General features: G+C 69.3%; 53 protein-coding genes, 1 tRNA gene and 1 pseudogene (1 of these 55 running past the window's edge). 28 read left to right on the top strand and 27 right to left on the bottom strand.

Translation table 11 applies throughout. The annotated features are described in order from the left end of the window. From IE173_RS00275 to IE173_RS00220, 12 genes and pseudogenes are all read left to right on the top strand, one after another. Positions 1-347, top strand: partial view of a carbohydrate ABC transporter permease gene (locus IE173_RS00275; RefSeq protein ID WP_191281398.1) — the final stretch only. 541 nt of this gene lie to the left of the window's left edge; 347 of the gene's 888 nt are visible here — the last part of the coding sequence; its start codon lies beyond the left edge, outside the window; it ends in the stop codon at positions 345-347. Continuing rightward, positions 344-1,183 (top strand): carbohydrate ABC transporter permease, encoded by an 840-nt coding sequence (locus IE173_RS00270; RefSeq protein WP_191281397.1) that lies wholly within the window; start codon positions 344-346, stop codon positions 1,181-1,183. The genes IE173_RS00275 and IE173_RS00270 overlap by 4 nt, the downstream gene beginning before the upstream one ends. Positions 1,184-1,194: 11 nt before the next feature. Next, entirely contained in the window at positions 1,195-2,247 is a 1,053-nt protein-coding gene (locus IE173_RS00265; protein ID WP_191281396.1) for a LacI family DNA-binding transcriptional regulator, read from the top strand. After that, positions 2,244-3,512, top strand: a complete 1,269-nt coding sequence (locus tag IE173_RS00260) for a glycoside hydrolase family 32 protein (RefSeq protein ID WP_191281395.1) — start codon at positions 2,244-2,246, stop codon at positions 3,510-3,512. Before IE173_RS00265 ends, IE173_RS00260 begins: the two co-directional genes overlap by 4 nt. Before the next feature lie 73 nt (positions 3,513-3,585). Then, positions 3,586-6,099 (top strand): glycoside hydrolase family 32 protein, encoded by a 2,514-nt coding sequence (locus IE173_RS00255; RefSeq protein WP_191281394.1) that lies wholly within the window; start codon positions 3,586-3,588, stop codon positions 6,097-6,099. An 86-nt stretch (positions 6,100-6,185) separates the two neighbouring features. After that, positions 6,186-6,267, top strand: a tRNA-Leu gene (locus tag IE173_RS00250). A gap of 119 nt (positions 6,268-6,386) precedes the next feature. Beyond that, complete coding sequence (locus IE173_RS00245) at positions 6,387-6,677, top strand: YHS domain-containing protein (protein ID WP_191281393.1); 291 nt, start codon at positions 6,387-6,389, stop codon at positions 6,675-6,677. Between the two features lie 169 nt (positions 6,678-6,846). Beyond that, positions 6,847-8,893 (top strand): annotated as a pseudogene (locus IE173_RS00240) (heavy metal translocating P-type ATPase). Further along, positions 8,883-9,197 carry a metal-sensitive transcriptional regulator gene (locus IE173_RS00235; RefSeq protein WP_191281392.1) on the top strand — a complete coding sequence of 105 codons (315 nt, stop codon included), beginning with the start codon at positions 8,883-8,885 and terminating at the stop codon, positions 9,195-9,197. Before IE173_RS00240 ends, IE173_RS00235 begins: the two are co-directional and overlap by 11 nt. Next, on the top strand, positions 9,194-9,787 hold the full coding sequence (locus IE173_RS00230) for a DUF305 domain-containing protein (protein WP_191281391.1): 594 nt from the start codon (positions 9,194-9,196) through the stop codon (positions 9,785-9,787). Before IE173_RS00235 ends, IE173_RS00230 begins: the two co-directional genes overlap by 4 nt. Positions 9,788-9,807: 20 nt before the next feature. Next, entirely contained in the window at positions 9,808-10,449 is a 642-nt protein-coding gene (locus IE173_RS00225; RefSeq protein WP_191281390.1) for a class I SAM-dependent methyltransferase, read from the top strand. Positions 10,450-10,500: 51 nt separating this feature from the next. Then, positions 10,501-11,274: a DedA family protein gene (locus IE173_RS00220; RefSeq protein ID WP_191281389.1), complete on the top strand. Its 774-nt coding sequence runs from the start codon at positions 10,501-10,503 to the stop codon at positions 11,272-11,274. Here the strand turns inward: IE173_RS00220 and IE173_RS00215 are convergent. Genes IE173_RS00215 through murI form a run of 8 tightly spaced genes read right to left on the bottom strand, consistent with a single transcriptional unit; the run spans position 11,261 to position 17,544 of the window. Beyond that, positions 11,261-12,124: a metal ABC transporter permease gene (locus IE173_RS00215; protein WP_191281388.1), complete on the bottom strand. Its 864-nt coding sequence runs from the start codon at positions 12,122-12,124 to the stop codon at positions 11,261-11,263. The genes IE173_RS00220 and IE173_RS00215 overlap by 14 nt on opposite strands. After that, entirely contained in the window at positions 12,121-12,852 is a 732-nt protein-coding gene (locus IE173_RS00210) for a metal ABC transporter ATP-binding protein (protein ID WP_191281387.1), read from the bottom strand. The genes IE173_RS00215 and IE173_RS00210 overlap by 4 nt, the downstream gene beginning before the upstream one ends. After that, positions 12,849-13,763, bottom strand: coding sequence for a metal ABC transporter substrate-binding protein (locus IE173_RS00205; RefSeq protein WP_191281386.1), 915 nt, complete (start codon positions 13,761-13,763; stop codon positions 12,849-12,851). Before IE173_RS00205 ends, IE173_RS00210 begins: the two co-directional genes overlap by 4 nt. 43 nt (positions 13,764-13,806) lie before the next feature. Then, positions 13,807-14,409 (bottom strand): metal-dependent transcriptional regulator, encoded by a 603-nt coding sequence (locus tag IE173_RS00200; protein ID WP_191282399.1) that lies wholly within the window; start codon positions 14,407-14,409, stop codon positions 13,807-13,809. Positions 14,410-14,425: 16 nt separating this feature from the next. Continuing rightward, complete coding sequence (locus tag IE173_RS00195) at positions 14,426-15,343, bottom strand: cation diffusion facilitator family transporter (RefSeq protein ID WP_191281385.1); 918 nt, start codon at positions 15,341-15,343, stop codon at positions 14,426-14,428. 22 nt (positions 15,344-15,365) lie between these two features. Further along, the gene (gene rdgB, locus IE173_RS00190) at positions 15,366-15,944 is read right to left on the bottom strand and encodes an RdgB/HAM1 family non-canonical purine NTP pyrophosphatase (protein ID WP_191281384.1); all 579 of its coding nucleotides are present in this window, start codon (positions 15,942-15,944) and stop codon (positions 15,366-15,368) included. Continuing rightward, on the bottom strand, positions 15,941-16,690 hold the full coding sequence (rph, locus tag IE173_RS00185) for a ribonuclease PH (protein ID WP_191281383.1): 750 nt from the start codon (positions 16,688-16,690) through the stop codon (positions 15,941-15,943). Before rph ends, rdgB begins: the two co-directional genes overlap by 4 nt. Beyond that, positions 16,687-17,544 (bottom strand): glutamate racemase, encoded by an 858-nt coding sequence (gene murI / locus IE173_RS00180; RefSeq protein WP_191281382.1) that lies wholly within the window; start codon positions 17,542-17,544, stop codon positions 16,687-16,689. The genes rph and murI overlap by 4 nt, the downstream gene beginning before the upstream one ends. A gap of 36 nt (positions 17,545-17,580) precedes the next feature. Here murI and IE173_RS00175 point away from each other — a divergent pair, with 36 nt between their 5' ends. Continuing rightward, a complete protein-coding gene (locus tag IE173_RS00175) occupies positions 17,581-18,873 on the top strand; it encodes a nicotinate phosphoribosyltransferase (RefSeq protein WP_191281381.1) in 1,293 nt (430 codons plus the stop codon). Between the two features lie 57 nt (positions 18,874-18,930). On the opposite strand, the gene IE173_RS00170 is transcribed toward IE173_RS00175, so the two are convergent. The 4 genes from IE173_RS00170 to IE173_RS00155 form a co-directional block, all read right to left on the bottom strand. After that, entirely contained in the window at positions 18,931-19,674 is a 744-nt protein-coding gene (locus IE173_RS00170; RefSeq protein ID WP_191281380.1) for a hypothetical protein, read from the bottom strand. A 253-nt stretch (positions 19,675-19,927) separates the two neighbouring features. Next, the gene (locus IE173_RS00165) at positions 19,928-20,200 is read right to left on the bottom strand and encodes a DUF3039 domain-containing protein (RefSeq protein ID WP_191281379.1); all 273 of its coding nucleotides are present in this window, start codon (positions 20,198-20,200) and stop codon (positions 19,928-19,930) included. Positions 20,201-20,239: 39 nt separating this feature from the next. Next, positions 20,240-21,814 carry a hypothetical protein gene (locus tag IE173_RS00160; protein ID WP_191281378.1) on the bottom strand — a complete coding sequence of 525 codons (1,575 nt, stop codon included), beginning with the start codon at positions 21,812-21,814 and terminating at the stop codon, positions 20,240-20,242. 14 nt (positions 21,815-21,828) lie between these two features. Then, positions 21,829-22,842 (bottom strand): ABC transporter ATP-binding protein, encoded by a 1,014-nt coding sequence (locus IE173_RS00155; RefSeq protein WP_229841769.1) that lies wholly within the window; start codon positions 22,840-22,842, stop codon positions 21,829-21,831. 235 nt (positions 22,843-23,077) lie between these two features. Between IE173_RS00155 and IE173_RS00150 the strand changes: the two genes are divergently transcribed. Genes IE173_RS00150 through IE173_RS00135 form a run of 4 tightly spaced genes read left to right on the top strand, consistent with a single transcriptional unit; the run spans position 23,078 to position 26,226 of the window. Further along, on the top strand, positions 23,078-23,770 hold the full coding sequence (locus IE173_RS00150; protein ID WP_191281377.1) for a phosphocholine cytidylyltransferase family protein: 693 nt from the start codon (positions 23,078-23,080) through the stop codon (positions 23,768-23,770). A gap of 36 nt (positions 23,771-23,806) precedes the next feature. Next, positions 23,807-24,616, top strand: coding sequence for an ABC transporter permease (locus IE173_RS00145; RefSeq protein ID WP_191281376.1), 810 nt, complete (start codon positions 23,807-23,809; stop codon positions 24,614-24,616). Next, positions 24,616-25,374 (top strand): ABC transporter ATP-binding protein, encoded by a 759-nt coding sequence (locus tag IE173_RS00140; RefSeq protein WP_191281375.1) that lies wholly within the window; start codon positions 24,616-24,618, stop codon positions 25,372-25,374. Before IE173_RS00145 ends, IE173_RS00140 begins: the two co-directional genes overlap by 1 nt. A gap of 15 nt (positions 25,375-25,389) precedes the next feature. Next, positions 25,390-26,226 carry a hypothetical protein gene (locus IE173_RS00135; protein ID WP_229841768.1) on the top strand — a complete coding sequence of 279 codons (837 nt, stop codon included), beginning with the start codon at positions 25,390-25,392 and terminating at the stop codon, positions 26,224-26,226. Positions 26,227-26,373: 147 nt separating this feature from the next. Here the strand turns inward: IE173_RS00135 and IE173_RS00130 are convergent, their stop codons facing one another. Beyond that, positions 26,374-27,669: a CDP-glycerol glycerophosphotransferase family protein gene (locus IE173_RS00130; protein ID WP_191281374.1), complete on the bottom strand. Its 1,296-nt coding sequence runs from the start codon at positions 27,667-27,669 to the stop codon at positions 26,374-26,376. A gap of 109 nt (positions 27,670-27,778) precedes the next feature. Here IE173_RS00130 and IE173_RS00125 point away from each other — a divergent pair, with 109 nt between their 5' ends. Continuing rightward, positions 27,779-30,475, top strand: a complete 2,697-nt coding sequence (locus IE173_RS00125; RefSeq protein WP_191281373.1) for a CDP-glycerol glycerophosphotransferase family protein — start codon at positions 27,779-27,781, stop codon at positions 30,473-30,475. Positions 30,476-30,547: 72 nt separating this feature from the next. On the opposite strand, the gene IE173_RS00120 is transcribed toward IE173_RS00125, so the two are convergent. The 4 genes from IE173_RS00120 to IE173_RS00105 all read right to left on the bottom strand — a co-directional run bounded on the left by IE173_RS00120 (position 30,548) and on the right by IE173_RS00105 (position 34,438). Further along, positions 30,548-31,624 carry a glycosyltransferase family 2 protein gene (locus IE173_RS00120; protein WP_191281372.1) on the bottom strand — a complete coding sequence of 359 codons (1,077 nt, stop codon included), beginning with the start codon at positions 31,622-31,624 and terminating at the stop codon, positions 30,548-30,550. A 59-nt stretch (positions 31,625-31,683) separates the two neighbouring features. Next, on the bottom strand, positions 31,684-33,021 hold the full coding sequence (locus IE173_RS00115) for a S1C family serine protease (RefSeq protein ID WP_191281371.1): 1,338 nt from the start codon (positions 33,019-33,021) through the stop codon (positions 31,684-31,686). A gap of 95 nt (positions 33,022-33,116) precedes the next feature. Further along, complete coding sequence (locus tag IE173_RS00110; RefSeq protein WP_191281370.1) at positions 33,117-33,545, bottom strand: PKD domain-containing protein; 429 nt, start codon at positions 33,543-33,545, stop codon at positions 33,117-33,119. A gap of 350 nt (positions 33,546-33,895) precedes the next feature. Continuing rightward, entirely contained in the window at positions 33,896-34,438 is a 543-nt protein-coding gene (locus IE173_RS00105) for a hypothetical protein (RefSeq protein ID WP_191281369.1), read from the bottom strand. Between the two features lie 147 nt (positions 34,439-34,585). On the opposite strand from IE173_RS00105, the gene IE173_RS00100 reads away from it, so the two are divergent. Then, on the top strand, positions 34,586-35,215 hold the full coding sequence (locus IE173_RS00100) for a TetR/AcrR family transcriptional regulator (protein WP_191281368.1): 630 nt from the start codon (positions 34,586-34,588) through the stop codon (positions 35,213-35,215). On the opposite strand, the gene IE173_RS00095 is transcribed toward IE173_RS00100, so the two are convergent. Then, entirely contained in the window at positions 35,212-36,039 is an 828-nt protein-coding gene (locus tag IE173_RS00095; RefSeq protein WP_191281367.1) for a carbon-nitrogen hydrolase family protein, read from the bottom strand. The two genes, IE173_RS00100 and IE173_RS00095, sit on opposite strands and share 4 nt — an antisense overlap. Positions 36,040-36,122: 83 nt before the next feature. On the opposite strand from IE173_RS00095, the gene IE173_RS00090 reads away from it, so the two are divergent. Next, positions 36,123-36,680, top strand: coding sequence for a hypothetical protein (locus tag IE173_RS00090; protein WP_191281366.1), 558 nt, complete (start codon positions 36,123-36,125; stop codon positions 36,678-36,680). 26 nt (positions 36,681-36,706) lie between these two features. Here the strand turns inward: IE173_RS00090 and IE173_RS00085 are convergent, their stop codons facing one another. The 4 genes from IE173_RS00085 to IE173_RS00070 all read right to left on the bottom strand — a co-directional run bounded on the left by IE173_RS00085 (position 36,707) and on the right by IE173_RS00070 (position 40,404). After that, positions 36,707-36,973, bottom strand: a complete 267-nt coding sequence (locus tag IE173_RS00085; protein WP_191281365.1) for a DUF6458 family protein — start codon at positions 36,971-36,973, stop codon at positions 36,707-36,709. 94 nt (positions 36,974-37,067) lie between these two features. Then, positions 37,068-38,087: an aminotransferase class III-fold pyridoxal phosphate-dependent enzyme gene (locus IE173_RS00080; RefSeq protein ID WP_191281364.1), complete on the bottom strand. Its 1,020-nt coding sequence runs from the start codon at positions 38,085-38,087 to the stop codon at positions 37,068-37,070. 38 nt (positions 38,088-38,125) lie between these two features. Beyond that, a complete protein-coding gene (locus tag IE173_RS00075; protein WP_191281363.1) occupies positions 38,126-38,794 on the bottom strand; it encodes a response regulator in 669 nt (222 codons plus the stop codon). Continuing rightward, complete coding sequence (locus tag IE173_RS00070; protein ID WP_191281362.1) at positions 38,791-40,404, bottom strand: ATP-binding protein; 1,614 nt, start codon at positions 40,402-40,404, stop codon at positions 38,791-38,793. Before IE173_RS00070 ends, IE173_RS00075 begins: the two co-directional genes overlap by 4 nt. 155 nt (positions 40,405-40,559) lie before the next feature. Between IE173_RS00070 and IE173_RS00065 the strand changes: the two genes are divergently transcribed. The 3 genes from IE173_RS00065 to IE173_RS00055 are packed head-to-tail and all read left to right on the top strand — an operon-like array spanning position 40,560 to position 43,679. Continuing rightward, positions 40,560-41,552, top strand: coding sequence for a Bug family tripartite tricarboxylate transporter substrate binding protein (locus tag IE173_RS00065; protein ID WP_191281361.1), 993 nt, complete (start codon positions 40,560-40,562; stop codon positions 41,550-41,552). Then, a complete protein-coding gene (locus IE173_RS00060; protein WP_191281360.1) occupies positions 41,552-42,094 on the top strand; it encodes a tripartite tricarboxylate transporter TctB family protein in 543 nt (180 codons plus the stop codon). The genes IE173_RS00065 and IE173_RS00060 overlap by 1 nt, the downstream gene beginning before the upstream one ends. A 10-nt stretch (positions 42,095-42,104) precedes the next feature. Continuing rightward, positions 42,105-43,679, top strand: a complete 1,575-nt coding sequence (locus tag IE173_RS00055; RefSeq protein WP_191281359.1) for a tripartite tricarboxylate transporter permease — start codon at positions 42,105-42,107, stop codon at positions 43,677-43,679. A 20-nt stretch (positions 43,680-43,699) separates the two neighbouring features. Here the strand turns inward: IE173_RS00055 and IE173_RS00050 are convergent, their stop codons facing one another. Genes IE173_RS00050 through IE173_RS00035 form a run of 4 tightly spaced genes read right to left on the bottom strand, consistent with a single transcriptional unit; the run spans position 43,700 to position 50,529 of the window. Beyond that, positions 43,700-44,473 carry an SDR family NAD(P)-dependent oxidoreductase gene (locus IE173_RS00050; RefSeq protein ID WP_229841767.1) on the bottom strand — a complete coding sequence of 258 codons (774 nt, stop codon included), beginning with the start codon at positions 44,471-44,473 and terminating at the stop codon, positions 43,700-43,702. Between the two features lie 2 nt (positions 44,474-44,475). Beyond that, entirely contained in the window at positions 44,476-47,442 is a 2,967-nt protein-coding gene (locus IE173_RS00045) for an aminotransferase (RefSeq protein ID WP_191281358.1), read from the bottom strand. A 14-nt stretch (positions 47,443-47,456) separates the two neighbouring features. Next, positions 47,457-49,076 carry an amidohydrolase gene (locus IE173_RS00040; RefSeq protein WP_191281357.1) on the bottom strand — a complete coding sequence of 540 codons (1,620 nt, stop codon included), beginning with the start codon at positions 49,074-49,076 and terminating at the stop codon, positions 47,457-47,459. Further along, complete coding sequence (locus IE173_RS00035; protein ID WP_191281356.1) at positions 49,069-50,529, bottom strand: APC family permease; 1,461 nt, start codon at positions 50,527-50,529, stop codon at positions 49,069-49,071. The genes IE173_RS00040 and IE173_RS00035 overlap by 8 nt, the downstream gene beginning before the upstream one ends. Positions 50,530-50,670: 141 nt before the next feature. Here IE173_RS00035 and IE173_RS00030 point away from each other — a divergent pair, with 141 nt between their 5' ends. From IE173_RS00030 to IE173_RS00015, 4 genes are read left to right on the top strand one after another with little or no spacing between them, the layout of a single operon-like run. Beyond that, positions 50,671-51,309, top strand: a complete 639-nt coding sequence (locus IE173_RS00030; protein WP_191281355.1) for a TetR/AcrR family transcriptional regulator — start codon at positions 50,671-50,673, stop codon at positions 51,307-51,309. Then, positions 51,306-52,238: a phosphotransferase gene (locus IE173_RS00025; RefSeq protein ID WP_191281354.1), complete on the top strand. Its 933-nt coding sequence runs from the start codon at positions 51,306-51,308 to the stop codon at positions 52,236-52,238. Before IE173_RS00030 ends, IE173_RS00025 begins: the two co-directional genes overlap by 4 nt. Then, positions 52,238-53,497 carry an aspartate aminotransferase family protein gene (locus IE173_RS00020; protein WP_191281353.1) on the top strand — a complete coding sequence of 420 codons (1,260 nt, stop codon included), beginning with the start codon at positions 52,238-52,240 and terminating at the stop codon, positions 53,495-53,497. Before IE173_RS00025 ends, IE173_RS00020 begins: the two co-directional genes overlap by 1 nt. Positions 53,498-53,517: 20 nt before the next feature. Beyond that, entirely contained in the window at positions 53,518-53,913 is a 396-nt protein-coding gene (locus tag IE173_RS00015) for a nuclear transport factor 2 family protein (protein WP_191281352.1), read from the top strand. Between the two features lie 15 nt (positions 53,914-53,928). Here the strand turns inward: IE173_RS00015 and IE173_RS00010 are convergent, their stop codons facing one another. Continuing rightward, the gene (locus IE173_RS00010) at positions 53,929-55,428 is read right to left on the bottom strand and encodes an aldehyde dehydrogenase family protein (RefSeq protein ID WP_229841766.1); all 1,500 of its coding nucleotides are present in this window, start codon (positions 55,426-55,428) and stop codon (positions 53,929-53,931) included. A gap of 98 nt (positions 55,429-55,526) precedes the next feature. Here IE173_RS00010 and IE173_RS00005 point away from each other — a divergent pair, with 98 nt between their 5' ends. Further along, on the top strand, positions 55,527-56,444 hold the full coding sequence (locus IE173_RS00005; protein WP_191281351.1) for an AraC family transcriptional regulator: 918 nt from the start codon (positions 55,527-55,529) through the stop codon (positions 56,442-56,444). Positions 56,445-56,603 lie beyond the last annotated feature (159 nt).

Genomic DNA, 56,603 nt, shown 5'->3' with positions numbered 1-56,603 from the left:
TCCTCGCCGTTCCCAAGGAGCTCGAGGAAGCGGCACGTCTCGACGGGGCGTCGTCGTGGCGCGTCTTCACGGAGATCCGCTTCCCCTACATCCGCCCTGTTTGGATCACCACGATGATCATGGCCACCACCTATAGCCTTCGCGGCTTCGACATCCCCTACCTGCTCACCAATGGCGGACCCGGGCAGTCGTCGGAACTGCTCACGACCTACATGTTCAAGACGGCGTTCCGCAGCACGGACTTCGGCTACGCGAGCACCATCTCGGTCTTCATCGTGGTCGAGTGCATCGTCGCGGTCGGGCTGATCTTCCTCCTGCTCCGCCGCCGATCGGATGTGACCTCATGAGACCCCGTCGCCTGAGCTTCGCGAAGTCCCTCACCACGGGCCTCGTCGTCGCCATCGTCATCGTTCAGGTCTATCCGCTGGCGTGGCTCTTCGTGACGAGCCTGCGTCCCGCCCAGGACTTCGCCGCGGGCAACCCCTTCGGCATCCCCTCGTCACTGACGCTCGACAACTACGTTCGGGCGTTCGAGATGGCCGACCTGCCGCAGTACATCCTCAACAGCTTCGTCGTCACCGCCGCGTCGAGTGCGCTCATCGTGTTCCTCGGGATGATGGCCGCCTACGCGCTGCAGGTGCTGGGGTTCCGGGGAAGCAAGGTGGTTCTCGGGCTGTTCCTGATCGGGATCATCGTGCCGGTACAGGTGGCCCTGGTCCCCCTGTTCGTCAACTACGCCCGCGTGGGACTGCTCAACACCTACCAGTCGATGATCATCCCGCTCGTGGGGTTCGCTCTGCCGATCTCGATCTACCTGTTCACCTCGTTCTTCCAGTACATCCCGAGGGAGACCTACGAGGCGGCGTCGCTCGACGGCGCGGGGCCCTATCGCATCTTCTTCGGCATCACGATGCCGTTGTCGACCAACACCGTGATCACCGTCGTCTTCGTCAACGGCATCTTCATCTGGAACGACTTCATCTTCGCGAACACGTTCGTGTTCACCGAAGGCCTCAAGACGATCCCGCTGGGCCTGCAGAACTTCATCGGGGCGATGGGGTCCGTCGACTGGACCGCCACATTCGCCGCAGTCTGCGTGACCGTGACGCCGCTGCTTCTGGTCTTCCTCGTGTTGAACAAGGCCATCATCTATGGCCTCGAGAGCGGTTCGACCAAGGGCTAGGTTTGCACACGATGACGCACGAATCGAAAGAGCCGCCGAAGCCGCGCCGGCACGCAGTCACGCTGCATGACATCGCCAAGGCCGCAGGAGTATCGGTGGCGACCGCGTCGTTCGTCGCCAACGGCAAGCGCGACGTGCGCCTCACCGACGAGACGCGCGAACGGGTTCAACGGGTCATCGACGAGCTCGGCTACCGGCCGAACGCGATGGCGAAGAACCTCGTGAGCGGCGGGTCGAAGTTCATCGGCCTCGTCGCCGACGCGATCGCCACGACGCCCTTCGCCGGTCAGATCATCCACGGCGCCCAAGACGAAGCCTGGAAGCACGGCTACGTGCTGCTCGTCGCCAACACGGAAGGCAACGAGCCCGCAGAGCGCGAAGCGATCACGATGATGCTCGAGCATCAGGTCAGGGGGATCCTCTACTCGACGTGGTTCCACCGCGCTGCCGACGTTCCCGAAGCCCTGCGCGAGACCGACTTCGTGATGGTGAACTGCTTCTCACCGAGCCTGGATTCCCGCGCCGTCGTTCCCGACGAGGTGCAGGGAGGGCGAACGGCGACGGACATGCTGCTCGCGGAAGGGCACCGGCGGGTCGCCTTCATCAACACCACCGCGATCGCCCCCGCCCGCGTCGGTCGCCTCGAGGGTTACCAGGCCGCTCTCGCCGCTGCCGGGATCGACTTCGACCCGGCCCTCGTCTTGGACGCACAGCCCGATCAGGAGGGCGGCTTCGACGCGGTCGAATCGATCCTGCGTCTCGGGGTGAACGCGGTCTTCTGCCACAACGATCGTGTCGCGATGGGTCTGTACGACGGCTTGCGGGCGCGCGGACTGGCGATCCCCGACGACATCGCGATCGTCGGATTCGACAACCAGGAGGTGATCTCCGCCCATCTGCGTCCTCCGCTGTCGACGGTGCAACTCCCCCACTACGAGCTCGGGGCAGCGGGAGTGCGGATGCTCCTCGGCATCGACGAGGCGGCACCCGACGAGTTGCGACGCATCGCCTGCCCGCCCGTCGCCCGTCAGTCGACGAGCGCTCCGCGGCCAGTTCAGCCGTGAGGCCACAGTTCCACTTCACAGCGACCACGGGGTGGATCAACGACCCGCACTCGATCGGGTACCGCGACGGGGCTTATGACGCCTTCTACCAGTACGTCCCCGGCGGCACCGAATGGCGGCTCGACTGCCACTGGGGTCATGCCAGGGGTCCCGACCTGCTGTCGCTCACCGAGTTGCCGATCGCACTGGCGCCCGGGGAGGGCGACGACGGCATCTGGACGGGAGCGCTGGTTCGTGACGAGCGAGGCGCGGATCGGATCTTCTACACGGCCGTGAGCGCACCCGGTCTCGGAGCCGGTCGGGTGCGAGTCGCGACCCGAGGTGGTGGGGAGGCCGCGTGGGTCAAGGGCGCGATCGTCGCGACGGCGCCACCCGAGCTCGAGGTGCTCGCCTTCCGTGACCCTTTCGTGCTCGAGGAGCCGGACGGCTCGTGGCGGATGTTCGTCGGCGCGGCGCTCGCAGACGGCTCTGCCGCAGCGCTCAGCTATCGCTCACGTGACCTCGACGAGTGGGTCTACGAGGGGATCGCGCTCCAGCGACCCGGTCACGAGCGAGACCCGGTCTGGACGGGCGATCTCTGGGAGTGCCCCCAGATCGTGGCCGTCGGCGATCGGCACCTGATGATCCTCTCGGTGTGGAGCGCGGACACCCTTCATTACGCGGCATATGCGATCGGACGGTATGCCGATGGCCGATTCGACGCCGACGACTGGGGTCGACTGTCGTTCGGGTCGAGCTACTACGCCCCCTCCGTCTTCATGGACGCCGACGGCCACCCCTGCGTCGTCTTCTGGATGAGAGGGGTACAAGATGAGGCCGACGGGTGGGCCGGCGCTCACAGCGTTCCCTACCGATTGGGCGTCGAGCGCGGTCGACCGCTCCTCTCGCCGCACCCGGATCTGGAGATCTATCGCCGGGATCCCGCAGCGACGGGTCTCATCGATGCACCGGCCGCCGACGCGATCTGGACGCCGGGGCGCTCACTCGTCGTCCAGAGCGGAACGGTCGAGGCCGCCGTCCTGACCGTGGGCGACGCCATCCTGACCCTCCAGGTCGGACCGGAATCGTGGCGGATGCCCTATGTCGGCGGCCCGATCCGACTCGTGGTCGACGGGCCGACGATTGAAGTCGCGAGCCGCTGCGGCCTGATCGGCGGACCGCTCCCGGCCGCGGCAGCGCCGCTCCGGCTCGTCTCAGACTCCCCCGTCACGGTCTGGCCGCTCGTCCGGGAGAACTCCGGTCCTGTGGTCTCCCGGAGACCTTGATTTGGCAAGCCTGGAGCGGCTAACGTTGAAGCGTTACGTCGTTTAAACGTTTAATCAAAGGAGATTGACACACATGACGTCTCGATCACGTAAGGCCCCGCGCGCCGGGCGCATCCTGACCGGAGTTACGGCGCTCTCACTCGCGGTCTCCACCGCGGTGCTTGCTCCCGCAGCCCCGGCGAAGGCGCTCGCGGATCCCGGGGAGTCGCTTCGACCCGTGTACCACATGACCGCTCCCCACGACTGGGCGAGCGACCCGCAACGGCCGATCTGGGTCGACGGCGCCTACCAGTTCTATTACCTCTGGGGCGATCGCGAATCCGACGGCGGCGCGTGGCGTCACGCCTCGACGACCGACAACGTCGTCTTCACCGACGAGGGAATCGCGATCGACAAGGCGTCGGAGAGCTTCTTCCCGGTCTGGACCGGGTCGCTCGTCATCGACGAGGACAACACCGCCGGGTTCGGTGCGGGAACGGTGATCGCTCTCGCCACCCAACCGACCGACGGTGATCGCTACGACCAGGAACAGTACCTCTGGTATTCGACCGACGGTGGCGACACCTTCACCTCGTACGGGGTCGTGATCGACAACCCCGGGAACAACGACTGGTTCCGCGACCCCAAGATCGTTTGGGACGAGGCGAACGACGAGTGGGTGGCGGCGATCTCGATGCTCCAGAAGTCCCAGTTCTGGACGTCGCCCGACCTCAAGAACTGGACGTATCAATCCGAGTTCGCCTACACATCCCCGAACATCGGTGGCATGGAGTGCCCCGACATCTTTCAGATCCAGGCCGACGACGACACCTGGCACTGGGTCTTCGGGGCGAGCATGCAGGGCGACTACAGCGGTGAGCCGAACACCTTCGCATACTGGATCGGCGAATGGGACGGCGAGGAGTTCACGCCCGACCAGGCCGACCCGCAGTGGCTCGACTCCGGTTTCGACTGGTACGCCATGGTGTCCTGGCCCAACCAGGCCAGCCCCGACGACAGCCGCTACGCGACCGCGTGGATGAACAACTGGCGTTACGCGGACGAGGACAAGGCGATCCCCTCGAGTGTCTCCGACGACATCAGCGGGCAGATGTCGATCACCCGCGAGTTGCGCCTCGCCAGCCGGGGCGGCGGCGTCTATACGCTGCTCTCCGAGCCGGTGGCGGAACTTGCGGATCACGTGCGCAACGAATTCCCGATCGCCAGCGAGTCACTGACCGATGAGGTGATCGACCTCGACTACCACGGCGAGGCGTACGAGCTCGAGCTCGACATCTCCTGGACGGACGTTGAGAACGTGGGTGTGCAAGTCGGGGTCTCGGGCGACGGCAGCCGCCACACGGACCTGGGCGTGTACGACAACCAGGTCTTCTACCTCAACCGGCAACCGTCGGAACAGGTCGGCCAGACGCCGGAGATCGGGTTCTACCCGTGGGTGCAGTCAGAGACACCTTTCGACCCGCAGGCAGAGTCGGTGCACCTCCGGGTGTTCGTGGACCGCGGGTCGGTGGAGGTCTTCATCGACGATGGGGAGCACGTGCACTCGAGTCAGGTGTTCTTCAAACCCGGCGACGCGGGCATCCGGCTCTTCGCCGACAACGGAAGCGCCGAGTTCGACAACATCGTCGTGCGGGAGTTCGTCGACATCATGACCGCGTCGGAGATGCCGTCCTCATACGCCGACTTCGAAGGCGCCGACTACGGCAGCTGGTCGACCACGGGCAGCGCCTTCGGCTCGGCACCCGCGGCCGGGACGCTCTCGGGGCAGCAGCCGGTGACGGGCTATCTCGGGTCGAAGCTGGTGAACAGCTTCCTTTCGGGCGACTCCACCACCGGCACCCTGACGTCGCCGAGTTTCACGATCAGCGAGCCGTTCATCAACTTCCTCGTCGGAGGCGGGTGGCACCCGAGGCCGTCGAACGTCTTCGCAACGTTCGAGGGCAGTGGATGGGGCACGGGCTGGACAGCGACGGGCAGCTTCAACGGCCAGGGGCCCACGACGGGCTCGCTGACCGGACAGGTGGGCTCCAAGGCTCTGGACACCTTCGTCAACGGCGGAGATTCCTCGGCCGGCACGATCACGTCGCCGGAGTTCACGATCACGCGTGACCGCATCAACTTCCGCATCGCGGGAGGAGACCATGCGTGGGGCGCAAGCGGAGCCACGGCGGTCAACCTGATCGTCGATGGCGTCGTGTATCGCACGGCGACGGGGGACGACAGCGCGACCCTGCGGGATGTCTCCTGGGATGTTCACCGCCTCGTCGGTCGTACGGCGCAGATCCAGGTCGTCGACGAGGCCACCGGCAGCTGGGGTCACCTCATGGTGGACCAGATCGTCTTCTCCGACGAGGCCGGCACGATCGGCGGTGAGGCCGACACCCAGACGACCATCAACCTGCTCGTCGGCGGCCAGGTCGTGCGAACTGCCACCGGTCGTGACGCAGAGCACCTCCGATGGGAGTCCTGGCTGGTCGACGATCTCGATGGCCAAACGGGGCAGATTCAGATCATCGACAACAACACGGGAGGCTGGGGTCACATCAACGTCGACCAGATCACGTTCGATGACCGTCCGACGGGCTAGCCGCCGCTGAAGAGTTCGGGGTGAGCCGCGATGGTGTGCGCGGCTCACCCCGACGTTCGCGCAGCCCTTCGTAGACTGTGGGAAGCGCGGGAGTGGTGAAACCGGTAGACACGCAGGATTTAGGTTCCTGTGCCGAAAGGCGTGTGGGTTCGAGTCCCACCTTCCGCACCCTGTGACGATCGTGCCTCTGCTGGGGCTACGAGATTCGCCGTGCGCGAACAGCTTGCGCATCCGTACCCCCTAGGGGTATCTTCGCTCATACCCCCGGTGGGTATGGAGGCTGAGAGATGCAACACGAACACGACCACACGTCACCTGCTGCCGCGACCGCAGCCGAGGCTGACCTCGCGGTGTGCCCGGTGATGCCGAGCAACGTCGTCGTCAAGAGCGAAGCAGAGAAGGCCGGCTACTACCGCGACCATGACGGCGAGCGCTACTGGTTCTGCTGCGGCGGCTGCGGGCCGCGCTTCGACGCCGACCCCGAGAGATTCGTGGCGGCCGCGCACCCTCCCCTCGCCGCGCGAGGTGCTCGCCCGACGCGCCACGGCATCCGCTGCGCACGATCACGACGCGCATGATCACGCCGGACACGAACATCACGACCACGCCGCGATGGGCCACGGCGGGATGGACCACGCCGCGATGGACCACAGCGCGATGGGTCACGGCGCCATGAAACATGCCGCGATGGACCACGCCGCCATGGGACACGGTGCGATGGGGCACGGTGCGATGAACCACGCCGCCATGGGACACGGCGGGCACGCCGGCCACGGCGACCATGTCGGGCAGTTCCGTCGCCGGTTCTGGATCATGCTCGCGCTCGCGGTTCCCGTCGTCGCGTTCTCTCCGATGTTCGCGATGCTGCTCGGTTACGAGCTCCCCGATGTCGCCTGGGTCCCCTGGATCTCGCCGGCACTCGGCACGGTCATGTTCTTCTGGGGCGGATGGCCGTTCCTCAGCGGAGCGGTCGCCGAGGTGCGGGCGCTCAAGCCGGGCATGATGCTGCTCATCGGCCTCGCCATCACGGTGGCGTTCATCGCCTCGCTCGGTGCGAGCCTCGGGCTGCTCGACCACCAGCTCGACTTCTGGTGGGAACTCGCGCTGCTCATCGTGATCATGCTGCTCGGGCACTGGATCGAGATGCGCTCCCTCGCGCAGACGACGTCGGCTCTCGACTCCCTGGCGGCCCTGCTGCCCGACGAGGCGGAGCTGGTCGAGGGCGAGACGACCCGCACTGTCGCTCCGGCCGACCTCGCGATCGGCGACATCGTCGTCGTTCGACCCGGCGGTCGCGTTCCCGCCGACGGACGCGTCGTGTCGGGTTCGGCGAGCATGGACGAGTCGATGATCACCGGCGAATCCAAGACCGTGGAACGTACGGTCGGCGCGACCGTCGTGGCGGGCACGATCGCCACCGACTCGGCCATCCGGGTCGAGATCACCGCCGTCGGCGACAACACCACCCTCGCCGGCATCCAGCGATTGGTCGCCGAGGCGCAGAGCTCGTCCTCGCGCGCCCAGCGCATCGCCGACCGCGCTGCGGCCCTGCTGTTCTGGTTCGCGCTCGGCGCGGGCGTCGTCACGATCATCGTGTGGAGCCTCGCCGGGCTGCCTGACGCTCGCCGGGCTGCCTGACGAGGGGATCATCCGCATGATCACCGTGCTCGTCATCGCCTGCCCGCACGCGTTGGGTCTCGCCATTCCGCTCGTCGTCTCGATCGCGACCGAACGCGCAGCCAAGGGCGGCGTGCTGGTCAAGGACCGGCTGGCGTTGGAGAGCATGCGCACCGTCGACACCATCCTGTTCGACAAGACCGGAACGCTCACCAAGGGCGAGCCGACGGTCACGGCCGTCGAGGTCGTCGGGGGGATCGCCGAAGACCGGATGCTCGCCCTCGCCGCCGCCGCGGAAGCCGACTCCGAGCATCCGCTCGCCCACGCGATCGTCACGGCGGCTCGCGAGCGCGGCATCGCGATCCCCACGGCGAGCGACTTCAGCTCGTCACCCGCCGTGGGTGTGACCGCGCTCGTCGACGGCGCCCGGGTGCGCATCGGCGGACCGCACCTGCTCGGCGAGGAAGGCGTCGCCGAGCTGCCGATCGCCGACGCCTGGCGCGCGGAAGGCGCGATCATCCTGCACGTCGTGTCCGACGGCGCGGTGATCGGAGCCTTGCGACTCGAGGACGCCGTCCGTGAGGAGTCGCGCCAAGCGGTCGAGGCGCTCCACGCCCTCGGCCGCCAGGTGGTGATGATCACCGGTGACGCCGAAGCGGTCGCGAAGAAGGTGGCGAACGAACTCGGCATCGACCGGGTGTTCGCCGGCGTCCGGCCCGAAGACAAGTCGGCCAAGGTGCGCGAACTCCAGGCCGAAGGCCGCTTCGTCGCGATGGTCGGTGACGGCGTCAACGACGTCCCCGCCCTCGCGCAGGCGGATGTCGGCATCGCGATCGGCGCCGGAACGGATGTCGCGATTGCGTCGGCCGGCGTCATCCTCGCCAGCTCCGACCCGCGCTCGGTGCTCTCGGTGATCCAGTTGTCGACGGCCTCCTACCGCAAGATGAAGCAGAATCTGTGGTGGGCGGCGGGCTACAACCTGCTGTCGGTGCCGCTCGCGGCCGGGGTGCTCGCACCGCTCGGCTTCGTGCTGCCGATGTCGGTCGGGGCGATCCTGATGTCGCTCTCGACGATCGTCGTCGCCGCCAACGCCCAGCTGCTGCGCCGCCTCGACCTGCGCCCCGAGACCAGCGCGCGGCAGACCCTCGGAGAGAAGGAGCACGCTCATGTCGGCTGACCACACCCACGCGGAGCACAGCCACCACGGCTACATCTCAGACAAGGCCAAGTACCTCGCTCGGCTCAAGCGGATCGAGGGGCAGGCTCGCGGCATCCATCGCATGGTGGACGAGGAGCAGTACTGCATCGACATCCTCACTCAGATCTCGGCACTCACCAGCGCGCTGCAGGGGGTGGCCGTCGGACTCCTCGACGACCACCTCAAGCACTGCGTCACCGATGCCGCACGGTCGGGCGGGGAGGTCGCCGAGGCCAAGCTCGCCGAAGCGACGCAGGCGATCGCACGGCTGGTGCGCTCATGACGAAACAGCGCACCGGGGCTCTCGCCTCGATCGTCGTCGCGGGTGCGCTCGTGCTCGCGGGATGCACCACGACGACCGACATGAACGGCATGGATCACGGCGCATCGCCGGCGACCTCGGACGCATCGTTCAACGCGGCAGACGAGGCGTTCCTGGTGGGCATGATCCCCCACCACGAGCAGGCGCTCGAGATGGCCGAGCTGGTGCTCGCCAAGGACGATGTCGACGAACGCGTCGTCGAGCTCGCCCAGCGCATCCAGGCGGCGCAGCAACCCGAGATCGACCTGATGACCTCGTGGCTCGAGGACTGGGGGCTCGACCCGGATCTGGACGGCATGGGCGGGATGGACCATGGGTCGGACGGCATGATGTCGGATCAGGACATGGCCGCGCTCGAGGCCGCGTCGGGTCCGGACGCCTCGACGCTCTTCCTCAGCCAGATGATCCAGCACCACACCGGCGCGATCGTCATGGCGCAGCAGGAGCTCGACAACGGGCGGGATGCCCAGGTGCTCGACCTCGCGCAGCAGATCATCGACGCCCAGACCGCCGAGATCGCCGAGATGGAGCAGCTCCTGACGCAGTTGTGAGGTGCGCATAGGCTCGAGAGGTGAGCCCTCATGAGTCGCACGAGCCGTCCGTCACACCCGCAGAAGCATGGGAGTTCCGCTACCGGGAGCAGCCGCAACGCTGGTCGGGAAACCCGAACGCCACCCTCGTGGATGTCGTCGGCGACCTGACACCCGGTCGCGCCGTCGACCTCGGCTGCGGCGAGGGAGCGGATGCGATCTGGCTCGCCCGGCAGGGCTGGCGCGTGCTCGGGGTCGACATCTCCCCGACCGCGGTCGCCCGGGCCCACGCAGCTGCCGTCGAGGCCGGCGTCGACGAGCACGCGGTGTTCGAGGCACACGACCTGTCGACCTGGGAGCCGGAGGGCGAGATCGACCTCGTCACGGCATCCTTCTTCCACTCCCGCGAAGAGCTGCCGCGCACCGAGATCCTGCGCCGCGTGGTCGCCCACGTCGCCCCGGGAGGGCACGTCGCGATCGTGTCGCACCTCGCTCCCCCACCGTGGTCCGAGCACGCCCACCACGACGAGGCGCTGCTCGACGCGGAGGGCGAGGTCGCGGCCCTCGCCCTCGGCGACGACTGGGAGATCGTGCTGGCCGAGCACCGGGAGCGCAGCGTCGTCGCGCCGAGCGGCGACCCGGGCACCCTCGTCGACGTCGTCGTGCTGCTGCGCCGAAAGTAGCCGGGGGCTCACCCCCGGGTGGCGTGCAGTGCCGCCCGGTACGCTGAGCGGATGCACAGCCTCCCCGCCGCCGCGAACGGCCTCATTCCGTGGCTCGACCCGGCCGCGATCATCCAGGCCGCAGGGCCGTGGGCACTGCTCGTGGTGTGCCTCATCGTGTTCGCCGAGACGGCGCTGCTGGTGGGCTTCATCCTGCCGGGCGACACTCTGCTGGTGATCACCGGACTGCTGACCTTCACCGGCACCATGACCGTGAGCCAGGCCGGCATCCTCATCCCGATCTGGCTGGTGTGCCTGTGCATCGCGGTCGCGGCGTTCGCCGGCGGTGAGGTGGGGTATCTCATCGGGCACAAGGCGGGCCCGCGCATCTTCGAACGACGCGAGAGCGGCTTCTTCTCGAAAGACAACGTCATCCGCACGAACAAGTTCTTCGACCGCTTCGGCCCGCTCGCCGTGATCATCGCCCGTTTCGTGCCGGTCGTGCGCACCATCACCCCGATCGCCGCGGGCGTCGGGCACATGAACTACCGCAAGTACTCGCTGTACAACGCGATCGGTGCGCTCATCTGGGGTGCGGGCCTCACCTTCGCCGGATTCCTGCTCGGGTTCATCCCGCCCGTCGCCGACTTCGTCACCGAGTACATCGACCTCATCCTGCTGTTCGCCGTCGCCTGCGCGATCGTGCCGACGGCGTACCACTACATCCAGGCGACGTTGAAGGCTCGCAAGGCCCGTCGCCTCGGGCAGGACGAGCCGCTCGACGACTCCGCGGCCATCGCCGACATCTTCGAAGAGGGTCAGACCGGGCGCGTCAAAGAGCAGTAGTCCGGGCCCGCGTCGCCATCAGCCGCGACACCACCCCGTGCCGCGGGGCGAACAGGAACGCGAGCGCGAACAGCACGCCCTGCACGAGCACGATCATGCCGCCCGAGGCGACGTCGAGCCAGTAGCTGAGGTAGATGCCGGTGACGGCGGATGCCGCGGCCGTCACCGGCGCGATCACCAGCATCCGGCCGAACCGTTCGGTGAGCAGGAACGCCGTCGCCCCCGGGATGATGAGCAGCGCCACGACGAGCACGACGCCGACCACCTGCAGCGCGACGACGGCGGTGACGGCGAGCAGCCCGAGCAGCACCGCTCCGAGCAGCCGCGGCGACAGCCCGATCGCATGCGCATGCGTCGGGTCGAAGGCGTACAGCGTGAGGTCGCGGCGCTTGACGAGCAGCACGGCGATCGCGACGACGGCGAGGATCGCCACCTGGATGAGGTCGCCCGTCGAGACGCCGAGCACGTTGCCGAACACGATGTGCGCGAGGTCGGTCTGGCTCGGGGTGACCGAGATCAGCACCAGCCCGAGCGCGAACAGCACCGTGAAGACGATGCCGATCGCGGCATCCTCTTTGATGCGTCCTGGTGAGCGCACCGCGCCGATGAGCACGACGGCGAGGATGCCGAACACGATCGCTCCGAGCGCGAACGGCGCCCCGACGACGTAGGCGAGCACCACCCCGGGAAGCACGGCGTGCGAGACCGCGTCGCCCATGAGCGACCAGCCGATGAGTACCAGCCAGCACGACAGCAGCGCGCACACGACGGCGGCGAGCACGCTCGTGACGAGGGCGCGCACCATGAAGTCGTAGCCGAGCGGCTCGAGCAGGAAGTCGAGGGGGTTCATCGGTCGGCTCCGGTCTCGAGGCCGAACGCGCGGCTCAGGTTCTCGGGGGTGAGCACCTCGGCGGGGGTGCCGTGCACGAGCACCCGTTGCAGCAGCAGCACCGCCTCGTCGGCGAGCGCCGCGACGGAGGCGAGGTCGTGCGTCGTGACGAGCACCGTGCGACCCTCGGCCGCGAGATCACGCAGCAGGCGCACGATCGTGCCTTCAGACGGCTTGTCGACGCCCGCGAACGGTTCGTCGAGCAGCAGGATGCCGGCATCCTGCGCGATCCCACGGGCGACGAACGCGCGCTTGCGCTGCCCGCCCGAAAGCCTGCCGATCTGCCGGTCGGCGAGGTCGGTGAGGTCGACACGGGCGAGCGCCTCGGCGACGGCGGCGCGATCTTCGGCCCGCGGGTGCCGGGTGAAGCCCTGACGCCCGTAGCGGCCCATCATGACGACGTCGCGCACCGACACCGGGAACCGCCAGTCGACGTCTTCGCTTTGCGGCACATAGGCGAGGGTGCCGCGCTGGCGGGCGCGGGCGGGCGACTCGCCGTCGAGAAGCACGGTGCCGTGCGTCGGCCGCACCAGCCCGACGATCGCCTTGAGCAGGGTCGACTTGCCCGAGCCGTTCATGCCGATGAGCGCGCACACCCGCCCCGGTTGCAGGTCGAGGTGCACGTCGTCGAGGGCGACGACCTCCCCGTAGCGCACCGACAGCGCGTCGACCGCGATCGCCGCCGTCATCCGTCGCTCCCGGTGAGCGCGGCGGTGATCGTGCGCGCGTTGTAGCGCAGCAGGTCGAGGTAGGTCGGCACCGGGCCGTCGGCTTCCGACAGCGAGTCGACGTAGAGCACCCCGCCGTACGCGGCTCCGGTCGCCTCGACGACCTGCTGCATCGGTCGGTCGGACACCGTCGACTCGCAGAACACCGCCGGGATGTCGTCGGCCTCCACCGCATCGATGACGCCGGCGATCTGCTGCGGCGTCGCCTGCTGTTCGGCGTTGACCGGCCAGATGTAGATCTCGGTGAGACCGGTGTCGCGGGTGAGATACGAGAAGGCGCCTTCGCAGGTCACGAGCGCGCGGGCGTCGGCGGGCAGCGTGTGGAGGTCGGCGACGAGTTCGTCGTGCACCGTGCGCAGCTCGCCCGCGTACGCCTCTCCGTTCGCGGCGTAGTCGGCGGCGTGCTGCGGATCGAGCTCCGAGAACGCCGCCACGAGGTTGTCGACGTAGATCTCGACGTTGAGCGGTGACATCCAGGCGTGCGGGTTCGGGCGGCCCGCGTAGGCGTCGGCGGCGATGTCGATCGGCTCGACGCCGTCCGACACCGTCACGCGGGGGGCGTCGACATCCTGAAGGAACTGCTCGAACCAGGCTTCGAGCCCGAGCCCGTTGTCGATGATCAGGTCGGCCCCCGCGGCCCGACGCAGGTCGCCGGGGGTCGGCTCGTAGCCGTGGATCTCGGCCCCGACCTTGGTGATCGACTCGACGTCGAGGTGCTCGCCGGCGACGTTGCGGGCGATGTCGGCGATCACGGTGAAGGTGGCGAGCACAAGGGGGCGCTCCTTCTCGGGCGCGGGGGTGCCGCATCCGGCGAGCGCCGCCAGGAGCACGGCGACGAGCGGGACGAGCACTCGACGGCGAGATTTCGGCACACCGAAACTTTACCCGAGATTCTTCGGGCAACCGAAATCGGGATCAGTCGACGGTCACCCAGACCGCCCGGGCCGCCTCGACGGGAAGGCCCTCCGGGTCGAACGTCGTGCCCACCCCGATGCCGCGACCCTCCAGCAGCCGCAACACGTCGGGGTCGCTGTCGCTGATGCGCACCACCCGCACCTCGCCCGTTGCGGCCGCCACCTCGCTCAACCGCACCCCGCGGGCCGGCGGCACCACGCCATCCGCCCCGGGGATCGGGTCACCGTGCGGGTCGGCCGTCGGATGCCCCAGGCGCGCGTCGATCGCGTCGATCATGCGGTCGCTCACGACGTGCTCGAGCACCTCCGCCTCGTCGTGCACCTCGTCCCAGCCGTAGCCGAACTCGCTCACCAGCCAGGTCTCGATGAGCCGGTGACGGCGCACCATCCGCAGCGCCTCCGCCCGTCCGCGCGCGGTGAGCACGATCGTTCCGTAGAGGGCGTGCTCGACGAACCCCTGCACCGTGAGCTTCTTCACCATCTCGGTGACGCTCGACGCGGCGAGCCCGAGCCGCGCCGCGAGCTGCGACGACGTCATCGGATGCGGCTGCCATTCGGTGTGGCCGTAGATGACCTTGAGGTAGTTCTCGGCGACGGTCGACAGCGTGCCGGGCGACGACTCAACGATGGGCGGGCTCCTCGCGCTCGGAGTGCCCGGCGGGCTCCAGCTGGAACGTCGAGTGCTCGACGTCGAAGTGCCCGTGCAGGCACGCGCCGAGGCTCTCGAGCATCTCGCCCGTGCGGCCGCTCGCGAACACCTCCGGGTCGCACTCCACGTGCGCCGTGAACACCGGGGCTCCCGACGTGATCGCCCAGACGTGCACGTCGTGAACCGCGACGACCCCGGGAGTCTCCAGCAGGTGCTCGCGGATCAGGGTCACGTCGGTCTCGCGCGGCGCCGACTCGGTGAGCACCCGCACGACGTCGCGCAGCAGCAGCGCCGCCCGCGGAACGATGAGCGCCGCGATCACGAGCGACGCGATCGCGTCGGCCGCGGCGAACCCGGTGGTGATCAGCACGACGCCGGCGACCACGGCAGCGATCGACCCGAACAGGTCGCCGAGCACCTCGAGCGTCGCGCCGCGCATGTTCATCGACCGCCGGTCGCCGCCACGCAACACCAGGTAGGCGGCGACGTTGGCGAGCAGACCGATGCCGGCGACGATGAGCATCGGGATGCCGAGAGGCTCATGCGGGTCAGCCGCGGTCAGGCGACGGATCGCCTCGATCGCGACCACCACGGCGACGACGGTCAGCAGCACCCCGTTGAACAGCGCCGCGAGAACCTCGACCCGGCGGAAGCCGAACGTGTGCCGGTCGGTCGCCGGCCGGCTCGCCCAGGCACTCGCGATCAGGGCGACGAGCAGACCGATCGCGTCACTGGCCATGTGACCCGCGTCGGCGAGCAGCGCGAGCGACCCCGAGAACACCGCCCCGACGACCTGAACGACCAGCACGACGGCGACGATCGCGAAGGCGATCGCCAGCCGACCCTTGGTCGACGCGCCGTGCCCATGATCGTGGCTCACGGCATCCATTCTCCCCTGCGCCGCGGCCGCCTCAGCCGTAGCGGCGGCGCAGCTCCTCGGTGAGGGCCACGAACGCCCGCGCGCGGTGGCTGTCGGCATCCTTCTCGGCGGGAGTGAGCTCGGCGGCGCTGCGGGACTCGCCGTCGGGTCGGAAGACCGGGTCGTAGCCGAAACCGCCGTGACCCGCGGGGGCGGTCAGCACCGTGCCCGGCCACTCGCCCCGCACCACGTACTCGCCCTCGGCATCGACGAGAGCTGCCGCACAGACGAAATGGGCCGACCGGTCGTTCACGCCCCCGAGTTCGGCGAGAAGGTGCCGCAGGTTGGCGCCGTCGTCGCGCGACCCGGAGTAGTGCGCCGAGTCGATTCCCGGGGCACCGCCGAGCGCCGCGACGGCGATTCCCGAATCGTCGGCGAGAGCCGGCAGCCCGGTGTGGGCGTGCGCGGCGCGGGCCTTGATGAGCGCGTTCGCCTCGAAGGAGTCGCCGTCTTCGATCGGCGCCGGGCCGACGTAGCCGATCAGGTCGTGCGGCCCGAGGCGGTCGCCGAGGATGCGGCGCAGCTCCTGCACCTTGTGGGCGTTGTGGGTGGCGAGAACGAAGGTGGTCACGAGACCAGCGTTGCGGCCTGGATCTCGGTGAGCCGGGCGACACCCGAACCGGCGAGCTCGAGCAGCGCATCCAGCTCGCGCTTGTCGAACGGCGCGCCCTCGGCGGTGCCCTGCACCTCGATGAACAGGCCGCGACCCGTCATCACGACGTTCATGTCGGTCTCGGCCCGCACGTCTTCGACGTAGGCGAGGTCGAGCATCGGAACGCCGTCGATGATGCCGACGCTCACCGCCGCGACCGAATCGAGCAGCGCCTTGGCGTTCTTGCCGATGAAGCCCTTCTCGCGGCCCCACTCGACGGCGTCGACGAGCGCGATGTAGGCGCCGGTGATCGCCGCGGTGCGGGTGCCGCCGTCGGCCTGCAGCACGTCGCAGTCGATCACGATCGTGTTCTCGCCGAGCGCCTTCGTGTCGATGATCGCTCGCAGGCTGCGCCCGATGAGCCGGGAGATCTCGTGCGTCCGGCCGCCGATGCGGCCCTTCACGCTCTCGCGGTCGGAGCGGTCGTTGGTCGCCCGCGGCAGCATCGCGTACTCCGCCGTGACCCAGCCCTTGCCCTTGCCGGTGAGCCAGCGCGGAACGCCGTTCGTGAACGACGCCGTGCAGAGCACCTTGGTGTTGCCGAAGGAGATGAGCGCGCTGCCCTCCGCCTGGGTGCTCCAGCCGCGTTCGATCGTGATCGGGCGGAGCTCGTCGGGGGTGCGGCCGTCTACGCGGCCACCTTGCTCATGCGAGGGGGTGGTCATGGGGCTACTCCTTGGATGGGGATGGTGCCGGTCTCGAAGGTCTCCACATGCGAGACCTCCGGACCGAGAAAGCGATGGGCGAGCCTCAGGAAGGCGGCCTTGTCGTCGCCCGTGCACTCGAACGCGTGCCGCGGGGGTGTCGGGTCGGTGCGCTCGAGGCCTGCCGAGACCAGTCGCCCGTAGACATCCGCCGCCGTCTCCTCCGCGCTCGACACGAGCCGCACGCCGGGGCCCATGACGTACTGGATCGCCGCCGACATGAGCGGGTAGTGCGTGCACCCGAGCACCAGGGTGTCGACATCGGCGGCCTTCAGGGGCGCCAGGTATTCCTCGGCGACCGCGAACAGCTCGGGCCCGCTCGTGATGCCCGCCTCGACGAACTCGACGAATCGCGGGCACGCCTGGCTGAACAGCTCCACGGCCGGGGCCGCGGCGAACGCATCGTCGTACGCCCGGGACTGGATCGTGCCCGCCGTGCCGATCACCCCGACGCGTCCGTTGCGGGTCGCCCGCGCCGCCGCCCGCACGGCCGGCTGGATGACCTCGACGACGGGGATGCCGAACGCCACCTCGTAGCGCTCGCGGGCATCCCGCAGCATCGCCGCACTCGCGGTGTTGCAGGCGATCACCAGCGCCTTGACGCCCTGAGCGACGAGATCGTCGAGCACCTCGAGGGCGTAGGCACGCACCTCGGCGATCGGCTTCGGCCCATACGGCGAGTGCTTCGTGTCGCCGACGTACAGCACGCGCTCGTGGGGCAACTGGTCGAGGATCGCGCGGGCCACGGTGAGTCCGCCGACCCCGCTGTCGAAGACGCCGATGGGCGCGTTCGTTCGGGGGGTCACAGAGGTCAAGGGTAGTCGGGTCGCCTGCGCGGATAGGCTCGACGAATGACGAGCGCCCTGCTCACCGACCGCTACGAGCTCACGATGATCGACGCAGCGTTGCGCGATGGCACCGCGTCGCGGCGTTGCGTGTTCGAGCTGTTCAGCCGGCGGCTTCCCGCGGGGCGACGGTTCGGGGTCGTTGCCGGCACCGGGCGTCTGCTGGAACAGCTCGCCGAGTTCCGGTTCGGGGATGCCGAGATCGCCTGGCTGCGCTCGGCCGGGGTCGTGTCGGAGGCGACGTTGGACTGGCTCGCGTCGTACACCTTCACGGGGTCGATCGCGGGATACCAGGAGGGCGAGGTCTACTTCCCCGGGTCGCCGATCCTCATCGTCGAAGGAACCTTCGCCGAAGCGGTCGTGCTCGAGACGCTGGCGCTCAGCATCCTCAACTACGACTCCGCCGTCGCCTCCGCCGCCGCCCGGATGGTCGCCGCCGCCGACGGCCGGCCCCTCGCCGAGATGGGCTCACGCCGCACCGGGGAGCGCTCCGCGGTCGCCGCCGCCCGCGCCGCCTACATCGCCGGATTCGCGGCGACCTCGAACCTCGAAGCCGGCCGCACCTGGGGCGTTCCGACGATGGGCACCGCCGCGCACTCCTACACCCTGCTGCACGACTCCGAAGAGGAGGCGTTCGCCGCCCAGGTCGAGGCGATGGGCGTCGGCACCACGCTGCTGGTCGACTCCTACGACATCGCCACCGGCATCGAGACGGCGATCCGCGTGGCCGGAACCTCGTTGGGCGCCATCCGCATCGACTCGGGCGACCTCGGCGTCGTCGTCGCCTCCGCGCGGGCCCAACTCGACGCGCTCGGGGCCACCGGCACCCGCATCACCGTCACCAACGACCTCGACGAGAACACGATCGCGGCACTGCGGGCCGCGCCCGTTGACTCCTACGGCGTCGGCACCTCGGTCGTCACCGGATCCGGCGCCCCCGCCTCCGGGATGGTGTACAAACTCGTCGCCCACCAGGACCCGTCGGGTTCATGGTTGCCCGTCGGGAAACGCTCGGACGGCAAGGCCACCGTCGCCGGACGCAAGGTGCCTGTGCGCAGCCTCGACCACGGGGTCGCCGTCGAGGAGACCATCTACGTCGAAGAACCCGAGACGCTGCCCAAACCGGGCCGCGGACTGCTCGTCGACCTCGTGCGCGACGGCGTCGCCGACCCCGCCCACCTGGGCCCCGCCGGTGTGGCCGCCGCCCGCGACCACCACGCCGCCGCGATCGGCGAGCTCCCCCTCGCCGCGTTCCGTCTCTCCCAAGGTGACCCCGTCATCCCCACCGTCTACATCTGACCCGTCGCCGCGCCCTGTCAGCGTGCCGTCGATCTAATCCGTCGCAATTGTGACGGATCAGCGTCTCGGCAGCGCCCACTTTGGCGGATTAGTGCCGCGCGCGCGAAGGCCCCGCGACTCGAGCCGTGACCGGACTCGCTGAACAGTCAGAAGAGGAGCATCGAACAGGTCGTACTTCGTCGCTTCCATCAGCAGCCATTCGACATCGTGGACGCGCTCCTGGCGGCGGATATCGGCGGCATGCTGCTCCACGCCGACGTGGTGGCCACCCTGATACTCGTAGCCGAAGCGAGCATCCTCCCAGGCGAGGTCGAGGTAGACACCCAGTTCGGGGATCGGGAAGTTCAGCTGCGGTTCGGGGATCCCGCTCTCGACGAAGAGGACGCGCGACAGGGTCTCGGGGCGCGATCGGCTTCCGACCCGGACACGTGGCGCAGCGATCCGCAGTCGCGGCGCGCCGATCACCCGACGCCCGGCGATCGACAGGAGCTGCCCCATCTCGACGAGAGGATGCCCGCGACGATCTCCGACCAGGTCATCGCCTGCTGCGATGAGATCAGCGATCCCGATGGCCGTCGCGAGGGAGGCCCACGTTGCGAGTGGGGTCAAGACCCGAAGGCCGCCGAGTGTGACCGCTTCGCTGGCGAACGTGCGCTCAGTCCCGACGACTCCACGGGAACGCGGGCGCGGACGCCCGTGGGGGACCGAGACGTGCAACCTCGAGTGATCGACGTACGCGGGGAGCGGGATGCCCCACAGCGCGGCGGCGGTCACCGAGGTGAAGGCTGCATCGTTCCGCATCCGTAGCGCGTACGCGTGGCAGCGTGCCGTGAGATCGTCAGTTCCGAGCGGCAGCCTGACACCCTGGAACGGCATCGCGTAGTGCTCGGAGTCGACCGAAGCCCGTGATCGACCCGCCCGCACGGCATCGGAAACTCTAAAGGGAACGTCGTCGCGGAAGACCATGACGACGAGCGTCGACTAGTCCGTCAGATCGGGCAGGGCAGCCTCGGTAATCCGTCACAATTGCGACGGATTACCGCCTGGGAAGGGGTCAGCCCTTCAGGCGCTCGTAGATCTTCTTGCAGTCGGGGCAGACGGGGAACTTCTCGGGGTCGCGACCGGGGATCCACTTCTTGCCGCACAGGGCGCGCACCGGCTTGCCGGTGACGGCGGATTCGAGGATCTTCTCCTTCTGCACGTAGTGCGAGAAGCGCTCGTGGTCGCCGTCTTCCAGCTGGGCGTCTTCAAGAAGCTTCTCGAGCTCACGGTCGAGGGTGTCGGTTCCGCCTCCGACGGTGTCGGGTCCGCGATCCAGTTCGGCCATGCCCCCTAGGGTACGGCCGCGGCGGCCCGCCCGCACGGGTCAGTGGCGGGCGGCGAAGTCGAGTAGTTCGGGGGTGCTGCGGTCGTAGGCGGCGGCGCCGACGCGGATGCCGCTTGCGAAGGCCAGCAGTCCGACCCCGACCCCGACGGCGAGGGCGAGCCAGACCCAGGGCCCCGGCACGCCGAGCAGGTGGACGACGGTCGCGGTGATCGCCGGGGCGGCGACGAGCAGGATCAGCACGATCGACCCGAATTGGATGCCGCTGCCGCTCGCTCCGGGAACCTGCGGTTGCTGGAAGGGCGCGTCGCCGGGCCGCGTCGCCGGGTACGGGTGGTTCGCGGAGATGACGCTCGAGACTCCGATGCCGCCGAGCAGGATCGCCGTCGCCACCCCGAACACGGCGGGCGCGATCATCCAGTCGCCGTGCGCCCATGCGGTCAGCACCGTGCCGACCAGCACGACGGGCACCCCCATCGCGAGCACCGGCAGCATCCGGCCGATCCGGTCGTCGACGCCTCGGGTGTGGGCGGCGAGCTGGGTCCACATCGCGGTCGAGTCGTAGGCGACGTCGTTGTGCAGGGTGCCCCAGGCGAGCAGCAGCACGACGAGCGGGAGCGGCACGAGGGTCGCGATCGAGAATGGAATGCCGGCGATCCACATCGCCAGCAGGGTGACGACCGGCACGGCGGGCAGCACGGCGAGCGCGGTGCGGTAGCGCGGGTCGCGGGCCCAGTAGGTGAAGCTGCGGGCGGCGACCGCGCCGACCGGCGTCGAGGGCAGGCGCCGGAACCATCCGGGAACGAGGGCGGCACGTTCGCGCGGGATGCGGCGGGTCGGTCGCAGTTGATAGGCGAGCGACGCGATCCAGATGAGGACGAGCACCGCGATGGTCAGTGCGCCGAGCGCGAAGTCCTGGCTGACGAGGGCGGCGTCTCCGGCGGCTTGGTGCGACGGGGCTCGCCAGAACGCTCCGAGCGGAAGAGCCGTGAGGGTGTCGGCGATCGCGGGATCGCGCAGCGGGGCGAGTGCGACGACGACGACGAGCACGGTCGGCCACCACGCCGCGGGCAGCAGCTCCGCGAGGGTCGGGGCGAGGTGCGCGACGATGATGAGGGCTCCGGCGACGAAGATGAGCACGGCGAGGGCGCGGATGAGGGCGCCGACCCGGGGACGGTGGAGCAGCACGGAACCGATCACGACCCCGATCCGCGCGGCGAAGACGCCTTCGATGACGATGAGCGGCACCGCGAGCGTCGCCGTCGCGACGGCCGGTCCCGTCCACAGCTGCAGCGGGGCGAGGGCCACCGGCACGAGCAGCAGCGCCGGGCCGACGAGTGTCGTCAGCAGAACCGCTCCGGCGATCGACAGCGGCCGGAACCCGAAGAGCCAGAGCGCCCGCGGGTGCAGCAGCTGCGACCGCGCGATGACGAGCGGGATGACGAACGCCCCGAGCGACGCGAGAGCCCCGGCGACGACGACGACCCGGTGACGGGTGACGGCATCCAGCTCGGAGGCGAGCGCGGCGCCGTTCCACAGCAGCACGATGCCGGCACCGGCGAGCACGACGCCGAGTGCCGCCCACTTCGCGGCGCCGGGAACGCGGAACGCGTTCACCAGCAGCCGCGTTTTCAGTCGGAGTAGCTCTGCAACCACTCCATGCCCTCCACCGCGCCCGCGCCGCCGGCGAGTTCCACGAATCGGGTCTCGAGGCTTTCGCCGTCGAGCACGTCGGCGAGCGGACCCGCGGCCAGCATCCTGCCGTTGGCGATGATCGCCACCGCGTCGCACGTGCGCTCGATGAGCCCCATGCTGTGGCTCGACAACAGCACCGTGCCGCCGGCTTCGGCGTACTTCTTGAGGATGGCGATGACGGATGCCGCCGACACCGGGTCGACCGACTCGAACGGCTCGTCGAGCACGAGCAGCCGCGGCGAGTGGATCATCGCCGCCGCGATGGCGATCTTCTTCATCATCCCGGCCGAGTAGTCGGAGATGAATCGGTCGAGCGAGTGGCGCAGGCCGAACCCGGCGGCGAGATCGTCGACGCGATGCGTGATGGTCTCTTTGTCGAGCCGACGCAGGGCTCCCGCGTGGTGGAGGAACTCCGCGCCGGTGAGGCGGTCGAACAGCCGGAGGTTGTCGGGCAGCACGCCCAGCGACCTCTTCGCGACGCCCGGGTTGCGCCAGACATCCGCTCCGTGGATGCGCACGACCCCCGAATCGGGACGCAGCAGCCCGGTGATCATCGCCAGGGTGGTGGTCTTGCCCGCGCCGTTCGGGCCGACGAATCCGTAGAACGTGCCGGCCTGGATCTCGAGGTCGACGGAATCCACCGCCGTGACGTTGCCGAAGCGCTTCGTGAGATTGCGCACCGAGAGCGCAGCTGTGGATGCGATGACGGGTTGGGGGGTCACGCGAGCCGGGCGGCGCACGGCTTTCGGCCGCTTCGGGGCCTTCGCCACCGGCGCTGCCGTCGGAGCGACCGTCGGAGTAGCGGTCGGCTCCGGGGGCGCGACGGCGACCGCCACCTGCTCGGGGGGACGGCTGCTGATCGTTCCGGCACCGCGTGCTGCGCCGGGACGGGCGGCGACCGTTCGTCCACCCGGGCCCTTGCGGGGCGGGGCGTCGCGGTCGGGTTCCACCGGTCCACCGTATCAATGCGGGTTGCGAGAGAGTTTCATCACGATCCGGGAACGGTCGTGTCAACCTCCTGGGGTTTTCCACAACCCCGCCGATAGAATTCGGGGACACAACGGGGTGTCTTGCACAACGGTCGCGCGGTGAACAACGAGTGAAATCACTCCAACGCGTGGCCCTCATTCAGCACCGATCACAGCAGGTCGGTGCAGAGGCGACACACCGAAGGAGAACTGGACCATGACGACTCAGATCGTGATCCTCGCAGCAGGCATGGGCAGCCGTCTCGGCCGCTCGTTGCCGAAGCCCCTCACCGAACTCAGCGACGGCCGCAGCATCATGCAGCAGCAGTTCGACAACATCCACCAGGCCTTCGGTGCCGACGTGAACGTGACGATCGTCGTCGGTTACAAGCTCGAGCACATCGTCGAGGCCTTCCCCGACGCCTCGTACGTGTACAACGAGCGCTACGACCAGACCAACACCAGCAAGTCGCTGCTGCGCGCGCTTCAGGCGTCGAAGGACGGCGGCGTGCTGTGGATGAACGGTGACGTCGTCTTCGACCCCGAGGCGCTGGTGCGTGCCGGCGACCTCGTCGCCGCCGACCGTAGCTTCGTGAGCGTCAACACCGCCAAGGTGTCCGACGAAGAGGTCAAGTACACGACCGACGCGAACGGCCACATCAAGGAACTCTCCAAGACCGTCGTCGGCGGGCTCGGCGAGGCCGTCGGCATCAACTTCGTCGCCCGCGACGACAAGGCGGCGCTCATCCGTCACCTGCAGAAGGTTGCCGACCAGGACTACTTCGAACGCGGCATCGAGCTGGCGATCGAGCAGGATGGCCTGCGCTTCACGCCGGTCGACATCTCCGACCTCTACGCGGTCGAGATCGACTTCGCCGAAGACCTCGAGCGGGCCAACCTCTTCGTGTGACCTGATCGCATCAGGCCGCGCGGCTAATGTTGCTGCGTGACTGTCGACGATCTCGCACGCCCCGAGGTGCGGCGTCGCTGGTCTCCCTTGGAGCGCTACCGGCGATCGCTCTGGCTGCTCACGACCCGTGACCTCAAGGTGCGGTACTCGACGAGCGCGCTCGGCTACCTGTGGTCGATCCTCGACCCGCTCGTCATGGCGGGCATCTACTGGTTCGTCTTCACGCAGGTGTTCGACCGCACGGTCGGGCACGAGCCGTACATCGTGTTCCTGCTCGCCGGCCTGTTGCCGTGGATGTGGTTCACGGGCGCCGTCTCGGACAGCACCCGGGCGTTCACCAAAGAGGCGAAGCTCATCCGGTCGACGACGATCCCACGCACCATCTGGGTCGCCCGCCTCGTGCTCAGCAAGGGCATCGAGTTCGTCGCGAGCATCCCGGTGCTGGCTCTGTTCGTCGTGCTCTTCGGGGCGACCCTGCACATCGACGTCGTCTGGTGGCTGCTCGCGATCGTGCTGCAGGCGACGCTGACCCTCGGCATCGGCTTGCTCGTCGCCCCGCTCGTGGTGTTCTTCCGCGACCTCGAACGCGCCGTGAAGCTCGTGCTGCGGTTCCTGTTCTACGCGTCGCCGATCATCTACGGGCTCGGCGACCTGCCCGCGGAGGTGCGCTTCTGGGGGGCGTTCAACCCGCTCGCCGGCATCTTCTCGCTGTACCGGGCCGCCTTCTTCCCGGAGCAGCTCGACTGGTTCGCGGTCGCGATCAGCGGTGCGATGACGGTGCTCTTCCTCGTCGTCGGCTTCCTCGTCTACCGCGGCAGCATCCGCCGCGTTCTGAAGGAGATCTGATGGATGCCGAGGTGCGCCCCGAGGGGGCGATCAGCGTGCGGGATCTCGGCATCCGCTTCACCCGCAACCGAGCCGCCCGACGCAACTTCAAAGACCTGTTCGGCGGCCGCACCCGCCGGCGACGCCCCGACGAGTTCTGGCCGCTGCGCAACGTGTCGTTCGACGTCGCCCCCGGTGAGGCGATCGGGGTCGTGGGCCGCAACGGGCAGGGCAAATCGACGCTGCTCAAGCTGGTCGCGCAGGTGATGCTGCCCGACGAGGGGGTGGTCAGCGTCCAAGGCGGCGTGGCCCCGCTCATCGAGATCACCGGCGGCTTCGTGAACGACCTGACGGTGCGCGACAACGTCAACCTCACCGCCGGACTCCACGGCATGACCACCCGCGAGATCGCGGAACGCTTCGACGAGATCATCGGCTTCGCCGAGCTCGAGAAGTTCGTCGACACCCCGTACAAGCACCTCTCGAGCGGCATGAAGGTGCGTCTCGCGTTCGCCGTCATCTCGCGCCTCGAAGAGCCGATCATCCTGGTCGACGAGGTGCTCGCCGTCGGAGACGCCCCGTTCAAGGCGAAGTGCTACACCCGCATCGAGGAACTGCTGGCGGGCGGTCGCACCCTGTTCTTCGTCTCGCACAGCGAGAAGGATCTGTTGCGGTTCTGCACGCGCGGCCTGTACCTCGACAAGGGCCGGCTCGTGCTCGATGCGCCGATCCGCGAGGTGGTCGCCCGCTACAACGCCGACTACGGCGTGAAAGGCTGAACCCGAGGTGAGGCGATGACCGGAGAGCTGGAGGTTCTCGGCGACCGGTCGCCCTCGGCGGCCGAGCGGGGCTTCGACGCGCTGCTCTCGGTGCACCGCCCGGTGGTGCTCGCCCACATCCGCAGCATCCGCACCCGTCGCCCCGACGCGAACCCGTCGCAGATCATCGCCATCCTCGAGCGGCGCTATCTGACCGCCGTCACCACCGGGGGCGCCCTCGTCGGCGCGAGCGCCGCCATTCCGGTCGTCGGCATCGGCACGTCGATCGTGCTCTCGGGAGTCGAGACCGCGGGTTTCCTCGAAGCGACAGCGCTGTTCGCGCAGTCGGTGTGCGAGGTGCACGGTATCGCCGTCGACGACCCGGAGCGCGCCCGCACCCTCGTTATGACGATGATGCTCGGCAACGGCGGGCAGGAGCTGATCCGCCAGTTCGCCGGGCAGGCGGCCGGTAGTCAGCAGACCCGCACCGCGTTCTGGGGCGAACTGGTGACCAAGAGCCTCCCCGCGACCGTGTTCGGCCCCATCGCCGACCGCGTGCAGAAGGCGTTCGTGCGCAAGTTCGCCGTGACGCAGGGGTCGTCGGTGATCGGCCGCGCCATCCCGTTCGGCATCGGCGCCGTCATCGGCGGCAGCGGTAACCACCTGCTCGGCCGACGGGTCGTGGCCTCGTCGCGGTCGGCGTTCGGCCCGGCGCCCGCAGTCTTCCCGTCGACCCTGGATGCGGTGGTCAAGCCGCCGAAGCCGCCACGCGCCCCGAAGGCGCCACGCGCACCCAAGGCGGTCACGGCGCGCCGCCCGGCGAAGCTTCCTCGTGGGCGAGCGAACTACCCGATGCTGCCGCCCGCGGAGTAGCCTGCGGCTCCCCGCTGACAGTCCCGCCACTCGACAGCGCCGACGTGGCCGAAGTCAAACCGGCGCTGCCGAGGATGTGGGCAGTGTAACCCCGGATGTCCGGGAGAACACGAGGCGGCGCCGGGAACGACGATCTTCCGGCACCACTCAGTCGCCGCTCGGCGGCAGGCCCTCTTCGTCCTCGTCTTCGTCGAGCGGGTCGCTCTCTGACGACCGCCGGTCGCCGAGATGGATGAGGGCGTGCCGATCCCATTCGGCGATGAGGGTGTCGATCGCGTCGTGGAACCGCTGGGTCGCCACACCGGGGGTCGTGTCGCCGAAGTAGTGGGTCGACCAGGTCGCGAGCTTCTCGCGGGCGGCCGGGTCGAGCAGCGCCCGATCGGCGATCGCCAGGATGTCGCCGGCCTCGTCGGCGGTGAGCCAGTCGACGACGCCGAGGAAGCCGTCGTCGTCGATCTCGGCGTCGGGTGACGACGGGCGGGTCACCAGGATCGGCTTGCCGGTCGCGAGACGGTCGTAGATCATCGCCGAGATGTCGGTGATCGCGACGTCGGCCGCCGCCAGCTGCCAGCCGAGTTCGGGGCCGTCGTCGTAGACGTGGTGGGCGCCGGCATCCGCGCGGTTGGCGTCACCGATGGCCGCGACGATCGCGCGGTGCGCGTCGCGGTACTCGCGGGAGATCACCCCGCTGCGCGGGTGCGGCCGGTACACCAGCCGGTGGCGGGGGGATGCCAGCACGGCTGCGGCGAGCGCCTGACCATGGGTCGCGATCGACCCGTAGGCGGCCGCCGGCCGGTCCCCTTCCCAGGTGGGGGCGTAGAGCACGACGATGCGGTCGTCGTCGGGGTAGCGCAGCTCGCCGCTGAAGTGGTCGGCCTGGGGTCGGCCGATCGGGATGGCGCGGTGTTCGACGTCATACGCCCAGAGTTTGCGTGACAGCCGGTCGAGCGCGGCTTGACCGGCGACCAGGGCGTAGTCGTACGCCTTGAACTGGTTCGTGGTCATGTACATCTTGTCGCTCTCGCCATGGTTGATGAACACATGCCACATGCGCCCATAGCGGAACATCTGGAAGTTCTTCTGGTTCTGGTTGACGTAGAGCACGAGCCGCAGATCCTGCTCGACCACGAACTCTTCGAGGTCGACGACCCGACGCCGGTAGACGACCGGCACCGGTGACTCGTCGAGCAGCGTCAGCGTCGCACCGGGGCTGCGGGTGATGATCGCCACCGGATGCCGCTTCGCCAGTTCGGCCAGCGGGGCGTACCACTGCCGGATCTGGTACAGGTTCACCCGGGTGTCGGCGAAGTAGACGGCGATGTGGATGCTGCCGGGTTCGGGCAGCTCCGGCTGGCGCCCGGCGAGCTCGGTGCGGGTCGCCCGGGAGCGCACCGCGTTGCGGATGACGCGACGCACGGCCTTGAGGTCACTCAGCACCGACACTCGACCATTGAATCAGTCCCGTGCCCTGAGCGATTCGCGCGGGGGCGCCGTGACAGAATCGTGACCGTGCCGCCGATGGCGGCGGTGAGAAAGGCCCCGCACTCCCGCCATGGCGAGATTCACGTTCGGAGCCGGCAACGCCCGCAAGGTGCTGCGGCTGCCGCTGTACGCGCTCGGCGCGCTCGCGAGCCTCGTCGTGCCGCGCACGTCGCGCCTGTGGGTCTTCGGTTCGGGCATCGGCGTCGGCGAGGGCGCGCTGCCGCTCTACCGTGCGGCTCGCGAACGCCTCGGACGCGACACCCGAGTGGTCTGGCTCGCGACGACGGATGCCGAACTCGCCGAGGCCCGCGCGCTCGGCCTCGACGCGGAACGCAAGACCGGATGGCGGGGCTTCCGCCTCACCCTCCGGGCCCAGGTGCTCGTCGTCACCCATGGCTTCGGCGACGTGAACCGCTTCGCGACGCGCGGCGGTTTCGTCGTGCAGCTCTGGCACGGCATCCCGCTCAAGCGCCTGCACCTCGACTCGCCCGCGACGCTGCGGGTGTCGTTCCTCCCCGACCACCGCCTGGTGCGCGCCCTCGTGAGCCGCGCCTACCGATTCGCCGGCCGCGGCATCCGGCTGTTCCCGGTCGCCTCGGAACTGGTCGCCGCCCGCGTCTCGAGCGCCTTCGGGGTGCCCCGGTCGCGCATCGCCGTCACGGGCGACCCGCGCGACGACGCCCTCGCCGAGCCGCGAACCACCTCGGTGCTCGACGCCGGGTCGGCCCGCACGATCCTGTATGCGCCGACCTGGCGCGACGGTGAGGCCGACCCCGTCGTGCCGACGTCCACTCAGTGGGACGCCATCGCCGCCTGGCTCGAGCGGCACGACGCGGTGCTCTACCTGCGCCCGCATCCGCTCGGGGCGGGTGATTACGCGGCGGGCCCGGAGCGCAGCCCGCGGGTGCGGATGCTCGGCGCCGACCGGGTGCGCGACGTCAACACCGTGCTGCCCGAGATCGACGTGCTGCTCACCGACTACTCGTCGATCGCGTTCGACTTCGCGCTGCTCGGTCGCCCGATCGTGTTCTTCGCCGCCGACCTCGAGCAGTACGCGAAACGGCGCGGGCTCTACGACCCGTACCGCGAGTTCAGCGGAGGTCGCTACGCCACCGGATGGGAGGGGGCACTCGACCTGCTCGGCGCGGCCCTCGAGAGCGACCCCGAAGCGGTGCGCCACAGCGGCTGGTTGCGCGACGAGTTCGTCGACGTCACGGGCGAGGCGACCGGCCGGGTGCTCGACGAGATCCTCGAGCGCACCCGCGGAGTCAGCGCGCCGCCGGTCGAGGTGCGGCCGCGCCCGATCGTCGCGGTCGAGTCGGCGGAGGGGTCGCGGCTGCGTCTGACGATCTCGGGCGACGTGACGGCGGCGCGGCTGGAGGGGCGCCGGGCGCGGGTCGACGGCATCCTCTCCCTTGCCGGTGATCTCGTCGTCGCCGAGTTCGAGCTGCTCGGCCCGCGGTGGGGGTCCGACGACCTCGCGCTGCCGAGCGACGCCTACCGGCTGCAACTCGCGACGCCCGCCGGCTGGACCTCGCGCAGCGTCACCACCGCCACGGCGGAACTCGACCACGAGCTGTTCCGGGCGACGGTCGGCGCGCACGCCGGCGGGGTCGTCGTGACGGTCTCGGCGCCGCTCGCCGTCGACGAGCGGGGTGCGGTCGCCCAGCGGCGGCTCGAACACGAGTACCGGGCGTCGCACCCGGAACCCGAGAACGCCGTCTTCTTCGAGAGCTTCTACGGCCAGTCGGCGTCGTGCAATCCGCTCGGCATCGACCGTGCGCTCACCGAACTGCGCCCCGACGTGACCCGCTACTGGAGCGTCGTCGACGGGTCGGTGGCCGTTCCCGCGGGCGGGGTGCGCATCATCGAAGGCAGCCGGGCCTGGTGGCGCGCCCGGGCCGCATCCCGGGCGCTCGTCGTCAACGACTGGCTGCGGAAGCGATACCGCCGCCGGGGCCACCAGAAGGTGCTGCAGACCTGGCACGGCACGATGCTCAAGAAGCTCGCGCTCGACCGTGGCGGGCGGGGGCTGCGCACCCGCATCGCGGTGCTGCGCGAACGCGACCGCTGGGATGCCCTGCTCGCCCAGAACCCGTACTCGGCCGAGATCTTCCGCTCGGCCTACGCGATGCGCCGCCCGATCTGGCAGGAGGGCTACCCGCGCAACGACGTGCTGCACTCCCCCACCCGGGCGGCCGAGGTGCGGAAGCGGATCGGCATCCCGGATGGCGCGCGCGTCGTGCTCTACGCCCCCACCTGGCGCGACGACCGCACCGAGATGGTGGACTTCGTCGACCTCGCCGCCTTCGCCCGCGACCTCGACGCCGGCCACGTGCTGCTCGCCCGCGGTCACTCGCGCACCCTCGCCCACGGGCAGGACCTCGTCGGCGCGGGCCTCATCGACGTCACCAGCTACCCCGACATGGCCGACCTGCTGCTCGTCACCGACGTTCTCGTGACCGACTACTCCTCGGTGATGTTCGACTTCGCCGGCACCGGGCGACCGATCGTGTTCTTCACCCCCGACCTCGCCCACTACAGCGCCGATCTGCGCGGCTTCTACTTCGACCTGCTCGCCGATGCCCCCGGCCCGGTGGTGTCGACCCGCGACGACCTGCGCGACGCGATCCTCGCCGCCGCCGACGGGCAGCCCGAGTACGCCGCGCGGGCGGCAGCCTGGCGGGAACGCTTCAGCCCCCGCGACGACGGTGCCGCCGGTCGCCGTGTCGTCGAGCGCATGCTCGCGGAGGGCTGGCTCGGCTGACGGGGTCGGGTAATCCGTCGCATTTGTGACGGATTACCCCTTGCGTGCTCTCCGAATTGGCGGATTAGTGCCTTAGGACTCCGTGCGGGAGCGGTCGACGACATCCCGGGCACCGCGCACGACGCCGAGGATGAAGCCCGCGCCCCAGCTGAGGTGCATCGTCGCGAGCACGACCATGAGGCGGATGCGGTCGGCGAGCGACCCGGGGGTGGTGACGGCGGCCACCACCAGCAGGCCGAGGTAGGCGATCGGCCCGAGGTAGGTGAGCGCGAGCATCCAGCCGAGCCAGCCGCTCAGCACCCCCGTCAAGTGCAGGGGCAGCAGGATGAGCGACAGCACGAGCGAGATGAGCAGCACCGGGGGCGCGAAGAAGCGCAGCGGGTTGCGGGCGCCGAGGCGGCGCACCAGTTCGCCGCGCCACACCCCGGTCGCGAAGAACTGGCGGTGCAGTTTGAGCAGCGTGCTGCGGGGCCAGTAGCTGACTCGCAGCTGCGGGTCGAGCCAGACGATGTGTCCGGCCTGACGCAGGCGGTAGTTGAGCTCCCAGTCTTCGCCGCGGCGCAGGGTCTCGTCGAATCCGCCGATCTCGCGTAGGGCATCCGCTCGCATCACGCCCATGTAGGCCGACTCGGCGGGACCCTCGGTCGCCTGCTCACCGTGGTACGCGCCGCCGCCCAGCCCGTAGCGACTGTTGTAGGCGCGTGCGACGGCTGCCTGCAGCCCGGGCTTGCCGGTCGCGATCATCACCCCGCCGAGGCTCGCGGCTCCCGTGCGTTCGAGGGTGGCGACGGCGCGGCTCGTGTAGCCGGGCGCCAGCTCGGTGTGCGCGTCGACGCGCACGATGATCGGATGCCGGCTCGCCGCGATCGCGAGGTTGAGACCGATCGGGATGTCCATGCCCGGGTTTTCGACGATGCGGATGCGGTGGTCGGCGGCGACGAGCCGGTCGACGATGTCGGCGGTACCGTCGGTCGATGGACCGACGGCGAGCACGATCTCGAAGTCGCCGGGATGATCCTGGCCGACGATGCTCGCGATCGCGGCTTCGAGGTACCCGGCCTCGTTCAGCACGGGCATGACGTACGAGACCGCGACGGGTGGGCCCGAGTTCGGGAAGCCGGAGTCACCGGAGACAGCGCGGCTCGGCATGGCGCGAGCCTATCGCGCGGGTCGACGTGTTTCCCGAGTCGACCCGCGCGATGGTGCGGTCAGGGCTGGTACGTGCCGAGGGTCACGGTGACGGTGTGCTCTTCGCCGTCACGCACGTAGACGAGTTCGGCTTCGGCCCCGCCGGCGTGCAACCGCACCTGGGCGGTGAGGTCGATGCTGCCGGTGATCGGCACGCCGTCGAGTTCGGTGATGATGTCACCGGGCTGGAGGCCGGCCGCTTCCGCAGCGCCGCCGGAGACGAGGCCGTCTTCGTCGACGATGATCGCGCCGACGATCGACCCGTCGGCGCTCGACGCGTCACGCACCGTCGCCCCGAGCAGACCGTGGGTGGCGGTGCCGTTCTCGATGATCTCGTTCGCCACCCGCTGCGCGAGGTCGGCGGGGATGGCGAAGCCCACACCGATCGACCCCGACGAGCTGCCGCTCGAGCCGCCCGCCGTGGCGATCGCGACGACGACGCCGATGAGTTCACCGGAGTCGTTGACCAGCGCGCCGCCCGAGTTGCCCGGGTTGATCGAGGCATCCGTCTGGATCACCGGGATGCTGATCGTGCCCGACCCGGTCGATCCCTGCTGGCCTGGGATGTCGAAGTTGAACGGTCCCTGACCGCTGTCGCTGTCATCCTCGGTGCCGTCGTCGGGCACTGCCGACGAGGCGATCTGGATGCTGCGGTTGAGCACGCTGACGATGCCGTCGGTGACGGTGTTGGCGAGTCCCAGCGGTGCACCGATGGCGACCGCACGATCGCCGACGTCGAGGGCATCGACATCGCCGAACTCGATGGGCGTGAGTCCGCTCGCGTCGATGAGTTTGATGACGGCGAGGTCGACGGTCGGGTCGGTGCCGACGATCTCAGCCGAGTAGATGTGGCCATCGGAGGTCGTCACCTCGATCGTGCCGTTGTTCGACGCTCCGTCGAGGGTGACGACGTGGTTGTTGGTGAGCACGTAGCCGTCTTCGCTGAGGATGACACCGGAGCCGCTGCCCCCGGCGCTCTGCGAGCTGACGGAGATGGTCACGACCGAGGGCCCCGCCTTCGCGGCGACCGCGTTGACGACGTTGACATCGTCGGGATCGTTGACGGTGATCGTCTGCGGCTCCGCGGCGCTCTGCTGGTCGGCGGCGAGGTTCGACGCGACGGCCCACGCCGCGATTCCGGCGCCCGATCCCCCGCCGACGAGTGCCGCGACCGCGGCGACGGCGACGAGCACGCCGGCGTTGTTCCGCGGACGCGCGGTGTCTTCCGGGGTGGGCGGCGCGGCGGCAGCGGGGGGCGCGGGAATCGGGGTCGTGGTCTCCATTGCGGTCGTGCCGGGGGTTGTGGAAGCGCGCGGACGGCGAACGCGGGGGGCGGGTTTCTGATCGGACTCGGACATCGAGTGCTCCTTTCGGCGCAGCCAGCATCTCGCCGAATTCTGTGGGTCTGTTATGGCCGCGCTGGGAGCCTACTTTGGTTCTTCGGGTGCGACGTTCAGCATCCGGGTCCGCCCGGGTTCGCCAGGCAGTCGTGTTCGACAAGCACCGTCTTCGCGGTGCCGACCCGGATGTGGAGGTCGTTCGCGGGCACCGTGAGCGTGCCGACGACGGGTCGCCACGACCCGCCGTTGAAGCGGTATTCGGCGGCGAACACGATCGACAAGGTGATCGTGTAGTCGCCGACACGCTCGTACACGTGGGATGTCGGCGTCGGCTCGAACTCGGCGATGCCGAGGGCCGCCCAGGTGCCTCCGGGTGTGCTCCTCGTCGCGGACGTGCCGTCGCCATAGGCCCAGCGGTAGCTCACCGGAGTGAATCGCACATCGGCGGGTCTCCCCAGCAGCGTGCCGTTCACCACGTGCGGGCCGGTGATCGCGTAGAAGTTCGTGTCGAGCCCCGCGACTGCCCAGCCGTCGGGCTCCATCTGCTGCCGGCCCGGGGTGGGGATGAAGGTGGCGATGTCGCGAATCGTGATCGTCGGGATGCCGGGCTCCCCCGGTTCGTCCGCCTCGAAGCAGGATGCGGGGCGGTTCGGCTGCGGGCGCAGGCACGCCGGATCTTGAACGTTCGGCGGCGCCGGGTTCTGCGACCCACCGCCGGGACTGCTCCCGCCTCCCGGTTCTTGCTCCTCACCAACGAGCTCGACCGAACCGCCATCGGCTGAAGAACAGACACCTAGTTGCGTTTCGAGATAACTGCAAGTTGAGTCCGCGGCGTGGACGGGCAGAGCGTCCCCCAAAGCAACCGCAACTGCGAGCCCAAGGAGAGCTGCGGCTAGCAGGTTTCGCCTGGCCACGAGTTGTCGCTCTCAAGTAGCAGAGGCTTCGAACCGCCAACTGTGCGAACGACAACCTCAAGCACGAGTCGATCGACTCGGTCGACCGGAGTCACATCGACGCCATTTGCATCAAGGACGCGCGACCCCGAGAGATCAGAACATGCGTAGAAGACGACCTCCGCGTCGCCCGCCACTTCCTCGTATCGTTGAAGGTCGAGCACCTTGAACGTGGCTTCCCCTGCGATCCGTAGGCCTGCCTCTCGGAGCGTCTGAAACCCACGCAGCTCGTCCGTCAAGCGATCGTCAGTCACGTAGGGAGCGATTCTCTCTGGCTCGACACCCCCCTCCCCTGAGATCAGGTCCGACATCTCCCTATACGCCTCATACGCCTGCTCTGCAGCGGCAAGGGCTTCCTCCTCCGACGCGAAGATCGGCGTTGCGGAGGGTGTCGGGGGCAGCGTGGGGATCGGGGTGCCTCCGTCGCATCCCGCGAGCAGAAGCACCCCGGCAAGGGCGACCGTACCGACCAGCGTTCGCATGGCCCTACGGTACCGACGCCCCGAAGCCGCGACGCGAGATATCCACACCGCGCATCAGCCACACCACAATCGGGGGAGGTCATCGCCGGCGCATGCCGGGGGAGGACCGGGGCCCTAGAGTGAACCCGGCTGGAGAACGGAGTGACGGTGGAGGAATCCGGACGCGACGAGTTGCTCGACGCGGCATCCCACCTGGTGGTCGAGGACGGCTTCGACGCCATCTCGATCCCCCAGATCGCGGTGAAGGCGGCCGTCTCCGAGGATCAGGTGCTGGCCCACTTCGGCTCCCTCGAGGATCTTCTCGTCGCGATGCTGAACCGCGAGTTCACGGTGCTGTGGACCGACATCCTCGACGACATCGAGCGCGATCCGCGCGGCGGGTTGTTGTCGCACATCTACCGCTACACGCTGGCGGGCATCTACGAGAGCCCTCTCGTGCGCGCACTGTACCTCGCTGACCGTGACGGGCTGAACACGATCATGCGGTCGTCGTACGGGTTCGCCCGCATTCCCCAGTTCGGAATGCGCGCCGCCTTCATCGAACGCATGAAGGCGGTGGGGATGGTGCGCCCCGAGGTCGATGCCGAGCGCCTCTCGGCGGTGCTGGCGGCGGTGTCGGCGGGCGCGGCACTCACCGCGCCCCATTCACAGCTCGATCTCGTGAACGAGGGGCTCTTCCACCTGCTGGACTGCGCCGTCGACGCCGAAGTCGATGACACCGCCCCGGGCAAGGCGGCGTTCGTCGACTACGCGATGACCCTCGCTGGGCGCGGCTAGCGCGGAGTGACGGTGAACCGGCGCAGCTTGAGCGCCGGGTTGGTGTGGCGCACGTCGGCGACGCGAGCCGGCGAGATCCAGGCAACCGCCACATCCGTCGTCTCCCCGACGGTGACGATTTCGGCGCCCATCGGGTCGACCACCATGCTGTTGCCCGCGCCGATCGGCGGGGCATGGTCGGCGGCCGCCACGTACACGGTGTTCTCGATGGCGCGGGCGGTGATGAGGGTGCGCCAGTGGTGCTCCTTGAGCGGGCCGCGCACCCACTCGCTCGGCAGCAGCACCAGGTCGGCTCCGGCATCCACGAGGCGACGCGTCACCTCGGGAAATCGCACGTCGTAGCAGGTCTGCAACCCGACGGTGAAGCCACCCCAGGCGAACGTCGGGGCCTCCCCGTCGGCCCACACCGGGCCGGCGACGATGCGGTCGCTCTCGCGCATCCCGAAGGCGTCGTAGAGGTGCATCTTGCGGTAGCGCGCCACGACCTCGCCCGCCGCGTCGACCGCGACGACGGTGTTGGCGACCCGCTCCGTCTCGCCCGGCACGAGTTCGATCATTCCCGCGACGAGGTGGATGCCGAGCTCCGCCGCGATCTCGGCGAGCGCCCGCACGAACGGGCCGTGCAACGACTGGGCGTGTTCGGGCCAGTCGGGGCCGAGCGCGGGAGTGAAGTACGACGAGTACTCGGGGAACACGACGAGGAGGGCACCGCGGGATGCCGCATCCTCGGCGAGGCGGCGGATGGCATCCAGGTTCGCTGCCTCGTCGTCGCCGGGGGCGAACTGGGCGACGGCGATCGCGACAGGGCCGGAGGGGCTCTCCATTCCCCTAGGCTACGCGTCAACCTCGCGGGGCAGTACGTGCGTCGTAGCGGTGAGGTTCCCGATCTCGAAGGAGCGCCGTACCCATGTTGCGTATCATCCCCGTTGCCGTGCTGACCCTGCTGCTCGCTGCCTGCGGTGGCGGCACCCCCGATCCCGAGGCCGACGAGTCGGCGAGCCCCACTCCGACGATCGTCGCGACCGACGACGCCGAAACCGACCCCGCAGAAGCCGCCGACGACACCGAGGATGCCGACCCGGCACCCGAACCGGAGCCGGGCCTGAGCGCCGCCGACCGGGAGAACGTGCGCGACGCGATCACCAGCGGCAATACGGCGGCGATCGAGGGCTACCTGTCGGATCCCGTGCGGGTGATCATCATGTCGTCGGAATGCTGCTGGGACATCAGCCGGGCCGACGCGGTCGACCAGCTCTCGTACGTGACCGGGGCACCCGGCCCCTGGAACTTCGCGCTCCCCGCGGCGACGGTCGACCCGTGGCGTACCAACATGTACTACGGCTACCTGTTCACCGGCGACGACATCACCGGGCGGGCCGCGGACGGCACGATCGTCTCGTTCGGGATCGAGGGGGGCCAGATCACCAAGATCCTCATGGGGTTCGAAGAGGGCTTCTCGTACTGACGACGAGAAGCCCTCTTGATCCCGACTCAGACGACGCGGTCGGCCGGGTCATCCACCTCGGTGATGCGCTGTTCGACCCGCTCGCCGGTCACGGAGTCCGTGCCGGTTCGCGAAGTCGTGATGGCTTGACGGCGCCGCGCGAGCAGCACCAGCCCGATCACGAAGACGATGAAGCCGGCACCCATCAGGATGTAGCCGATCATGTCGAGGTTCACGATTTCGGTCTCGAAGTTGAGAGCGAAAACCAGAATCGCGCCGATCACAAAGAGAACGACGCCCGTTCCGATACTCATGTGCTGCCTTCCTTTCGCGGCCCACAGTGGGGCGCATTCCGACGCTAGGTGCGCAGGGTCGGCGCGGATACCGGGTTGACTTCCCAGGGAAGGGTCAGGGTGAGTGATCCTCGGCCGGTTCGGGCGAGGCCTGCGCCGCGGCCCGGGCGGCGTGGGGAACGGCGTCCAGAATCCGGTCGAGTTCGGGGTCACCGGGCGCCGCCGCGACGAACCACGCCTGATGGACACTCGCCGGAACCGGTGCTCCGTGCTCGGCCATCGCCCGCGCGAACGGCGGGTAACGCCACGACTCCTGGTCGCGGGCGTCGGCGTCGTCGAGAACGGCTGCGGGGCGGAAGGCGATCGAGAACAGCGGGCCGGCCCGGGGGATGACGTGGGCGACTCCTTCGGCATCGAACGCGGCGTGCAGCGCGGCCACGATCGCGTCGGCACCGCGGTCGACCCCTGCGTAGCTGTCGGGCGTCGCGAGCCGCAACGTCGCCTCGGCGCTCGCCACGGCATCCGCGTTCCACGCCCGTGACGGGGCGGCGCGCCCGACGATGGCCGCGCGGCCGCCGAGCGCCGCGAGCGGAACGCCCTCCCCGAACCCGCCGAGGACGACCAGGTCGGGGCGCCATCCGGTGCTGCCGGTCACCCCGTCGGCTTCGAGCCCCCACCATCCGGCGGGGCCGACCCGGAACGCGGTGTGGGTCTCGTCGAGTACGAGCAGCGCGCCGCGTCGTGCCACGACGAGGGCGAGCGCGCCGTTGAACCCGGGCAGCGGCGCCAGCACGCCGGCGTGCACCCCGACCGCCTCGGTGAGCACGGCGGCGATGCGACCGGGGTGCGCGGCGAACGCGTCGCGCACCGCGTCGAGGTCGTTGTAGGGAACGACGATCGACTGCGGGTCGACGTGGGCATGGTCGTGGCCGGCGAATGTGACGACGAGGTCGCGCCCGGTCGCGGCGCGGGCGAGCTCGATCGCCGTCGCCGTGGCGCGGCTCGCAGTCGCAAGCAGCCGCAGCCGCTCGGCGAGCGGTGTCGCGCGCACCGTGAACCGGTCGATGAGCGCTTCGGTGAAGGCGGCGACCCCGGAGGTCACCATCGGGCCGGCACGCGTTCGCTCACGGTCCATCGTCTCCCGGGATGCTGTGAGCAGCTAATCGGCGCCGGTCAGGTGGTGAGGCGGTAGCGGGTCGTCGGCCGTCCCGCCGAGGAGTAGTCGAGCGACCGGGTGGCCGCTCCCCCGGTGACCAGGTGTTCGAGGTAGCGCCGCGCGCTGACCCGCGACAGGCCGACGTGGTCGCCGAGTTCGCCGGCCGACGCTCCGGGCAGTTCGCCGAGCGCCCCGCGCACCGCTTCGAGCGTCTCGGCGCTGAGCCCCTTCGGCAGTGCCCCCGTGCCCCGGGAGGCCATCACCTCGTCGATCTGCGACTGCGCCAGCGATGAGCCGCGCGCGGCGACGAACTCGTCGCGGAGGTCGGCGAGACGACGGCGGAGGTCGTCGGACGAGAACGGTTTCGCGAGGTAGTGGCGCACCCCGGCGCGGCGGGCCTCGCGCACGGTGTCGACGTCGCGGGCCGCCGTGACGGCGATCACCTCGAACGGTCGCGCGTGGTCGGCGCGCGCCACGCGCAGCACCTCCAACCCGGAAAACCCCGGCAGATGCATGTCGAGCAGCACGATGTCGGGAGCGGCCTGGCGGATCGCGGCGACCGCGGCCGGCCCGGTTCCGGCGATCGCACACACGACGAAGCCGTCGAGCGACGCGAGGAACGCCTCGTGAAGCCGGGCGACGACCTCGTCGTCGTCGACGATGAGCACCCGCAGCGGCTCGCTCACCCGGCCGCCTTCGCGGGCTTCTTGCGCGGGGTGCGGCGAGCCACCCGGGGGATGACGAGCCGGAACCGTGCTCCGCCGATCGGCGCCTCTTCGACCTCGATCGACCCACGGCGGCGCTCCACCACCCGCCGCACCAGGGCGAGCCCGATCCCGCGCCCCGGCTTCGGCTCGCCGTCGGGTCCCTTCGTGCTCATGCCTTCGGTGAAGATCCAGCCCCGCAGATGCTCGGGCACACCGGCGCCGGAGTCGTCGACCGTCACCCCGAGAGACGTCGCACCGATGTCGACCGCGACCTCGACGCGATCGCCGACGCCACACGCCTCGATGGCGTTGTCGACCAGGTTGCCGAGGATCGTCACCAGGTCGGCGGCCAGATCGTCGTCGATCGCGCGCTCGAGCGACCCGGTCTGGGAGACATCCAGATCGATGCCCAGTTCGCGCGCCTGGGCGGCCTTCACCGACAGCAGCGCGGTCAGCTCGGGGTCGTCGAGCAGGGTGGCGTCGTCGCGCAAGCCGATCGAGCCCCCGGGAGTGCGGCGGGAGATGAACGCGCGGGCCTCGTCACCGCGCCCGATCTCGAGCAGCCCGGCGACGACGTGCATCGCGTTGGCGAACTCGTGCGCCTGGGCGCGCAGGCCGTCGGTGAGCGACTGGGCGCCGTCGACCCGACGCAGCGTCTCGTGCAGTTCGGTGTGGTCGCGCAGCAGCAGCGTCGCCGCGACCGCCTCACCGGAGTGGTGGGTTCCCGTGCTGCGGGCGATGAGCACGCGTTCGTCGGCGAGCACGAGACGGCCCTCCTGTTCGCCCTGCTCGAGCACCTCGACCAGCGCACTGCCGAGCGCCTCGCGTGCGGGTCGGCCGGTGAGGTCGGCGGCCTGCGCCCCGAGGAGGTTCGCTGCTGCGTCGTTGACCAGCTCGATCGTGCCGTGCTCGTCGACGGTGACGACGCCCTCGCTGAGCCGGTGCAGGGTCGTCTCGCGGTTCTCGACCAGTGAGGCGATCTCTCTCGGCTCGAGCCGGTAGATGCGCCGACGGATGATGGCGGTCACCAGCGCCGCACCGAGCACCCCGAGAACCGCCGACCCGCCCATGGCGATGAGCAGCCAGTAGAGGTTGGCGACGAACTCGTCCGAGAGGTCGGATTCGAGGATGCCGACCGACACCGTGCCGACGATCTCGTCCTCCAGCCAGATCGGCACCTTGACCCGCCACGAGGTGCCGAGGGTGCCGGTCTGGGTGCCGACGTAGATCTCGCCCGAGAGCGGTACCGACGGATCGGTGGAGACCATCTCGCCGATGCGCTCGGGGTTGGGGTGCGAGTAGCGGATGCCTTCGGCGTCGGTCACGACGACGTAGGTGACGTCCGACGCCTCGCGGATGACCTCGGCGATCGGCTGGATGGTGGCGGCCGGATCGTCGTCGTCGAGCGCCTCGAGAATGGCCGGCAGGTGTGCCACCGAGAGGGCGACGGCCTGCATGCGGTCCTGGTAGGCGTGCCGGATCGCGCGTTCCTGCAGGGCTCCCGCCACGACCCCCGTTCCGACCGTGACGACGCACACGATCAGCACCTGCAACAACAGGAGCTGAACCCGCAGCGTCATCGACCGCATTCCGCCATTGTCGCCGACGAACGCCCCTCGCGCCGAGGGGGCTGCCGCGTCCAATAGTTACGTATGTAGCGCCGCCTTCGAGCGTCGACTTAGCGTGCGTGCTCAGCACCACCGGGTGCGATGCCGCATCCGGAAACAGCTCAATGAGGAGAAAAATGCGTATCCGTGCACTCGCTGCCGTCGCCGCCATCGGGGCGCTCGCCCTGGCCGGCTGCTCGACGCCAGCCCCGTCCGAACCCGACGAGACGGTCACCATCACCGACCTCAACGTCATCGTTCCGGCCGACCCGGGCGGCGGGTGGGACCAGACCGGTCGTGCCCTCGCCGACACCCTTACCGGTGAAGGTCTCGTCGATTCCGCCCCGGTCACCAACATCCCCGGCGCGGGTGGCACTGTCGGTCTCGCCAGCCTGGCGACCGAGAAGGACCCGCACACGCTCATGATGATGGGCCTCGTGATGGTCGGCGCGGTCGAGACCAACGCCTCCGCCAACCGGATCGAAGACAACACCCCGATCGCGCGCCTCACCGAAGAAGCGCTCGTCATCGTCGTGCCCGACGCGTCGCCCTACGACACCCTCGAAGACCTCGTCGACGACATCGTCGAGAACGGTCAGGATGTCACCATCACCGGCGGTTCCGCGGGTGGCGCCGACCACATCCTCGTCGGTCTGCTGCTCGGCGCTGCCGGCCTCAGCCCCGAAGAGATCACCGAGAAGCTGAACTACATCCCGAACTCGGGCGGCGGCGAAGCGGTGACCCTGCTGCTCGGCAACAACGTGTCGGCGGGTGTTTCGGGTGTCGGCGAGTTCGTCGAGCACATCGAGGCGGGCACGATGCGCGCCCTCGCCGTCTCGTCGGAGGCCCCGGTCGACCTGCTGCCCGACGTGCCGACGATCATCGACGAAGGCTACGACGTGGCGCTCACCAACTGGCGTGGCGTCATCGCCCCTCCCGGAATCGACGAGGCCGACCGCGCCGCGCTGATCGAGCTCGTCACCCAGCTGCACGACTCGGCCGCCTGGGCCGCCGTGCTCGAAGAGAAGGGCTGGTCGGACGCGTTCCTCGCGGGCGACGAGTTCAGCACCTACCTCGAGGGCAACATCACGGACGTCACCCAGACGCTGAAGGACATCGGCCTCATCTGATGTCCACCCCCGTCACCACCCCGGAGGCTGGGCGTCGCGCGACGCCCGGCCTCCGGGCACGCCTCGGCGAGATCATCTTCGCCGCCCTCACGATCGCGCTGGGTGTGTTCGCCCTCGTCGGCAGTTTCGGCATCCGCGTGCCCGAGTCGAACCGTGTCGGCCCGACGGTGTTCCCCGTGCTCGTCTCGGTCATCCTCATCGCCGCCGGCATCGCCGTGCTGGTCGAGGTGATCCGCGGGCATCTCGGCGCACCCGAGGAGTCGGAAGACGTCGACCTGTCGCACAAGCCCGACTGGCTGACCATCGCGAAACTCGTCGGCCTGCTGGTCGCGCACCTGCTGCTCATCGAGCTCATCGGCTGGGCGTTCGCCGCCGCGCTGCTGTTCGGCGGTGCGGCCTGGTCGCTCGGCGCGAAGCGCTGGTGGGTGGCCCTGCTCGTCGGCCTCGGCCTCGGCCTCACCGTGCAGATCGTCTTCGGCCTGATGCTCGGCCTCTCCCTTCCCCTCGGCCCCGCGCTCGCGTGGCTCGGCCCCCTCTTCTAGATCGCGGACCATGGACAACTTCAACCTGCTGCTCGAGGGCTTCGCGACGGCGCTGCGCCCCGAGTACCTCATCTTCGCCTTCCTCGGAGTGCTCATCGGCACCGCCGTCGGGGTGCTTCCGGGCATCGGCCCGGCGATGACGGTGGCGCTGCTGCTGCCGCTCACGATGACGCTCGACCCGTCGGCGGCGATCATCACGTTCGCCGGCATCTACTACGGCGCGATGTACGGCGGGTCGACGACGAGCATCCTGCTCAACACCCCAGGCGAATCGGCGTCGATCGTGACCGCGATCGAAGGCAACAAGATGGCGAAACTCGGGCGCGGTGCTGCGGCGCTCGCGACCGCCGCCATCGGCTCCTTCATCGCCGGCACGATCGCCACCCTCGGACTCACGTTGCTCGCGCCGACCCTGGCGGCGCTCGCCGTGCAGCTCGGCCCCGCCGACTACGTCGCGCTCATCGTGATCGCGTTCATCACCGTCGGCGCTCTGCTCGGCAGCTCGGTCTGGCGCGGCATGGTGTCGCTCGGCATCGGCCTGTTCATCGGCCTCATGGGCACCGACCGGCTCTCGGGCCAGCAGCGCTACACCCTCGGCGTCCCCCAGCTCGCCGACGGCGTCGACGTCGTGCTCGTCGCGGTCGGCCTCTTCGCCGTCGGCGAGACGATCTACATCGCGTCGATGCTGCGCCGCGGCAAGATCGACCTCATTCCGCTCACCAAGGGCTGGCGCTCCTGGATGACGAAAGACGACTTCCGCCGTTCCTGGAAGCCGTGGCTGCGGGGCACCGCGATCGGCTTCCCGATCGGCACCATCCCGGCGGGTGGGGCGGACGTCGCGACCTTCCTGTCGTACGCGACCGAGAAGAAGCTCAGCAAGCACAAGCACGAGTTCGGCCGCGGCGCGATCGAAGGCGTCGCGGGGCCGGAGTCGGCGAACAACGCGGCCGCCGCCGGCGTGCTCGTGCCGCTGCTCACCCTGGGCCTGCCGACGACGGCGACCGCCGCGATCATCCTCACGGCGTTCCAGTCGTACGGCATCCAGCCCGGCCCGCAGCTGTTCACCAACCAGCCGGCCCTCGTCTGGGCTCTCATCGCGAGCCTCTACATCGGCAACGTGCTGCTGCTCGTGCTCAACCTGCCGCTCGTGGGCATCTGGGTGAAGCTGCTGCAGATCCCGCGGCCGTACCTCTACGCCGGCATCCTGACGTTCGCCGCGTTCGGCGCCTACGCGCTCAACTTCGCGCCGCTCGACATCGTCATCCTCATCATCATCGGCCTCATCGGCTACTTCATGCGCCGGTACGGCTACCCGATCGCCCCGCTGGTGATCGGCATGATCCTCGGGCCGATGGCGGAGCAGCGGATGCGGCTCGCGCTGCAACTGAGCCAGGGCGACCTGACGACCCTCGTCACGCATCCGTTCGCGGCGACCGCGTACGCCGTGATGGCCGTGCTGATCGGCGTCGGGCTGTGGTTGCGACGTCGCCAGAAGCGGTTCGAACAGAAGATGGCCGAGGAACTCGCGGCTACCCCGGACGCGGCGACGGCCGATGAAGCCGGGCTCGCGCGCGGGGGAGAGTGACGATGTGACGCCGTCGCGGTTCAGCGCTCCTCGGCGATGCTGTTCCCGCCGTCGATGACGACCACCTGTCCGGTGATGTACGACGCTCCCGGCGACGCCAACCACAGGACCGCGGATGCAACCTCGTCGGGAGTGCCGCTGCGTCCGAGGGGAACGCGGCTCCCCGCCGCTGCCTCGTGCGGGAGTTGCGACAGGGTGGCGATCCACCCGGGCGCAACTGCATTGACCGTGATGCCGTGTGGTGCTTCGTCGACGGCCATGGCCCGGGTGAGCCCGACCATGCCGGCCTTTGCCGCGGCGTACGCGACATCAGCGCGGGCAGCCATGACGGGTCCGGTGAGGCTCGACACGTTGACGATGCGCCCCCAGCCGGCGTCCCGCATCGCCGGGACGGCCGCCCGTGACACGAGGAAGGCCGTCGTGAGGTTCGTCGTCAACGACCGGTTCCAGGCATCCACGCTCGTAAGCACGTCGCCGGAGTCCATCTCGGCGTCGCCCACGGTGATCATCCCCGCATTGTTGACCACGACCGACGGCACTGTGCCGGCCGCGCGCAGACCGTCGAAGAGCCGCCCGACATCGGCCTCGGTATCCAGCCGGGTCACGTAGCCGGACGCGTCGATCCCGAGCACCCGCAGCTCGTCCACACGCGAGTGGATGCGATCCGTCGTCGACGTGACCACCACCTTCGCCCCGGCGAGCCCCAGCTGCTTCGCCGCCGAGAAGCCGATCCCACCTGGGCTGCCCGCGCCGGTGATCAGCGCACATGACGGCGTGGACAGCGAACGTTCCACGGTCAGTACCCGGTGCTCAGTACGTGGTCCAACGCGTCGACGAAGTAGTCGGCGGACTCCCGGTCGAGACACAGCGGCGGCTTGGTCTTGAGAACGCACTGGCGGTCGCCGGTGGGCTGGATGATGACGCCGAGCTCGAGCATCCGCTCGCAGATGGCCGTCGTTTCGCGGGTCGCCGGTTCGCGTGTCTCGCGGTCGCGCACGAGTTCGACACCGAGGTAGAGACCCGAGCCGTGCACCGCGCCGATCAACTCGTGCCTCTCGGCGAGCTGCGTCAGCCGCTCCTTCAGGTGTCGGCCCACGTCCCGCGCGTTCTGCTGCAGCTTCTCGTCGCGCAACGCGTCCAGCACGGCCAACCCGACTGCGCTCGACACCGGACTCCCGCCGGCTGAGGAGAAGAAGTAGCCCTGGTTGCGATACCGCTCGGCCACCTCGCGGCTCGTGATGACGGCCCCGAGCGGATGCCCGTTGCCGATCGCCTTGGCGACGGTGACGATGTCGGGAACGACGCCCTGCTGCTCGAAGCCCCAGAACCATTCGCCGAGCCGGCCGTAGCCCACCTGCACCTCGTCGGCGATGGCGAGACCGCCGTGCTCGCGCACGGCCGCGTAGACCTTGTCGAGGTAGCCGTCCGGCAGGGCCATGCCGCCGGCGTTGCCGTAGTAGGCCTCGGCGATGAAGGCGGCCGGCGGGCGGCCCTCCGCGGCGAGCCGGTGGATGGTCTCCACGGCATCGTCGGCGTAGCGGCCGACATCCGGTCCCCGGTACCGCCCGCGGTACGCATTCGGCGCATCGACCGTGTGCACCCAGTCGGGGCGGGTCTCGAGAGCGTTCGGGTTGTCGGCGATGGATGTCGACACTGCATCGCTCGCGAACGTCCAGCCGTGGTACGCCTCGGCGACCGCGAGCACGTCGGGCCGCCCCGTGGTCGCGAGGGCGATCCGCAGCGCGAGGTCGACCGCCTCAGACCCGGAGTTCACCAGGAATACGGTGTCCAGCAGGGCGGGCAGCAGTTCGCTCAGCCGGGTCGAGTACTCGACGACGGCGCCGTAGTTGAAACGCGAGTTCGTGTTGAGGCGCCGAAGCTGTCGAGCAGCGGCCCGTTCGACGCCCGGGTGAGCGTGTCCGAGTGAGGTGACGTTGTTCACCATGTCGAGATAGCAGCGCGCGTCGACGTCGATCATGGTGTGCTGCCACCCGCGTTCGATGCGGGGCGGATGACGGTAGTAGTGCTCCTGCACCGACGCGAAATGCTGCTCGCGCCGATGCACGAGTTCGTCGGCGTCGTTCGGGTTCCGGTCGGCACCCTTGACCGGGTCGCTGGTGCCGACGAGCAACGGGAGCGGGTCGGCGACAACGGCGCGCCAGCCGGCGATTTCGGATGCGCGCACGAAGTCGGGCACCGCGGCCTCCGCGGCGGCGACGGTGATCCGCAGACGGGAGCCGGCCTTCACCGTCAGCACCGGATCGCCCGGGCCGACGGTGCCCGACGCCACGACCTCGGCGCTCTCGGCGTTCAGCCGGAGGACGATCCCGTGATCGCTGTCGATCACCGAGACGTCGCCGCCTTCGACCTCCACTCGACCGGCCCAGGGCGCTCGCACGTCGGTGTCGCGCCCGAACCACACGTCGATTCCGGTCGCGGCGGTGGCGGGCTCCTCCCGGGAGAGCCGCACCGATCGAGTGAGGCGCGGCTGGAGGTGCACGGTGCTCACCGCGTCGGCACCGGCAGCGAGGCGATCGCGTGCCAGGGCGGCTTCGCGGCCGTCCAGGAGCCAGGCACCCTCATCCATCGCATCGGAGTCCACCGAGAGATCGAGCGTGGCCACCCGCGCCTGGCCGTCGAGCATCGGCGGGAAGGATGCCGGCAGCGCGAGCGGGGACGCCGGCGCGCCGACGACGCTCTGCACGAGCGCCGTCATCACCGTCGTCGGCACGGTGAGCGCGTTCTCGAGGATGCGCCATTCGTGCTCCAGCGCGTCTCGCGCGTATTCGTTGTCGGCGTCGATGGCCGCTTGTTGCCAGCCGCTGACGACCACCACGGCTCCCCGCAACAGCACGAGCGGCCAGAGCGCCTGCACCTCGTCACCGGTGAGCGGCCGCTCGCGGTGGAACGCCCGGATGGCCGGCAGAGTCGAGACCGGCGTCGCTCCCTCGTGGTGCAGGATCGACGACACCGTCACGGCGAGCTCGGCCACCGACCATCCCATATTGAGGTCGCCGAAGTCGATCACGCCGTCGGGGGTGCCGTGCTCGTCGGCCGAGCGCACGACGTTGTCGTCGGTGATGTCACCGTGGATGACGCTCACCGGGAGCCGCGCCGCGAGAGCCTCGATCCTGGCACCCTCCACCCGGCGCACCTCCTCGACGACCCGTCGCCGGTCGACGTCATCCACATAGTGCGCGAGCTGGTCGATCACCCGAGCGGCCTCGCGCAGATCCCACTGGAGCGTGCGGTGGACCCCCTCGTGCTCGAAGTCGCGCAGCTCACGGTTGACCATCCCGCTGAGGGCGCCGAGCCCCTCGACGACGGGCGGCCGCAGGTACCCGGACCCGGTGAGCGTCCCCCCATCGAGGAAGGAGAGGATGCGCGCCACCTCCCCCGAGCCGCCCGGCCGCAGGACCCGGGCCGGCCGACCGGCCGTCGCGTGCTCGAGCACGGTCGGCACCCGGAGGTGCGGGAGCCGCTCGGCGATCTGGGCCGCGCCCTCATCCTGCGCCCTGATCTCGGCCTCACCGAAGGCGCCGTTCGACACCTTGAGCACGCCGACCGTCGCGCCGTCGGCATCAGTCAGGAGGAAGTTCGCATCCTGTTGGCTCCCGAGCGATCGGGCCACGACGGTGCGCCCGAACTGCTCGGCGACCAGCTGCTCGGCTTCCGCGGCGGTGATCTGCGGGGTGGGCAGCTCCCCCGCCTCGAAGAAGTCGAAGCCGCTGCGGTTGGTGGCACCGCGGGAGGTGTCGCTCACAATGTCATTCGCTTTCAGCCTGTCGCCGCGAACTGGATCTCGCCGCCGACGACCGTGGCGAGAATGGCGGTACGTGCGAGTTCTTCCGGTGAGATGGCGAGGGGATCGGCGGCCAGGATCGTCAGGTCGGCGATCTTGCCCACGCTAATCGAGCCTTCCGTGTGCGCGACTCCCGCCGCAACAGCCGCGCCGATCGTGTATCCCTCGAGCGCCTGCAGAGCGGTCAGGCTCTCCTCCGGCAGAACCGGGTCGACGTCGGGTTGAGCGACGTTCCGCCGCAGCTGGGCATCGGCCATGATGGCGAGCGGCTCGAAGGGAGCAACCGGCCAGTCCGATCCGAGCGCGAGGGTGACGCCGGCCTCCGCGAGAGCACGGGTTCGCCAGGCACGCCCGGCGCGAGCGGGCCCGAGTCGTTCCGACCAATTGTCGGTGTGGTCCGCGTGCACGAAATGAGTGCAGTGGGTCGGCTGCATGCTCGCGATCGCTCCGGATGCCGGAAAGGAATCCACGAGGTCGTCAGGAAGAGTCTCGGCGTGCTCGATGCGATGCACGGGACCGCCCGGCACCCGCAGCTGCGAGATGGTGGTGAGGGCGAACCGGATGGCGGCATCCCCGATCGCGTGCGTCGCGGTGCCGATCCCGTTCTCGGCGAAGAAGCGCATGGCCGCCACATAGTCGGCCGGATCGCTCCAGACCGAATCGGTCGACTGGCCGTGCGTGTCGGGGGCCTCGAGCCAGGCCGTCCCGCCGTCGATCGTTCCGTCGAGGAAGAACTTCACCCCGTGGATCTTCCAGCGGCGCCCGCCCGTGCCCTGCCACTCGAGAATGCGCGCCCAATCCTCCGGGGTGTGCTTGGGCTCGATCCAAGGAGAGAACCGCAGCCGCACGGGAAGTTCTCCCTCGGTCTCGATGAGCCGCAGAAGATCGAAGGGTTCCTCCAGGAAGTCCATCACCTGCGACGACGTCAGCCCGCTCGCCGCCATGTCGGCCAACAGCCGCTTCACGCGGTTCACGTGGTCTTCGATCGGCTCGCGCGGCAGCACGTCGAAGACGAGCTGCATGGCATCGGCCTCGAGAAGGTGTCCCGTGGGGATGCCGTCGCTGTCGACATCCACGCGCGATCCGGTCGGGAATGTGCGCGGCCCCGAGATCCCCGCCGCCTGCAGCGCCGCGGAGTTCGCGAGAGCCGAGTGGGCGTCGAAGAATCGAAGGAACATGGGCACGGTGCCGACGAGGTCCTCGAGCGGCGCGGACGTCACGCGCTCGAGTCCCCACACGTTGGGGTCGAGCCCCCACCCTCGAAGCCAGTCCCCGGGCTCGAGCCCCGCGAGTGCCGTCGTCAGCTCCCGCCGGAGTTCGGGCAGCGAGGTCACGGCTCGAAGATCCATGCCGACCGCGAAGCCCGCCCCCGAGAGCGGGTGCGCATGCGCATCGCTGAGGCCCGGAACGATGGTCGCCCCCGGGTAGCGGAGAGAGCGAGTGCCGGGTCCGGTGAACCCGGCCATGTCGCCCTCTCCGCCGACCGCGACGACCATCCCCTCTCGGACCGCCACGGCCGTCGCCCCCACGATGCCCCCCGCCATCGTGTGGACCCGCCCCGCGGTGAGGATGAGATCGGCGGGCCGATCAGTCATCCCGGTCGCCGCCGCCGATCCGCTCGTAGGTGGCCGGCCGCGTCCGCTTGTAGATGACGGCGAGAACGACTCCGACGAGGAAGGCGACGGGCACGACCAGCAGGATGACCGCGTTGGCCGCAGCCCCGGCTCCCGTGAGGACGTCGATGTTGACCACGATGAGAACGGTGAAGGCGGCCAGAGCGGCCGTGGCCAAGACGGCCGCCGGCACCACGTACCACGCGCGCTCGAGGGTGCGGTTGCGCACGAAGAACACGATGACCGCGAAGGATGCCAGCAGCTGCAGGACCAGGATTCCCACGACACCCGGAGTGTTGACCCAGATCAGGAGGTTGAGGAACGGGTCGGCGCCGGCGATCACGAAACCGCCGACGATCAGCACCGACAGGATGGTCTGCACGAGACCGGCGACGTGCGGTGAACCGTTGCGCCGCGTCCTGGCCAGGGCCGCCGGCAGGATCCCGTCCCGCGCCAAGGCGTAGGTGTAACGGTTGATCGTGTTGTGGAACGCGAGAAGCCCGGCGTAGACACTCGTGACGATGAGGGCGAGCATCGTGAGCACCGCCCACTGCCCGAGGAACGTGTCGGCCGTGATGAACGCGAAAGCTGTCACGCCGTTCTCACCGATGAAGCCCTGCACGCCGCTTTCGCCCCACGCCTGCACGAAGAGCCAGACGATCACCGCGTAGAAGACGGTCAAGAACCCGATGGCGATGTAGGTCGCACGGGGGATGGACGAGTTCGGGTTCCGCGCTTCAGACCGATAGAGCGCCGTCGCTTCGAAGCCGAGGAACGCGCCGAGCGCCAGCCCCAGCACGACACTGACCTCGGGGGTGAACACCAGCTGCGGGTTGAACAGGCCGAAGGAGAACCCCTCGGGACCGCCGGTGACCGCGATCGCGATTCCGAGGATGAGAAGGATGAGCGTCTCGGCGACCAGCAGAACCCCGAGCACCCGCGCCCCGACGTCGATGCCGAAGAAGCCGAGTGCCCATACTCCGGCGATGGCAAGGAAGGCCAACACACCCCACGGCACTTCGATGCCGAAGTACGTCTGGAGCATGCCGTTCGTGACGACGGCGAAGAGGCCGTAGATGCCGATCTGCATGGCGTTGTAGGAGACGAGCGCCAGGATGCCGGCGCCGAGGCCCACGGTCTTGCCCAGCGCGTGGGAGATGTACGTGTAGAAGCCGCCGGTCTGCCGCACATGGCGGGTCATCGCCATGAATCCGATGGCGAAGACGACGAGCGCCGCGCCGGCGATCAGGTAGGCCGTCGGGGCGGCAGGCCCCGCGATCAGGATCGCCAGGGGGGCGACTCCCGCCATGGCCGTCAGGGGCGCGGCGGCGGAGACCACGAGGAAGACGATTCCGCCGGTGCCGAGGGCACCCTTCTTGAGTTCTCCGGGTGCTTCGGAAAGTTGCGCCGTTGCATCCTTTTCGCTGATTGACATCGTTACCTCCGGGTTGGCTGCATGATTGGCCACCTAAACTAACAGTGTTCATTTAGTATGGGAGATACCAGGTTCGTGGTGCAATAGGCAATCGACTGCTCCCTCCGGTCGAGCGCGTCGTGACGAGAGTTCGAGGTAGCCGTGGGACGACCCCTTACTCCTCTCCTCTCGGTCGACCTGATCGCCGAGACCGCCCTGGAGATCATCGACAGCGGAGAGCCATTCAGCATGCGACGGCTCGCCAAGCGCCTGGGAGTGTCGGCACCGGCGCTGTACAACCACGTCGAGGGCAAGGATGCTCTGGTCGAGCTCATTCGTGGCGTGATGGTGGCCCAGCATCCGGTGCCGAGGGATGCCGGCGGAACGTGGGTCGACCGGGTCACCGTGATCGCGCGAGCTCAACGCGCCGCCTACTCAGCGCATCCGAACGTCGTTCCGCTGCTCATCGGGGTGCCCCTCGCGCAGCCCGAGGTATTGGAGATCTACCGCGACCTCGCTCGAGCCCTCGCCTCCGCGGGGTTCGATGACGCCGAGGTCGGCGTGCTCCTCGAGGTGATCGACAGTTTCGCGATCGGCAACGCACTCGAGCAACGGGCACCCCAGCAGATCTGGGTGGACCCCGACGATGAGGGCGCGCTGGCGCGCGCGATGGGAAGTTGGAGCAGCCCACAGGCCCTGCTCGATGAAGCCTTCGAGACCGGCCTCGAGTTCATCCTCGGCGGGATGCAGGCGAGGCTCAGTAAGCGCCCGCCCGTCGACGAAGCCCCGACGTCGCCATGATCTCGCTGCTCGACGGACTCTCCGAGCCGTTCGACCACCTCGACTCCGCGGGAGCGCGGGCGGCGCTGCGAACGCACTGGGGCATAGAGGGACCCCATCCGGTGCGGCTCGACACCGAGCGCGACGACACGTTCCGCGCGGGCGACGTGCTGCTGAAGGTCGCGCACCCCCGTGACGATTCCGCCGTGATCGAGATGCAGTCCGCCGCGATGGCCCATGTCGCGGCGACCGACCCCGGCATCCCCACACAGCGCGTCGTCGCGACCCTCGACGGGTCGCAGTCGGCCACAGTCGCCGGTCGTCACGCGCGCGTTCTGACCTGGCTCGACGGCGACCTCGTCGAGGGCCAAGACCTGCCGGTCACCTTCTTCGAGACGGCGGGCCGGATGCTGGGTCGCCTCAATCGCGCGCTCGCCGGCTTCCGGCATCCGGGCGCCCATCGCGACCTGGCGTGGGACCTGCCGCACCTGCCCGCCCTGCGAACCCACACCACCACCCCACTGCACCTCGAAGTCATCGACCGCTTCACCGCGGAGACGCTGCCCGCCCTTGCGACGCTGCCCCACCAGGTGATCCACAACGACAGCCACCCTGGCAACCTGCTCGTGCGCGCAGGATCCCTCGCGGGCATCCTCGATTTCGGCGACGCCGTCTACTCGCCGCGCGTGTGCGACCTCGCCGTCGCCCTCGCCTACCTCGTGCCCGACCGGCCACGGCCGTGGCCCGAGGTCGACGCGTTCACGGCCGGATTCCTGAGCGAGGTGCCGCTCAGCGACGGTGAGATCGAACAGCTGCCGATGTTGCTGGCGGCCCGCACGATCATGCGGAGCGTGATCAACCAGACGCTTCAGCGCGACGCGCACTCCGACCCGTCCGGCTTCTACGCCGCAAACGACCGCAAGCTGCACCTGATCATGAGGGAGACGTGATGGTCGGTCCGACCACCTACTTCGACGAGAGCACCGTCGACCGCCTCGACGCGCGAACCGCGGACCTGGTGCGCCGACGTGCCGCCGCGCTCGGTCCGGCCTACCGGCTGTTCTACCGCGAACCGCTCGAGTTCGTGCGCGGCGAGCGCGCCCACCTGTTCGACGCCGACGGTGTCGATTACCTCGACGCGTACAACAACGTCCCCTCGGTCGGCCACGCGAATCCGCGGGTCGTCGCGGCGATCGCCGAGCAGGCCGCGCGGCTGAATACTCACACCCGGTATCTGTCGGAGGCGACCGTCGCCTATGCCGAGCGGCTTCTCGCGACGATGCCGATGCCGGGCGAGGTGATGTTCACCTGCACGGGCTCCGAAGCGAACGACCTGGCGCTGCGGGTCGCGAAGGCGGCGACCGGCGGCGAGGGCGTCATCGTCAGCTGGAACGCCTACCACGGGATCACGACCGAGATCGCAGGCATTTCGCCGTCGCTCGTGGGGCTGGACGGCATGGCGCCCTGGGCGCGCGCGGCCCGAGGTCCCGTCACCGATGTGCCCTTCGCCGAGGCGGTCGCCGCGTCGCTGCGCGAGTTGGACGCAGCGGGCATCCGGCCGGCCGCGCTGATCGTCGACACCGTGTTCGCGAGCGACGGCGGATTCCCCGATCTCGAGGGGCTCGTCGAGGCGGTCGCCGCGGTCCGCGCCGCGGGTGGCCTGTTCATCGCCGACGAGGTGCAGCCCGGCTTCGGGCGTCTCGGACACGGGATGTGGGGGTTCAGCCGATACGGAATCGAGCCCGACATCGTCACCATGGGCAAGCCCATGGCCAACGGGCATCCCGTCGCCGCGATGGTCGCCCGCCCCGACGTGCTGGCGCCATTCGGACGCGACATGCGCTACTTCAACACGTACGGCGGCAACAGCGTCTCGATCGCCGCCGCCTCGGCGACGCTCGACGTGCTCGAGGACGAGCAGCTCATCGAGAACGCGCGGATCGTCGGGGGGCGACTGGCCGACGGGATCCGGGGGCTGAGTGACGAGCGCATTCTCGCGGTGCGCGGGGCGGGTCTGTTCCTCGGAGTCGATCTGGTCGACGAGGCGTTCACCCTCGACGTGGTCAACGCGCTCCGCGACCGTCGCGTGCTACTGGCGGCGAGCGGTCCCGGCAACACGACCCTCAAGATCCGCCCGCCCCTGGTGTTCGACGACGCCGACGTCGACCGGCTGCTGACCGAACTCGCCGCGGTGCTCGCCAGTTCTTGACCCCCACAAGGAGAAGACCCATGGCCCGCTTCGCGCATGTGCTGAACGCCTACCTGGACGCCCTCGGACGCAGCGACTACGCCACCATCAAGGGGTTGTTCAGCGCCGATGGGCGCGTCCGCTCCCCCTTCCTGGGCGAGATGGCTGCTGCACCCTTCTTCGACAGGCTCGCCGCGGCGTCAGCCCAGAACGTCATCACCCCGCTCGACATCTTCGAGAGCACCGGCGGCGGCCCCCGCGCCGTCGCGTACTTCCAGTACGACTGGACCGTCACCGACGGCACCCTCATCACCTTCACGGTCATGGACTACTTCGAGTTCGAGCCCGACAGCGACAAGATCGCATTTCTCGACCTCATCTACGACACGCATCCGATCCGGACCGAACACGGAGACAAGTACGACTCACCCCTGTAGGTGGGGCCACGCCATCTAGTGGGCCATCGACGCGAGCACCTCGGGGTCGAGGTGCGAGATCGAGTGCGTGTCCTGGAAGGCCCGCACCCCCTCGATGCCTTGCTCCCGGCCGAAGCCTGACTGCTTCATGCCGCCGAACGGCGCCCGCAGGTCGAGACGGGTGGCGCCGTGGTCGTTGACCCAGACGTAGCCGCACACGAGCTGACGACCGACGCGGTTCGCCGCGTCGGCATCCGCCGTCCACACCGATCCGCAGAGTCCGCCCCAGGTGTCGTTCGCCAGCTTCACGGCCTCGTCTTCGGTGTCGAACGGCAGCACCGGGATGACGGGGCCGAACTGCTCGAACGTCACGACGCGCAGGTTCGGGTCGGGGTCGACGACGATCGCCGGGCGCACGAAGTTGCCGCCCGCGAGGTCGCCACCCGGCAGTTCGCCGAACTCGCGCACCTCGGCGCCCGAGGCCTTCGCCTCTTCGATGAGCTCGTCGACGAACGCCTTCTGCACGGGCGAGTGGAGCGGGCCCATCGTGGTGCCGTCGTCGAGGCCGTAGCCGAGCTTCGCCTTCTCGAGGCGTGCGGCCAAGCCGTTCACGACCTCGTCCATCCGGGAGCGGTGCACGTAGACGCGCTTGGCGTTCATGCAGATCTGGCCCGTGGTGTCGAAGATCGCGGCGTAGAGCCGGTCGAGATGGGTGTCGTCGATGATCGCGTCCTGGAGGAAGACCGCCGCGTCGTTGCCGCCGAGCTCGAGCGTGACGCGCGTGAGCGACTTCGACGCCATCTCCATCATGCGCTTGCCGCCGCCGACGCTTCCGGTGAAGCACACCTTCGCGACGTCGGTGTTCTGGATGAGCCCGCTCATGTTCGCGTCCGCGCCCGTGACGACGTTGAGCACGCCCGCGGGCAGCTTCTCGGCGATGCGCTGGATGAAACGCGCCGTGGCGAGCGGCGCCGTCAGCGGAGGCTTCACGATCACGGTGTTGCCGGCGAGCAGGGCGTGCGGAACCGAGGCTCCGAGAATCGCGATCGGCCAGTTGAACGGCACGATCACGGTGACGACGCCGAGCGACTGGTACGCGACCGTCGTGCGGGTCGGAATCGCGCCCGGGATCGGCTCCAGCACCTTCGACGTGTCGACCTCGTCGGCGAGCGACAGGGCGAGACCCCAGCGGATCTCGAAGACGAGGGCGTCCACCCACGCCTCGAAGCGCACCTTGCCGTTCTCTTGCGAGAGGATCGCGGCATCCTCGTCACGGAACGCGGCGACCCCTTCGATCGCGGCGGCCATCTGCGCGGCGCGCTGCTGCGGGGTGAGGGCCGACCAGGCGGGGTAGGCGGCCTTCGCGGCGGCGACCGCGTCGGCGACATCCTGAGTGGATGCGGCGGCGGCGTGGCCGACGATCACACCGGGCTTGCCGGGGTCGGCGATCGCGAGGGTCTCGGCGGTCGAGCGGGTCTCGCCGCCGATGTAGAGGGGGGTGCTGACCGCAGTCGCGGTGTTGTCGGTCATGGTCATGGTCTGACTCCTTCGTCTCGACGGGACGCTTCGACGGTACGCCGCAGACGTTCGCGAACACTCGGCGTTTTGTGCACGGCCGGGGCTATCGTGTCGGCATGCAGATCGTCGAGGCGCGCAGCGCCGACGAGTGGGAGCACGTCACGAGCGACGCCTTCGTGCCCCTGACCTGCGTCGCCTTCGCGCCCGACTTCCACGGGCGCATCGAGTTCGAGCGCTTCGATGAGTCACTGATGGTGTCGCACGTCGAAACCGACGGCATCGCGGTCGACCGCACCGCCCGCCAGGCGGCCCACGCGAACAGCGACGACATCCATCTCACCTTCCAGCTCGGCGCCCCGGGCATCGTGCGACAGGACGGTCACGAGGCACGGGTCACCGCCGGATCGGTCAGCACCTACGCGACCGACCGCGCCTACCAGCTCGACTACTCCGCGTCCGAGCAGCGTCAAGTTCTCGTTCAGGTGTCGAAGCGCGCGCTCGGCATCCCCGTCGAGGTGGTCGAGGCGTCGTGCGCGCGGTTGCTGGTGAACGCGCCGGATGCCGCCGAGGTGCTGTTCGCGACCCTCACCGAGTCGCGCGGGCACGGCGACGTCGTCGTAGCCGAGACGGTGCGCGACCTCGCCGGCACGATGATCCGATCGTCGGTGACCGGCATGCGGGTGCTGCCGTCGACCCGCGGGGGGATGCTCGCCACGGTGCGCTCGTTCATGCGCGGCAACCTGCACGACAGCGAACTGGATGTGGCGCACATCGCCGACGCGCACTACATCTCGCGGCGCTTCCTCTACGAACTCTTCGAGCCCTTCGACGAGACCCCGGGCGAGCACCTCCGCCGCCTGCGGCTGCACCGGGCGGCGGCGCTGCTGTCGGACCCGGGCAACGACACCGTGCTGCAGGTCGCGGCCCGATGCGGCTTCGCCGACGCGACGACGTTCACCCGCGCCTTCCATCGCGAATTCGGGATGCTTCCCCGCGAGTACCGCACCCGGCCCGCGGAGCTGCCGGCGCGCTGAGTGCATCGGACAAAACCGAAGGCCCCGGTCTCACCGCGGGTTCTAGCGATCCCCGCAACACCCTGAGTTTTTGGGAGTTGCGGGGATCGTGGTTTTTGAGGAGTTGAAGGCTCGGTTTTTCGAGGCGTTGGATCGTGGGGGTGGCAACATCGCGGCTGC

The organism is Pseudolysinimonas yzui (genome assembly GCF_014653215.1).
GTDB lineage: Bacteria > Actinomycetota > Actinomycetes > Actinomycetales > Microbacteriaceae > Pseudolysinimonas_A > Pseudolysinimonas_A yzui.
The sequence above is the reverse complement of the archived record's forward strand: the minus strand, read 5'-3'. Positions and strand labels throughout refer to the sequence as shown.

Excerpts from the sequence above, each read along its gene's own strand:
- IE173_RS00270 (WP_191281397.1), top strand. The coding sequence starts at position 344 with ATGAGACCCCGTCGCCTGAGCTTCGCGAAGTCCCTCACCACGGGCCTC.
- IE173_RS00265 (WP_191281396.1), top strand. The coding sequence starts at position 1,195 with ATGACGCACGAATCGAAAGAGCCGCCGAAGCCGCGCCGGCACGCAGTC.
- IE173_RS00255 (WP_191281394.1), top strand. The coding sequence starts at position 3,586 with ATGACGTCTCGATCACGTAAGGCCCCGCGCGCCGGGCGCATCCTGACC.
- IE173_RS00245 (WP_191281393.1), top strand. The coding sequence starts at position 6,387 with ATGCAACACGAACACGACCACACGTCACCTGCTGCCGCGACCGCAGCC.
- IE173_RS00235 (WP_191281392.1), top strand. The coding sequence starts at position 8,883 with ATGTCGGCTGACCACACCCACGCGGAGCACAGCCACCACGGCTACATC.
- IE173_RS00230 (WP_191281391.1), top strand. The coding sequence starts at position 9,194 with ATGACGAAACAGCGCACCGGGGCTCTCGCCTCGATCGTCGTCGCGGGT.
- IE173_RS00220 (WP_191281389.1), top strand. The coding sequence starts at position 10,501 with ATGCACAGCCTCCCCGCCGCCGCGAACGGCCTCATTCCGTGGCTCGAC.
- IE173_RS00215 (WP_191281388.1), bottom strand. The coding sequence starts at position 12,124 with ATGAACCCCCTCGACTTCCTGCTCGAGCCGCTCGGCTACGACTTCATG.
- IE173_RS00210 (WP_191281387.1), bottom strand. The coding sequence starts at position 12,852 with ATGACGGCGGCGATCGCGGTCGACGCGCTGTCGGTGCGCTACGGGGAG.
- IE173_RS00195 (WP_191281385.1), bottom strand. The coding sequence starts at position 15,343 with ATGGATGCCGTGAGCCACGATCATGGGCACGGCGCGTCGACCAAGGGT.
- rph (WP_191281383.1), bottom strand. The coding sequence starts at position 16,690 with ATGACCACCCCCTCGCATGAGCAAGGTGGCCGCGTAGACGGCCGCACC.
- IE173_RS00175 (WP_191281381.1), top strand. The coding sequence starts at position 17,581 with ATGACGAGCGCCCTGCTCACCGACCGCTACGAGCTCACGATGATCGAC.
- IE173_RS00170 (WP_191281380.1), bottom strand. The coding sequence starts at position 19,674 with ATGCGGAACGATGCAGCCTTCACCTCGGTGACCGCCGCCGCGCTGTGG.
- IE173_RS00165 (WP_191281379.1), bottom strand. The coding sequence starts at position 20,200 with ATGGCCGAACTGGATCGCGGACCCGACACCGTCGGAGGCGGAACCGAC.
- IE173_RS00150 (WP_191281377.1), top strand. The coding sequence starts at position 23,078 with ATGACGACTCAGATCGTGATCCTCGCAGCAGGCATGGGCAGCCGTCTC.
- IE173_RS00140 (WP_191281375.1), top strand. The coding sequence starts at position 24,616 with ATGGATGCCGAGGTGCGCCCCGAGGGGGCGATCAGCGTGCGGGATCTC.
- IE173_RS00135 (WP_229841768.1), top strand. The coding sequence starts at position 25,390 with ATGACCGGAGAGCTGGAGGTTCTCGGCGACCGGTCGCCCTCGGCGGCC.
- IE173_RS00125 (WP_191281373.1), top strand. The coding sequence starts at position 27,779 with ATGGCGAGATTCACGTTCGGAGCCGGCAACGCCCGCAAGGTGCTGCGG.
- IE173_RS00120 (WP_191281372.1), bottom strand. The coding sequence starts at position 31,624 with ATGCCGAGCCGCGCTGTCTCCGGTGACTCCGGCTTCCCGAACTCGGGC.
- IE173_RS00115 (WP_191281371.1), bottom strand. The coding sequence starts at position 33,021 with ATGTCCGAGTCCGATCAGAAACCCGCCCCCCGCGTTCGCCGTCCGCGC.
- IE173_RS00110 (WP_191281370.1), bottom strand. The coding sequence starts at position 33,545 with ATGGAGCCCGACGGCTGGGCAGTCGCGGGGCTCGACACGAACTTCTAC.
- IE173_RS00105 (WP_191281369.1), bottom strand. The coding sequence starts at position 34,438 with ATGCGAACGCTGGTCGGTACGGTCGCCCTTGCCGGGGTGCTTCTGCTC.
- IE173_RS00095 (WP_191281367.1), bottom strand. The coding sequence starts at position 36,039 with ATGGAGAGCCCCTCCGGCCCTGTCGCGATCGCCGTCGCCCAGTTCGCC.
- IE173_RS00090 (WP_191281366.1), top strand. The coding sequence starts at position 36,123 with ATGTTGCGTATCATCCCCGTTGCCGTGCTGACCCTGCTGCTCGCTGCC.
- IE173_RS00085 (WP_191281365.1), bottom strand. The coding sequence starts at position 36,973 with ATGAGTATCGGAACGGGCGTCGTTCTCTTTGTGATCGGCGCGATTCTG.
- IE173_RS00080 (WP_191281364.1), bottom strand. The coding sequence starts at position 38,087 with ATGGACCGTGAGCGAACGCGTGCCGGCCCGATGGTGACCTCCGGGGTC.
- IE173_RS00070 (WP_191281362.1), bottom strand. The coding sequence starts at position 40,404 with ATGCGGTCGATGACGCTGCGGGTTCAGCTCCTGTTGTTGCAGGTGCTG.
- IE173_RS00065 (WP_191281361.1), top strand. The coding sequence starts at position 40,560 with ATGCGTATCCGTGCACTCGCTGCCGTCGCCGCCATCGGGGCGCTCGCC.
- IE173_RS00060 (WP_191281360.1), top strand. The coding sequence starts at position 41,552 with ATGTCCACCCCCGTCACCACCCCGGAGGCTGGGCGTCGCGCGACGCCC.
- IE173_RS00055 (WP_191281359.1), top strand. The coding sequence starts at position 42,105 with ATGGACAACTTCAACCTGCTGCTCGAGGGCTTCGCGACGGCGCTGCGC.
- IE173_RS00040 (WP_191281357.1), bottom strand. The coding sequence starts at position 49,076 with ATGACTGATCGGCCCGCCGATCTCATCCTCACCGCGGGGCGGGTCCAC.
- IE173_RS00035 (WP_191281356.1), bottom strand. The coding sequence starts at position 50,529 with ATGTCAATCAGCGAAAAGGATGCAACGGCGCAACTTTCCGAAGCACCC.
- IE173_RS00025 (WP_191281354.1), top strand. The coding sequence starts at position 51,306 with ATGATCTCGCTGCTCGACGGACTCTCCGAGCCGTTCGACCACCTCGAC.
- IE173_RS00020 (WP_191281353.1), top strand. The coding sequence starts at position 52,238 with ATGGTCGGTCCGACCACCTACTTCGACGAGAGCACCGTCGACCGCCTC.
- IE173_RS00015 (WP_191281352.1), top strand. The coding sequence starts at position 53,518 with ATGGCCCGCTTCGCGCATGTGCTGAACGCCTACCTGGACGCCCTCGGA.
- IE173_RS00010 (WP_229841766.1), bottom strand. The coding sequence starts at position 55,428 with ATGACCATGACCGACAACACCGCGACTGCGGTCAGCACCCCCCTCTAC.
- IE173_RS00005 (WP_191281351.1), top strand. The coding sequence starts at position 55,527 with ATGCAGATCGTCGAGGCGCGCAGCGCCGACGAGTGGGAGCACGTCACG.